Genomic DNA, 56,816 nt, shown 5'->3' with positions numbered 1-56,816 from the left:
GCGCTGACAAGCGATGCGCTCGCGACCGAGACGCGCCACGAGCCGCGGCCGATTCCGCCGTTCGACGAGCGAGCGAGTGCCGTGATGGACGCGATCGCCGATATCGACGAGTGGAATCGTGACGTCGAAATCAGGAAACTCGAGACCGAAGCCGGAATCGCGGCCACCGACCCCGCGATCGACGCGCTGGCGGTCTCCCCCGAGACGGCTCCCGAACTCGAGGCCATCAACGATCGGCGGCGAGAGCGCGGTCTCGAGCCGCTGTCAGGGATCGTCGCGCCCTACGTCTATGCCGACGACGGCGAGCGGATCTCGTCGACGCGGATCGTAAAGGGGGAGATCGACGAACACGGTCGGCTGCTCGAGTAGCACCTCGCCGTGATCACTGCCTCGCCTATGACACAATAGTAATGGATCGGGAGACTGTCGTTTTATATAATGGGTGAGGATCGAAGACCGCTGTTGATCGTGTTGCTGGGCAGTGCGGTGCTCGTGACGGGTGTCCTCCACCTGTCGTTCGTGCCGCGCTATCTGCCCGACGACGTGCTGTTGACCGTGCTGACGCTCGGCGCTGGCTGGGCGACGTACACGCTCGTGTTCTACGCGCTCGGGCGGGTGATCGCTGCGCCCGCCGGACAGGAGTTTCCCAATATGCGCGCTGCGGACCTCGGCATCGCGGTCCTGCTCGTCTCGCTGCTGTTCTTGCTGGTGTTCGACGCGGTCGGCGTCCCGCTCGAGGGGATCGTCGGGATCTACGCGCTGCCCGCGCTCGGCATCTACGTCGGCCTCGCGCTGATCGGCTGGTCGATCGGCCGCCGAACGGAAGCGATCAACGAGATCGCCCGGTAGGGCCGGTCGGACTCCGGAGTCGCTTACGACGTGTCCTCGTCGGGGTGCGCTCCCGATCCAGAGTTCGCCACCAGCACCGGAATCTCGCCGAACCGAACGACGTGATCGGTGACGCTGCCCATCGCCAGCCGGTGGACGCCGCCGCGGCCGCGCGTTCCCATGACGATCACGTCGGCGTCGATCTCCCGGGCGTACTCGAGCAGTTCGTCCTCCGGCGGGCCCTCGAGGACCGTGCCGGTGACCTCGAGGCCGGCTGCCTCGGCGCGGTCGACGGTCGCGTCGACGTGCTCTTCGGCCCGCCCGCGCATCGCGTCTTCGGCGCTCGCCGCGTCACCGGGGAGTCGGAGGTCGCCGAGCGGGCCGGTGTCGGCGACGCAGGCGACGTGGACCGTCGCGTCGTGGACGGTCGCGAGCTCGATGCCGGTCTCGGCGGCGGCCTCGGCGTGGTCGCTGCCGTCGGTCGGAATGAGGATCGTGTCGAACACTGCCTGACCCTATGGCGAGACGCGTAAAATTCCTGCCGGAACGGGTGACTGTCAGATGGCTCGATTCGTTCTAGCGCGTGTAGACGCTCAAATAAACGCCAGCGGCACCATGACGAGGATTCCGGCAACGATGCCGCCGGCGAGTTCGGGCTTGCCGCCGCTGGGGAGGCGCTTACCGATATCGAGCGCTTCGGGGACGAACTCCGTGAGGACGAGGTAGATCATCGCGCCGGCGGCGAAGCCGAAGCCGTAGGGCAGGACATCGCGAGCGTAGCTGACGAACCCGAACGCGATGACGGCCCCGAGCGGCTGAGGGAGACTCGAGAAGACGGCCCACCAGACCATCTTCCACTCGGAGACGTTCATCGACCGCAGCGGGATCGAGATCGCCGTTCCCTCCGGGATGTTGTGGATCGAGATCGCGATCGTCATGAACACTGCCAGAAGCGGCACGGTAAAGCCGAGGAGCTCGGCCCCGCCCTCGAGCCCGAGGTCGGCAAAGGAGACACCGACGGCGATGCCTTCGGGGAAGCTGTGGACGGTCAACACCCCGAGGATGAGCACGAGTTTCTTGAAGTCGGCTTCCTCGTACTGTCGTGGGTCGATCTCGGCGTCCATCAGGACGTCGTGGGCGACGACGACCAGCGCGACGCCGGCGACCATGCCGATGCCGATCTCGAGGGCCGTCCCTTCGGCCAGTCCCTCATCGATGAGCCCGAACGTCGACGCCGAGAGCATGATGCCCGAGGACAGCCCCCAGAGGACCACGTTGTAGCGGTCGCCGATGTCGTCGAAAAAGAAAAAAGGGATCGCGCCGAGCCCGGTCGCCAGCGCCGTGATGAAGCCGGCGACGAAGACGAGCATGAGGTTCTCCAGCAGTACCATCTACCGAAGTATTCGCTCCGCTGTATAAATTAGCGACGATGGCGGCGGTGACTTCGTGGTGTTTCGCTGGGTTCGACTCCGAATGGGTTGCCCCGCGTGCCATGGCTGGTTCCCGCCGGCAACCGATGAGCGGGCGATTTCCACCTCGCGTTGTCCGACAGTATCAACAGCCAGCCGCCGAATTGGTCGTGTATGTCTCTGTGGCGCTCACGTCGAACCGGCTACTACATCCTGCTGGTAGCCGTGACCACCATCATCGCCACGTTGCTCTACAACTACGGGATGGCGACTCTGGAGAACCGTCCACAACCGCTCTACCGGTCGCTCGAGGTCGTCTTCCAGACGTACACGACGACCGGCTACGGAGAGGACGCGGGGTGGGACACGCTCCAGATGAACCTGCTGGTGATCGTACTCCAGCTCACCGGGATCGGGCTGATCCTCACCGGAGTCGACATCTTCGCCGTCCCGTGGTTGCGAAGCACGCTCGAGACGACGGCGCCGACGACCGCGCCCGACGCCGCGAACCACGTCATCATCTGTGAGTACACGCCCCGTGGCGAGGCGTTCATCGAGGAACTCGAGTCCCGAGGGCGGGAATACGTCGTCGTCGAACCCGACGAGGAGACGGCGACGGAACTCCACGAGGCCGACCACCGGGTCGTTCACGGCGATCCGGAGTCGACGGCGGTGCTCGAGAACGCAGGCATCGAGCGGGCGACGGCGGTCGTGGCCGATTCGGCCGACGACACGAACGCGAGTATCGTCCTCTCGGCGCGCGAAGCCAGCCCTGACGTACGGATCGTGACGCTGGTCGAAGAGCAGCGCCTCGGCGAGTACCATCGGATCGCCGGCGCGGACGAAGTCCTCTCGCCTCGCCAGATGCTCGGCGAGAGTCTCGCACACCGGGTGCCGACGGCCGTGACGACCACGGTCGACGAAGGGATCGAGATCGGGAACGATCTGGAACTGGTCGAGCTGTCGATCGCCGAGGGGAGCGAGCTGGCCGGACGGACTGCCGGCGAGATTCGGCTTCGAGAACAGTTCGGCGTGGACGGGATCGGGGCGTGGTTCGGCGGGACGTTCGAGAGTCCGATCCCGAACGACCGGGAACTCGACACCGAGACGCGATTGCTCGTCGCGGGGGAACCCGAGCGAATCGACGAACTCCGGGCGGAAGCGACGTCGACGGTTCTGCCGTTTGCAGTCAAGCGCGCCGTCATTGCCGGCTATGGCGAGTCCGGGGCGGCAGCGGGTGCTGCACTCGCGGAAACGAACACGAACGTGACCGTTCTCGACACCCTCGAGATGGAGGGGGTCGACGTGGTCGGCGACGCTCGCGATCCGACGACGGTCCGCGAGGCGGGGATCGACGACGCGTCGACGGTAATCGTGACCCTCGACGACGATACGACCGCGATCTTTACAACGCTCGTCGTCCGGGATCTGAACCCGTCGGTCACGATCGTCGTCAGAGCGAACGATACGGAGAACGTTCGGAAGCTGTACCGTGCCGGTGCCGACTACGTTCAGTCGCTGGCGACGGTCAGCGGCCGGATGCTCGCCTCGACCGTCTTCGAGGACGAGGAAGTGCTTGCCGTCGACAGACAGATCGACGTCGTCAAACTACCCGTGGGCCGGCTGGCGGGCCGGACGGCCGTCAACGCGGCCGTTCGGACCCAGACCGGCTGTACCGTCCTCGCCGTGCGGAGAGACGATGAGACGATCACGGACTTCGATCCGGCGTCGTTCGTCTTCGACGCCGACGACGAAGTGATCCTCGCGGGGACGGACGACAGCGTTCGATCGTTCGAAGCGCAGTTTCTCGCGTGAACGCGACGCAACAGCGCCGACAGTCTACAGGAGGTCGCCGAGATCGAAATTCAACTGCTGTTTCGCGAACCGGGCGAGCAAGGGTACGTCGTCCGTGTCGAACAGGCGCACGATAGAGCGGATATCGCCCTTGTTCGCCTCGGCCAGCGTGTCGTTGTCGAGACGCTGGAGGTCCCGCATGAGCTGATCGTAGCGTTCGTTGGAGGCGAGATAGAGCAGTTGGGTCATCAGGAGCCGCTTGTTCGCGTTGGGCGCGACGTCGCGGTGCCAGAGCGTTTCGTACACGGCGAGGTTCTCGGCGGTCGGCTCGACGCCGTCGTGTTTGAGACAACTGTCGGCGGTGGCGGCGGCCGCACGACCGGACTGCATCCCCGTGTGGATTCCCTCGCCCCACAGCGGATCGATCGAGGGGACGGTATCGCCGATCGCCATGAACCGATCGGTGTGCAACTGGTCTGGTGCCTGGATGTGGGCCGATCCGCGGTGCTGTTTGCCTTCGATCCGCTCGGCGTCCCGGAACCGCGGATCGGTCTCGAGCCAGTGGTTCAGATAGTCGTCGATGCTAAAGCTGTCACGACCATACCGCTGGTGGCTGCCGTTCTGGATGTAACAGAGGCCGACCTTGGCGGTGTCCTCTCCAGTGTGGAAGATCCAGGAGTAGCCGCCGGGGGCGATATTGTGATCGAGCCGTAGCATCATCGCATCGTGGAGGTCTGCAAAGCCGGGGCGGTCGATATCGATCCCTTCGAACTCGTATTCGATCCCGATGGCGTGGTTTTCGCGTTTGAGATCGACGACGCCGAGTTGCTTTGCGAGGGGCGCGGCCGGTCCCGTCGCGTCGATGACGATCTCGCCGTAGACCTCCTCGTCGCCGTTGTAGGTGACGCCGACGATCTCACCGTTTTCCATGATCGGCCCAGTGACGCGGGCGTCGAACCGGTACTCGGCTCCCTTCTCGTGGCTATCCTCGACGAGGAAGCGTTTGAACTCCGCGAATTCCAGTACCGCACCGGTCTGGTCGCGGACGTAGTGTTCTCGCGGGGACTCGAGGACGACGCTGTCGGTATATTGCATCACCACGTCGTCGGGAATCCCGAACGAGGCCATCATGGAGTGGAAGGTTCCCGCAGTCGACTTGTTGCTCTGGCGGGGGAACTCCGATTCGGATTCGGTCTCGAGGACGACGACGTCGTACCCTCGGGCGACGAGATCACGGGCACACTGCGCACCGGCGGGACCGGCACCGGCGATGACTACGTCGTAGCGATCGTTCATGTAATCGGGACTGTGGTGGTCCCTAATGAGTTTGTCCAGTTACAGTCGGCCGTGTGACGGCTACCGCACGATCGTCACCGGCACGGGAGCTTGTCGCGCGATTCGTTCCGCGACGCTGCCGAGCAATACCCGCGAGACGCCGGATCGTCCGTGGCTGCCCACGACGATCAGATCGATCTCGTTGTCCGCCGTGTAGTCGACGATGGCATCCGCCGGCTGGCCGACGGCTACCGCCGTCTCGATCGAACACCCCTCGTTCGCTGCCCTGGCTTCGGCATCGGCGAGCAGTTCCTGTGCGTCCTCGCGCCTGTGCTCGAGCAGTTCCGTCGGGCCGAGGTGTGCGACTTCGCCGTAGCTACTGTTCGTCGGATCGATGGCGTGGAGGACCGTGATGTCGTCGTCGGCGTGTTCCGCACACGCGAACTCGAGTGCCGCCCACCCCGGCTCCGAGTCCTCGAGGGCGACCAGTAAGTGCATACTGATACGTACGAGGACCAGTTACTTGAGTGTCAGCCATTCACAGCCGACCTGTAACGACTCCAGCACGCGCGTGGTGGTAAACGGAAGCGGTCAGCGACGGTCGTCGCCCGTTGGAATGGCGGTCGCGATCGACCGCAGCCACGCCTCGCGGTCGTCGGCCTCGACGGCCGCGGAGGCCGCCCCGGTCGCGTCGACGCCGCAGTCGAACGCGCGGGAGACATCTTCGGCGGTCCGGACACCGCCGCCGACGAACGTCCGCGTCTCGGTGGCCTCGTTTGCAACCGTTTCGACGAACGCCTCGATGCGCTCGGGATGCGTTCGGATCATCCCCTCGTCGGTGGCAATATCGGCCGGCCGTTCGAACAGCAGCCAGTCGGGGTCGGCAGCCAGCGCCATCCGGGCCGTCGGCAGGCTCTCGACGGCGACGATCGACTCGAGACCCAGCTCCTCACAGCGGTCGACGGCGCGGGCGACGGCTGTAAAGGCGGCCTCGCTCTCCGGGTGGGAGACGAACACCGCGTCGGCCCCGGCGGCCGCCACCGCCTCGAGGGTGACGTCACCCATCCCACCGTCGGCTCGTGGGACCCCTGCCTGTGCGACGATCGGCAGGGCCGTCCGCTCGGCGACGAGTCGGAGGTCGGTCGGCTGGGGCGAGACGGCAAATCGCCTCCCGGTCTCGTCGCGGACCCGCTCGATCGTCTTCGCGAACGCGAGCGCGTCGTCGCCGGTCGTCCCCGCGTAGGTCTTGTAGTTGACGAGGAAAACGGGGGCTGCGATCCCCATCCGTCTATTCGGAGTACCCTTCCTGCAGGAACGTGCCTTCGGTCTCGTACACCGAGACCAGTTCCTCGATGAGTTCTTCGGGAGACTCATCCTCCTCGCAGTGGCTTTCGAGTCGATCCATCAGGTCGTCGCTGATCTCGAGTGTCTGTGTCATGGATTGTCGGCCGCGGTGTATCCGCGTCGGTCAACGTATCGATGCCCGTCGCCAAATAGACGAGGGCCACACGCATAGCTGTTGGCGGGTTGCATATGCAAGCAGGCAGGAAGCTACTGTGGCGGACGTCGGTCGCCGGACGCCACCGCTCCCCTACTCGAGCGAGCCGTCCTCGAACGACTGTTCGCGCCAGGTCGTCCAGTCGTAGAGGCGCTCGAGTTCGCCGCCCTGCTGACGGATCGCCACGGCGGTATTGAAGAGGAACGCGGCGACGAGCGTCGTTCCGACGAGCCAGATGGCATCGGCGAGTGCGTCGTAGCCGGAGAGGACGCCGGTCACCAGATCGGCGAAGACGACGGCGGTGACACAGACGATCGCCGGCAGCAGGTGGCGGGTCAGCGCGGCGAAGGTCGTCCCCTCGTGGACGCGGACGGCCCGGACGCCGTAGAGGACCGCCCACGCGGAGGTGACGACCCAGCCGACCGCGATGACCAGCCGCGTCGCGGAGGTCTCGATCAGGAACGCTCCCCACCAGGCGGCGACGAAGCTGCCGATGACGACGAAATCGGCCCACGCGGGCAGCAACGGGGAGCGATCGCTCGCGGCCGGCTGGTCGTAGTACACCGCGCGGATCGACAGCGCGAGAAAGAGGATGAAAAAGAGGACCGCACCGTCGACGAACCGGCCGATCCAGACGGGCTCGAGCAGTATCGAGGCGACGCCGGCGACGGCGTAGACGATCGCCGCGCCGATCCCGACCAGCAGGTACCACTGCTCGGTCGTCGCCTCGATCGCGAGGACCTCGCGGAGATAGATGTGCGCATAATAGAGCAAGACGACTGCTGCAACGCCCATCGCGAGGTACGCGAACAGCCGTCCGATCGCGACCGTCGTGGCCGGATCACTGGCATCGAACGTGATCGACGAACTCGGAGCGAACACCATAGGTGGAGCGTGGCCGCCGGGCCAGTATAAGTATACGTCCCTGTTGCAGCCGGTCGGGAAGTCCGCTTACTCGGTATCCGTCGACGCAGCTGCCGCTTCGAGCATCGTCTGCCGTTCGTCGAAGTACGCCGGCGCGTCGGCATCGGCCTCGAACTCGATGACCCGAGTCAGCGCGTCCTGTCCGTCTCCCGCTTCCGCCGCAAGGTCTTCTGCGAGATCAGTGTAATCGGCTGCTAACTCCTGAAAGGCCTGCATTCGGGCCTGTTTCGCCTCGACGAGGAGTTGCTTCTCCTCGAGCGTCTCCTGTCGCTGCTCGATCGCAGCGACGTCGCGTTCGCTCGTGGCTGGGATCTCTGCGGTCGACGGCGTTTCGGTCCCGGGAACTTCGTCGGGCAGTGCCTCGAGGCGCGATCGGAGTTCGGCCATCTCCTGATCGATCTCGTCTAAAAGCTCGTCAGCTTCCTCGCCCATTCGCTCGACGCGGCCCGAGAGTAAGCCGGCCTGTGTCCGACAGTACTCGACGAACTCGTCGACCGCGAGTGTGTCCGCGGCGTCGTCGCTCATAGGCTTCCTTGGGACTGCCGGCCGAAGTCACTTTGGTCCGGCCGCAAGCGCAGGCCATGTCTGTTGAACTGTCGGGTGGCCAACCTGGGTGTCGATCGCGGCTCGCGTGCGATCGGGCCGTCATGGGCTGGTATCCGCCAGTATTAGGAACGGGCTCTCGTGAGATGTGCGTATGAACTATCGCTACGCGCTTGCGGGAGCGGTCGCGCTGCTGGCGCTCGTTCCCATACCAGCCGCCGCACAGCGCGGTCTCAGAGATACCCTCGCGAACCCCACGACGCCTGAAGACCTAGCGCTCGCGTTCGGCGTCTACGTCGCCGTCACGCTCGTCATCGGCGCGACCGTCCTGACCGTCGACCGCTCGTATGTGCGGTCGATCGAGACGCGACTCCGCGACGACCCCGTGAGTGCGGGTGTAATCGGGCTGGGCGTACTCGTCGGCGGGTTCGTCGCGTTCGCCGCCATGGGGGCCGTGGTGGCGCTGCTCGTCGACGCCGGCGCGCCTGCAGCCCTCGAGTCTGTCCCGACGCTCGTGGGGATCGGCGTCTCGGTCGGACTGACCGTCATCAACACGATCGGAATGATCGTGGCCGGCCTGGTCGTGCTCCGTCGACTCCGTGACGAGCCGGAGCCGAACCCGTGGCTCGCGCTGGTCGTCGGGGCACTCGTCGTTCAGGTCCTGTATCTGGTGCCGTTGCTCAATCTCGCCGTCGCCGTCTTCGTCGTCGCCCTCGCGACCGGTGCGATCGTCGGGCAGTGGTGGCAGGGTCGAGCCGGCGAGCCGTCCGAGTCGGAGCCGTCCCAGCAGACGGCCGACAGCTGACATCCGAATGCTGTTTGTCAACACTGATTACGCTATTTGCCTTTCAGACTCGTTAAGTCCGTCCGGCCACTGATTCGGATACAATGAATCTGGAACCGTATCGACACGACAGACAGTCTACGATCGTGAGCGAACGATGAGCAAGGACACCATCGACGTTCGCGGGGCGGAGGAACACAACCTCAAGGACATCGACGTGACGATCCCGCGTGAGGAGTTCACCGTCGTCACCGGCCTCTCTGGGTCGGGCAAGTCCTCGCTGGCGTTCGAGACGGTCTACGCCGAAGGCCAGCGCCGGTACATCGAGAGCCTCTCGGCCTACGCGCGGAACTTCCTGGGCCAGATGGACAAACCCCAGGTCGAGACCGTCGAGGGTCTCTCGCCGGCGATCTCGATCGATCAGAAAAACGCCGCGAACAACCCTCGCTCGACCGTCGGGACGGTCACGGAACTGCACGACTACCTGCGGCTGCTGTACGCTCGCGTTGGCACGCCCCACTGTCCGGAGTGTGGCCGCGAGGTCGGCGAGCAGAGCGCCCAGAACATGGTCGAGCGCATCCTCGAGCTCCCCGACGGAACCAAAGCCAAACTCGCGGCACCCGTGGTCCGCGACCAGAAGGGGGCCTTCGAGGACCTCTTCGCGGAACTCGTCTCAGAAGGATACGCCCGCGTCGAGATCGACGGCGAGGAACACGATCTGACGCTCGATGACCCCGATCTGGACGAGAACTTCGATCACACCATCGACGTGATCGTCGACCGTGTGAAAGTCTCGGTCGAGGACCGCCCGCGGATCGTCGACAGCGTCGAGACGGCGCTCGACGAGGCCGATGGCGTGCTGAAGGTCATCCTTCCCGATGCCTCAGAAGAGGTCGCCGCTGACCTCGGCAAGGAAGCCCGCCGGACGGGTGCGCTCGGTGACGAGGTCGAGGAAGACGACCGCTTCGTCGTCGAGTTCTCGAAGGATCTCGCGTGTACCCACTGCGGGATCGACGTACCAGAGATCGAGACCCGCTCGTTCTCCTTTAATTCGCCCCACGGTGCCTGTCCCGAGTGTGAGGGACTAGGCGAGACCAAGGAAGTCGACGAGGACCTCGTCATTCAGGACGAGTCCAAGCCCCTGAAACACGTCTTCGAGCCGTGGAGCTACAACCGGTCGTACTACCGGACCCGACTCGACGCCGTCGCCGCACACTTCGACGTTTCACTCGAGACGCCGTTCGAGGACATCGACGGCGAGATTCAGCAGGCGTTTCTCTACGGCACCGACGAGCAGGTGCTGTTCAAGCGGCAGACGAAAAACGGCACCCGACGGAAGAAAAAGCGCTTCGAGGGTGTTATTCCGAACCTCGACCGTCGCTACCTCGAGACCGATTCGGACTCGACGCGCGAACACATCGAGGACTACATGTCGGTCACGGAGTGTCCGGCCTGCGACGGAACCCGTCTCAAACCCGCCTCGCGAGCAGTGCTGGTCGACGACACGTCGATCACCGAGATCAACGCGATGAGCATCGGCGACGCCTTGGCGCACTTCGAAGCGATGGAGGCCGACCTCACCGAGCGCGAGAAGGTGATCGCCGAAGAGATCCTGAAGGAAATCCGCGCGCGACTCGGTTTCATGACCGAGGTCGGCCTCGAGTACCTCACGCTGGACCGCGAGGCCGCGACGCTGTCGGGCGGTGAGAGCCAGCGCATTCGGCTCGCGACCCAGATCGGCTCCGGGCTGGTCGGCGTGCTGTACGTGCTCGACGAGCCCTCGATCGGGCTCCACCAGCGTGACAACGACCGACTGCTCGATACGCTCGAGGAACTGCGCGACCTCGGAAACACCCTGCTGGTCGTCGAACACGACGAGGAGACGATGCGCCGCGCGGACAACGTCATCGACATGGGGCCCGGCCCCGGCAAGCGCGGCGGCGAGGTCGTCGCCAACGGCCCCGTCGAGGAGGTCAAAGCGACCGAGGAATCGATCACTGGCGATTACCTCTCCGGGCGCAAACAGATCCCCGTTCCCGATGAGCGCCGCGAGTCCGACGGGACGTTGACGATCCGCGGCGCGCGCCAGCATAACCTGTCCGATCTGGATGTCGACATCCCGCTCAGCTGTTTCACCGCCATCACCGGCGTCTCCGGCTCCGGGAAGTCCACCCTCATGCACGAGGTGCTCTACAAGGGACTCGCTCGGGAAATGAACGACAACACGAGCGTGATCCCGGGCGACCACGACGCCCTCGAGGGTCTCACGGAGATCGAAACCGTCCGGCTGATCGATCAGTCGCCGATCGGCCGCACGCCCCGGTCGAACCCCGCGACATACACCAACGTCTTCGACTACGTGCGCGAACTGTTCGCCGAGACCAAACTCTCGAAACAGCGCGGCTACGAGAAGGGTCGCTTCTCGTTTAACGTCAAGGGTGGTCGCTGTGAGGAGTGTGGTGGGCAAGGCACTGTCAAAATCGACATGAACTTCCTGTCGGACGTGTACGTCCCCTGCGAGGAGTGTGACGGCGCACGCTACAACGACGCCACGCTCGACGTCACCTACAAGGGCAAGACCATCGCTGACGTCCTCGAGATGTCGGTCGAGGAGGCCTACGACTTCTTCGAGTCCTCGAGCCAGATCCGCCGCCGGCTCCAATTGCTCAAGGACGTCGGCCTCGATTACATGAAACTTGGCCAGCCCTCGACGACGCTCTCGGGCGGCGAGGCCCAGCGGATCAAACTCGCCGAGGAACTGGGCAAGAAAGATTCGGGCGAGACGCTCTACCTGCTCGACGAGCCCACCACGGGCCTGCACTCAGCCGACGAGCGCAAACTCATCGACGTGCTCCACCGGCTAACCGACAACGGTAACACCGTCGTCGTCATCGAACACGAACTCGACCTCGTCAAGAACGCCGACCACATCATCGACCTCGGTCCCGAGGGCGGCGAGCACGGCGGCGAGGTCGTCGCCACCGGCACGCCGGAGGACGTCGCGCGCCGCGAGGACTCCCACACCGGCCGCTACCTGCGCGATCTCCTGCCGAAGGTCGATCTCGAGGGACCGCGCGGCGAGCGCGTCGACCCCGTGACGGCACCGATGGACGACGATTGATCGCCTGTCGTAAGGATCGAGCGTATCAGAACGGCTAACTGCGAACCCGACCAACCCGCTGGCAGATGACTGGACTGAAGGCCGTCGTTCGCCGCGGGTTCGCCGGCGGTGGCGGTGCAGCGCTGTTGCTGGCCGGCCTCTTTGCCATCGGTGGTGGAACGAAGCCGACGACGCTGCTACTGGCTGGCTGGCTCGCTGCCGTCGGACTGTCGTTGCTGCTGGCCGGCCGCCGAGAGCGGCTCACCATTGGCGGTCGAACCCTCGGCTGGCCCCGCGTTGCCGCGGTCGGTATCGGTATCCTCGCAATCGGTTCGAGTGCGTTCGGGCTCTCGAGGCTGCGCCAGTTCGCGGTCGGGAGCACGATGTGGCTGCTCACTGGTCTGATTACGATTTTCGTACTCGGGTACCTCGCCTGGTTTGCCCTCGAGTGCTGGCGTGGTGGCTGGCAGCTCGATGATGCGATGTTCGCCGTCGAGTGACCGCTCGGGGCCCGACTCAGTCACTCGAGTCGCCCCGACACACGCGGTCGGCAGTACAGCCAAGGCCGTTGCTGATCAATTACCAGCTATGGCAGACGATAACAGCAGTGACGACGAGCCGGTGCAGATCGAGGACAAACGGACGGACTCGTTCGACCTCGAGTTATCCGAACGCGTCGAGATCGGCGTGACACGCGGAGAGACCGACCTCGAGATCGGGCCGCCGCGTGACTACCCTGACCGTGCTGACGTCTCGGTACGTCCGGAGTCGGAGACGGACCACCGCGTAATCGTGAGCATCGACGCGATGGTCGGCGACCACGGGACGGGCCACGCCGACATCGCGTTGACGCCAGCGGAGGCCCGCACGTTCCGGGAGTACCTCGACGAGACGGTACGCTGGATGACCGAAGACGACGACGCCGACGACTGACTGGCGTCGCGCTCAGGACAGGTGAGTTGTCGACCAAAACGGCGTGGCGATCCGATCGCCCGTGCTTATTCGGTGGGGCTGGGCGACTGGACGTGCGAGATGTAGCCGGCCAGATCCGACGTCGTGACCATCCCGATCACGCCCTCGTCTTCGTCGACGACGGGCGTGTGGTGGAAGCCGTGTTCGACCATGACGTCCGCCACGTCGCGGATACTCTCCTGGGCCGTGGTCGTGACGACATCGGTGGTCATGTACTTCGAGACCGGCGTCTGATCTTTCGGCTTCTGTTCGGCGACGATCTCGACGAAGTCCGTCGTCGTCAGGATCCCTTCGAGACGGTTCTCATCGTCGACGACCATGACCGACCCGATTCCGTTGGTGAGCATTTCTTGGGCAGCGTCCTCGACGAGCGCGTCCGGCGAGACCGTGTGTAGGGATGTGGACATGACTCGAGCGACGAAAATATCTTCCATGCTGAACAGTACTTTCTCCCCTATTATAATGATTGTTGGGGCGGCTCACGCAGAACCGGCGTGACGGACACGTGATGTTACCCCGGACTGTCGGCACGCGTCGGTCCCGGTCGTGTCGGGAGTGGGACCCGCTGGACGGGGGTTCGACCGCTCGTAGCGTCCGGCCCGGCAGCGGGAATAAGTGTCCCGTCGATGGACAGACCGTATGGACGTCAGCCGCGGAGTCATCGAGCGACTGGTCGACAACGGGATCGATACCGTGTTCGGTGTTCCTGGCGCACAGACGCTGCCGCTGAACGAGGCGATCGAGACGCGGGACGCCATCCGATTCGTCATGGCCCGCCACGAAACGGCCGTCACCCATCAGGCGTGGGGATACGCGGAAACCAGCGGGCGGCCCGCGGCGACGGCCGTCGTTCCCGGCCCGGGCGATATGAACGCCATGAACGGGCTGAAGAACGCGCTCAACGACTGCACCCCGCTGATCCACATCGCAGTCGAGACCGACCCCGAGATCCGCGGCGGCGACGGCATCCACGAGACGCCGCCGGAGACCTACGACACCGTCGTCAAGGACAACGTCCTCGTCGAGCGCCCTGAAAGCGCGGCCGTCGTCCTCGAGGAAGCTATCGCGGCCGCCGAGACGCCACCGAAAGGCCCGGTCAGGGTCGGGGTGCCGAAGAATTTCCTGACGATGGACGTTCCCCTCGCGACGCCGGGGACGTACAGCCGCGAGTCTATCACGGGCGTTGCCGACCGCGATATCGCGGCTGCCGCCGACACGCTGGCTGCCGCCGCCGAGCCGGTGATCGTCGCCGGCGGGGGCATCCGCGCCGCCGGGGCGAGCGAGGAACTGCGCCGCGTCGCCGATCGTCTCGGTGCGCCCGTCGTCACCACCTACAAGGGCAAAGGGGTGCTTCCGGACGGGTCCGGCGGCTACGTCGCCGGAACGCTCGCGGGCAGTAGCGCTCCCGAACTGTTCGCGTGTCTTGCGGACGCCGACGCGGCGCTGGCCGTCGGCACCGACTTCGACGCGGTCGCCACCCGTGCCTGGTCGGTCGATCTTCCGGACGCGCTGGTCCACGTCACGCTCGAGCCCGCCGACCTCGGCACCGGCTACGAGCCGACCGTCGGCATCGTCGCCGACTCCGCCGCGGCGCTGTCGGCCCTCGAGTCGGCCCTCGACGACCGTGCGGTTGCGGCCGATGACAGTGATGCCGTCGAGCGTGCGAGTGCGGTTCGGGGGGCGACCAGCGACCGCCTGGCGGATCTGCGGACGGAATCGGCGCCGCTCACGTCTGTCAGCGCGCTCGAGGCCGTCCGCGAGGCGGTGCCACGGGAAGCGATCGTCGCGGTCGATGCCGGCGGCTTTCGCGTCTGGGGGTTGAATACCTTCGAGGCGGCGGGCCCGCGCTCGTACGTCAATCCGGGGTCGTGGGCCACGATGGGAACCGGCCTGCCGTCGGGCATCGGCGCACAACTCGCTCACCCCGACGACGACGTGGTCGTCCTCACCGGCGACGGCGGGCTCATGATGTGTGTCCACGAACTCCACACGGTTGTCACCGAGGACGTCCCGCTGACGGTCGTCGTCTTCGTCAACGAGGATTACGCGATCATCAGCGACGACGCCGACCGCAACTACGACCTCGAGACGGGCGAGTACGGCTGGGCGGACGCACCGATCGACTTCGTGACCCTCGCCGAAAGCCTCGGGCTGCGCGCCGAGCGCGCGGCGACGCCAGCCGAGATCCGGTCGCGTCTCGCAGCCGCGATCGACGCCGACGAACCAGTGGTGCTCGCGGTGCCGACGGACCCCCGTGAGCCACAGGCAAGCGACTGGATGCGTGACTAGCACCAGTACTCGAGTGTGCCCACATTTAAATAGGAAATCGAGCATACTCGCTGACGTACGATCGATGGCTCCATCGCCGCCCACCCTCGAGGGAACCTGCAAGCTCCTCCACGCGCCTGCACCGGGTCGCGACGTCTGTGCGGCCGTTGCCGCGGAGTACGCCGCGCTCGCCGACGAGTACGGCCCCCGCAACGTGTTAGTCTTGAAACGACACCCGGCGGGACTCGACTCGCTGACCGAGGCGCTGGCCGATGCCGACTACGAGCGAGCAGGCAGCGGTCCCCGCTCGCCTCGCCTCGAGTCGCTACCGGAACACGCCTCGAAAACCATCGAGGAGTACGATCCGACGCTCGACCGCCTCGAGTACGAGGAACGGATCGAACTCATCTCGCTGGTGATCGACGGGGCGAGCCGCGCAGTTCCGGACTACCTCGAGCGGGCGGCCGACCACGAGAGTTTCACGCGTGACGTGGGGCAACTGCTGCTCGCGGCGACTCGCCAGCGGATTCGGCTCGACGATCTCGAGGACCCCCACGACTGTCTGGCCTTTCTGTACGCGATGAACGACCGGTTCCACGCGGAACTCGACGATCGGGGCTACGTCGAGCGGGCCGACGTGGTCCCGCGAGCAGTCGACTTGCTCGAGGCCGACGCCGACGGCCTTCGGACGCGCGTTACCGCCTCGTTCGACGCCGTCCTCGCCGTCGAGTTCGAGGAGTATCGTCGACTCGACCGCCGGTATCTCGCCGCACTCACGCGCGATGCCGACCTGGTCTGTCTGGGCGAACGCCATGCCAGCGTCGAGCGGACGCGCGTCGAACCCGGTTCGATCGACGAGATCGCGGCCGACGCGGGGCTCACGGTCGAGCCCAAGACAGTGTGCACAACGGACGACAGACCGCCACACCAGCCGATCGCGCGGTTTTTGGCGACCGGCGAGCCGCTGGAGCGCGCGGACGCCGACCAAGTGGGACGCGCACGACGCATTCGGACCGGAACCGCCCGCGAACAGGCCCGGGCGGTCGCCACTGAGATCCAGTCGCTGCGCGACCGCCACGGCTGGTCCTACGACGAATTCGCCGTCGCCGTCCCGCGGATCGAACGGGTCCCCGAGATCAGACGGCGACTCCGCGACGCCGGCGTCCCGACCGCCACGATTGGGACTCCGTCGCTGGCCGAGGACCCCGCCGTGAACGAACTTTACGCTGTCGTCACGTGCCAGTGCGAACGGGAGCGCGACGGCGACGCCCTCGAGCGACTCGGGGACACTGCGACACAGGACGCGACCGATCCACGAGCCGTCTCGCTTGACCGCCTTCGGGCTCGCGTCCCCGATTTCTCGCCCGACCTGCTCGCGGACACCGCCGGTGCGAGCGTCCGGCGCTCGCTCGAGCGCTGGATCCGCCGCACCGACCTGAAGGGCCGAATCGCACGCGAGGAAGAGTGGGTCGACGCCCGCGAACAGTACGAGGGCGTCCGTCGCGTGCTCGAGATCGCCGACTTCGTCGAGGAGACCGACCTCGTCGGACCGGACTGGCAAGGGCTGCGCCGGATGCTCCGGCGAACGATCCGGTACGACGCGCCCTACGTCCACGCGGTCGAGACGCGGCCGCCGACCGGCGGTGTCACCGTCTGTACCGTCGATGACCTGAAATACGACTCGCGAACGGCGGTCTTCCTGCTGGATCTGATCGACGAGACCTATCCGGGCGAGCAGTTTCTCACCCAGCTGTTTCCGACGGCGTGGCTCCGGGAGATGTCTGCCTACCCCGCAGTCACAGATCCGTCCCCCGAAGACGTTTCTGACACGTTCGCGACGGTCGCTACCGCCGACATCGGCGAGCCGTTCGAGACCTATCACGCCCAGCGCTCTCGCCGCCGGCTCGCGCTCGGTGCTCGCGCGGCCGAGCGCGCGCTCTACTGTTGTTCCTACGAACGTGGCGCCGGCGGCCTTCGCCGAAGTTACGACGAGTCGCGTTACCTGCACCTGATCGATGCGACGCCCGGGCTCGCCCTCGAGAGCATCGACGCCCACGCCGACGCGACGATCCACGGCGAGACGAACGCCATCGAGGCGCTGCTCGCCCAGCCGCGGGACGAACTCGAGCGCGTCCTCCGAGAGGCCAGTACCGGCGGCGAGGCCACCCTCGACGAGACCGAAGCGCTGTTCGAGGAGATCGCGGTCGTTCTCGAGGACGACGCGATCGACGACGAACTCGCCAACGCGATCCGCTCACAGTTCGAGTTCGCCGCGGGTGAGGTGGTCCGCGATGAGTGACGAGCTAGGAACCGACGAGCTCACCGTCGACGGGCTCCGGACCTATCTGCATTGTCCCCGCCGGTACGAACTCGCCTCCGTCCACGACCTCGAGGGCAGCGACGACGACACGGTCGACGACCGGATCGCCCTCTTGCGGGGCGCGATCTGTGATGCGCTCCGAAGCGGGGCGACAGACCGTGAGCGACTCGATGACGTCGCCCGCGACCGGCTTGCGACGTACTGGGCCGACTACGACGAGCACTTTCACTCCCACACCCAGCGTCGCCACGAACGGCGGGCCCTCGAGGCGACGCTCGCCGCCTACGTGGAGCGTGTCGGGACGGATCACGCCGCGGGACTCGCACAACTGGGGGCCGACACAGCCCACGGCGAACTGATCGGCCCGGACCTGCCGCTCTCGAGTACGGTTTCGCTTCCAGAAGCGACCGTAGCAGATGACGCGGACGCGGTGACGATCGGTGCGACGGTCGATTACGTCACCGGCGACGGCTCGTCGCTCGTCGGCGTTCGCTTCGTTCCGACGCTCGGGTCGCTTGGCCCCCTGCGCTATCGGTCGGACTGGGAAGGCGACGTCGCGACCCTCTTTACCGACCATTTCGACCCCGAGTCGAACGCGTTCGAGCCAGGCCCCGTCGGTGCGCTCCTCGAGACCGCCGTCGTCCTCGACGGCCTTCGAACGCTCCGTGACCGACTCGAACTCGGGGATCGGACCTGTTGCTACCTCCAGATCCCGCTGGCTGATCGGTCGGGACTGACAGTCAACTGGGTTCGGGACACGGTCGAGACGAGCCTCGAAGTCGCCGACCTGACCGAGGTCTACGTCGACCACCACACGTTCGGCATGACCCACGATCACCGGAACGAGACAGTCGACAGTCGGTTGGCGGCGGTCACTGCGGCGCTGCGGTCGCACTCGTTCGATCCCACCGATCGGTGGGACCGGATTGCGGAGCACGCCTGTCCCGACTGTGAGTATACGGTGTGCTGTCAGGACCACATCGCAGCGGAGGTGCGCTTCGATGGGTGAGCGACCGGGATCGGGGCGACCCAACCGCGACGCCGGCCGGGACCGCGACGCGTTCGTCCCCACCGACGAGATCGAACCGAAGGGCAACCAGGAGGCGGTTATCGACAGCCGTGCGGCCTGTACCTCCGTCGACGCCGGTGCCGGCACCGGGAAAACGACGACGATGCTCGTTCGGATCGAACGCGCCATCGAGCGGGGCGAGGTCGATCCCGACGATGTCCTCGTGTTGACCTTCGCGAACGAGGCCGCCGCGAGCATCCGCGAGGCAGTCGCCGACCGTCTCGACCCTGAGGCTGCTGCGGCGATCGACGTCTATACCTACCACTCCTTCTGTTACCGGCTCGTCCGCGAGTACGCTTACTATCTCGGTCACTCCCCCGACTTCGAGGTCGTTACCGAGCGCAAACGCCGGCGGCTCGTCGGCCGCCTGCTCGCCGATACTGACTACGAGTTCGCGGCCCCATCGCGATACGACGGCTCGGCAACCGATCTCACGGCTGCGGTCGACCAGTTCATCGGGGCGATGAGTCGGGAGAACGTCACCCCTGACGAACTGCAGGCGGGGTTGCCGCCGGTGCGGACCCTCGAGTTGTGCAACGAGTTCGTCCTCTGGCTCGAGCGCAGAGCCGACGAAACGCTCTCGTTCGATAACGAGGCGCTGCGCTACTTCAACCGGGAGGAACACGTCGAGCAGGCCCGTGAGTCGCTGATCGACTACGGCAAGCTCGTCTCCTACTGCCGAGAGCAGATCGCGGAAGCGCCGGCCGCCTTCCGCGAGGACGACCTGGTTCGGGATGTCGATCACTATCTCCGGACCCTCCAGCGGTGTGTGACGAACACGATCGAGACGCTCTCACTGGACGAGCCGACCACGAAACACCTGCCACGGGCGCTGTTCGGCAACCAGATCCGAGGGACGGCCACGAGCCGGCTCGAGCAGACTCCCTTCGGGCGGCTGAAACACTACGTCGAGTTCCTCCGGCTGGCACGCCACTACGCCGATGTCTACGCGGATTACCACGGCACTCTTGACGCCGAAGGGGCGCTCGACTTCGACGAACTGGTGCGGACGGCGACCGCGTTGCTCGATGACAGCGCGATTGCCGACGAGATCACCAGCCAGTGGACGCAGGTCTACTGCGACGAGTTTCAGGATACCGACGAGACGCAGTTTTCCCTGCTCACTGAACTCACGGACGGCCCCGATCGGCCGAACTTGCTCGCGATCGGCGACAAGGACCAGGCGATCTACGGCTGGCGTGGCACCGACCGCGAGGGACTCGATCGGCTGGCCGACGCTGCCGCCGACCACGAGGCGATCGAACTCGAACTCAACTTTCGTTCGCGACAGGAGATCCTCGATCTAACCAATGCCTGTGATTACGGCCCGCAGTCCTCGAAGACGCTCCGCGAAGAGGGTCGAACGCTTGGGACCTACGACGAGGCCGATCCGCCGGACCGCGTCGTCAAAGTCGAAAGCGACGCGCTCCCGGGATCGACGGCCGATGGGGTCGCGACGACGGTCTCGCGGCTGTTAAACGGCGCGGCCGCGAACGTCCCCCAGCGCGAGCTGGGCGATATCGCGGTCATCGTCCGGACGAACCGCCACGCACAGGCGGTCGCGGACGCGCTCCGGGAACGACGAATCCCCTACGAAATCTCCGGCTCGCCTCGCGGTGAGATCTCGCCCGGACTCGAGACGGTGCTGTCGTATCTCCGGGTCCTCGTCGAGCCCGAGGCCGACACCCATCTCCGGCGTGTGTTGCTCGCCCGATACCGGTTCACGGAAGACGATCTCGCGACGCTGCACGGACAGGCGGGATCGCTGCACGACGCCGTGATGGCTATCGACGCCGAGCGGCTCACGCAGCCCGAGCGGCTCGAGCGGGTTCGCGACCACCTCGAGCGACTCGAGCGGTTCCGGGATGTCTACCCGCTGGCGGGCTTTCTGCGCCGATTCCGGGAGCTGACCCGAATCGAGTGGTTCTGTACGAGCGAGGAGCGGGCCGAGTTCGACCGCATCGAGCGGTTCGTCGAGGCCTACGACACTGACGGCGTCGTGCAGTCGTTGTCGACCGCGTTCGTCGACGCGCTCGCGGAGACTCTCCGTGGCGGCGGCAGCGACCGCACTCGCGGGACCAGATCCGCCGACAGCGTCGACGTGATGACGGTCCATCAGGCCAAGGGCCTCGAGTTCGACACGGTCCTCGTTCCCTATCTTTCCGACGAGGAGTGGTGTGTCGACGGCGATTACGTCGAGCGATCCCAGGACCGGCTGCTGGCAGCGACACTCGACGACGCCGTCGACTCCCCCCTGCATGCCGATCTCGCCACCGAGCGCGTCGGCGAGGAGTGGCGAGTGCTTCACGTCGCGCTCACGCGCGCTGCAGAGCACCTGTTCCTGTTCGGCTCGGAGTATGCCTACGACGGCGACGAAACCGAACTCGCGGCGTCGACCGCCGAGGCCTGTTTGGCGAGCGACATCGAGTGGTCGGTAACCGGCCAGCGGATGGATCTGTGGTCGTCGCTGACCGAGAGCTTCGAACGGGTACGGGATATCTATCCCGAGACCGTCGTCGATCGAACCGACGAGATCGCCGCCTCGGCCGACGAGAGCCCGGGGAGGATCACTTACTACGCCGACTACGGCGATCGGCCTGTCGAACCCCTCGAGACACGGGAGGCGATCGAGACCGTCCACCGGCTGGGGCGGTTGCTTCGGGACGGCCAGTTGCTGCCGGCGGCCGACGCGGCGAGCCACGGTCGTCTCGCGGCCGGGAGCGACGACGAGGCCGGTTTGAGGCCGGCTATACGGGTCCCCGGCAGCCGCCAGCTCTCCGCGCTGACGACCGATACCGTCCGTTTCCCGGTCGAGACGCTCGGCGCTGCGACCGAGCTGCCAGTCGCGATGCGTCACAGCTACTCCGCGATAGACACTCACGAGACCTGTCCACGGAAACACTATCTGGATCACGTCGTCGGGGCGATCGACGATCCGGTCGCCGCGTCAGCACCCGGTAACGAGGCGACCGAGACGAACGGTGGAACGGTCGCGGCGACCGACGACCCGGCGTCGCGAATCGTCGGTACTGTCTTCCACGACATCGCCGAGGAGGCCTTCCACCGCGAGTATCGCACCCGCGAGGCGTGGCGCGAGGCTGCCGTCCGACAGCTCACCGCGCGCGACTTGCTCGCCCACCGCGAGGCCGTCCTCGCCTGCATCGACCGCTACTTCGAAGCGAGTGCACCCGACATCGACCGACCGGTCGCCGAGTGGGTACCCCTGGCTGCAGAGTTACCCTTCTCGCTCGAGGACGTCGCCGGTGTGACTGGCGATGTCGTCGGCTACGTCGACTCGGTCCGGCGACTTCCCGGCGGCGGGCTCGCGGTCCTCGACTACAAGGCCACCGCCGAACGGATCGCCGCTCACGACGCCGTCCAGCTCGCGCTCTACCTGCGGGCCTGTGCGGATCGGTTCGACGAACCGGTCTCGGCTGCCGGCTACGTCTACGTCGGCGATGTCGATGACCCTCGTGTCGACTTGTTCGACCGTGAGGCACTCCCGTCGTGGACCTCGGTGGTCGAGACGCTCGAGGCGGTCGACGAGCCGTCGTTTGCGGAGACGACAGCAGGCGAACACTGCCGGCACTGTCCGCACCGATCGCTTGGCTGTGGTCCGGACGAGTCACCTCCGTAGGCGAGGGGGTGACTGACTGTCGGGTAATGCCTCGTAGAAATCAGGCGCTCCGACGCAACGCGCAGAGACGAACTGCTGTCACGGTTGGCTGTGGTCGCCACTCATACGGTCTACTGTAACGGGTTCCCGGTGCAACCGCAGGCCGGCCGCGATTGCACCGGCACCGACTGACAGTAGTCCGTCTCACTCCGCGTCGGACTCGTCCGGGAGATCGTCGACGCCGCACATCTGCATCACCTGCCGAATATGGAAATCTTTCTCGCTCGGGTCATCGGTTTGGAGTGCTTGCTCGAGATGGTTCTGGCTGCGCTCGGTCAATTTCTGCATTCGTGCGGGCGATAGATATCGAGATACTAAATATATACGATCACCAACACGTGTCTGTGACGGACATTGCTGACAGCAATGACTAATTCGAATGGATGAGTTAACACGCACGCGTCAGTCGCGAAGACGAGTTACGATTACCACTCGAAGCGCGTCGGATCGCGCGCTGCAAGCGCCGTTCGGACCGCGGCGACGTTCTCGTCGACATCGTGGACGCGGATGATGTCAGCACCGCGGTCGGCAGCAAGTGCCGTCGCAGCGACGGTCGCCTCACGTCGTTCGCCCGACGCACGGTCGATATGTTCGAACATGGACTTGTGGGAGTGGCCGAACAGGACGGGACAGCCGAGCGCGTGGAACTCGTCGATCCGATCGAGGAGTTCGAAGTTCTCCGCCGAAGATTTGCCGAAGCCGATCCCGGGATCGACGATGATTTGCTCGCGATCGAGGCCAGCCTTCTCTGCGAGTAACACGCGTTCGGAGAGATGATCGAGGACATCCGCGACGACGTCGTCGTACTCGACGTCGCGGTCGGGGACGACCGGTGCGTCGATGCTGTGCATCACGACCAGCCCCGCGTCGTGGTCGGCGGCAACGAAGCGCATCTCGGGGTCCTCGAGCCCCGAGACGTCGTTGATCATGTCCGCGCCAGCTTCGAGGGTCGCATCGGCGACGGCTGCTCGACGCGTATCGATAGAGAGCACCGCGTCGAGGTCGGCGATTTCCTCGACCACCGGGAGGACCCGGTCTAGTTCTTCGTCAACCGACACAGGATCCGATCCCGGACGAGTTGACTCTCCACCGATGTCGATCACGTCGACGCCGGCATCGACCATCGCCTTGGCGCGGGCCACGGCGTCCTCGAGTGCGTTGTACTGGCCGCCGTCGTGGAAGCTGTCGGGCGTGACGTTCAGGATGCCCATGACGGCCGTCCGATCCGCCCAAGGGGCGTCCGACTCGGTCGCCTCACCTGCAGAACGGGACGCCGACCGGGACCGTCCCACGGCGTGGCCCACCGCCGGCGTCGGTCGGTCCTCGGCGTCGGCTCCGGCCTCGAGTGCGAGGGTATCGCGCAGTTCCCGTGCGACGTCTGCCACCCCGTGGGGGCGTGACCGGCCCTCGAGCGCCTCGACGAGCGCCTCGAACTGGGCGAGCGTGCCCATCAACACGGCGTCGACGGCCTCGTCGTCGCGCTCGATGCCCGACAGGGCACATTCCCCACCCACTCGCAGCAACTCTTCTTTGAGGACGCTCGCCTGTCGGTCTCGTAGCGCTGTCCTGACGACCCGGTGGACGGCGTCGCCGTCCAGCCGCTCGATGTCGCCCGCGGCGACGTTTGCCCCCTCGAGTGCGTCGCGGGCATCGGCGAGATCGCGGACGCGTTTGGGAACGTCGGTTCGGGTCCAGCGCGAGCGCGCCTCCGCGACGACGAACAGCGAGCCGGTGACGAGCACGCAGTCGTCGCTGTCGGCTGCCTCGAGCGCGCGTGCGAGCGCGTCTTGAACGGTGGCTTCGGTCCGGACCGTGTCGACACCAGCGTCGGCGAACGCCTCGGCGAGGACGGCAGGATCCTCGGCGCGATCGAGCGTCGGCTCGGTCGTCACGACGCGCTCGGGCGTCGGCAACGCGGCGGCCATCGCGCGGTGTTCTTTCTCGTGCATCGCGCCGAAGACGACGTGGAGGTCGTCGTAGTCGTAGGTCGCAAGCGTCTCGCCGAGTCGCTCGCAGGCACCGGGGTTGTGTGCCCCATCGAGGACGGTCAGCGGCTCGGTGTCGATCACTTCAAACCGGCCCGGCCAGTGGGCGCTTCGCAGCCCGCGGGCGAGAACCGTGTCGGACACATCGCCGACCTGACGAGCCAGCACGGCTGCGATACCCGCGTTGACCGCCTGATGTTCGCCCAGCAGCGGAATCCGCGTCTCGAGGTCCCAGTCGTCGGCGTCGATCGAGACGGTGGCTTCGATGTGGTTTGCCCGGCCGCCGTAGGCGACGCGGATGTCGGGCCGTGCGTCAGCCCCCGTGTCCGTTCCGACGGTCACGACATTGCCGGCCACGTCGCGGACTGTCTCGAGTGGCTCACCGGTCACGCCCGTAACCAGCGGCACGTCGTCGGGTGCGACGTGGGCCTTGTCGCGGGCGATTTCCGCTTCGGTGTCGCCGAGGATGCCCGTATGCTCTAACGTGACGCTCGTCACTGCGCTGGCGACGGGATCGACGACGCTCGTCGCGTCGTATTTGCCACCGATGCCGACCTCGAGGATGGCGACGTCGACGTCCTCGCGGCCGAACTGCCACAGCGCCATCGCCGTCATCGCCTCGAAGAAGGTGGGCGACTCGCCGTCGGCGGCCTGCGCTGTAACGTACTCGCGGATCGCTTCAACGTACTCGCAGACGGCCGACCGGGGAATCTTCCGGCCGTCGACGCGGACCCGCTCGCGGAGGTCCTCGAGATGTGGCGAGGTGTAAAGGCCGACGGAGTAGCCAGCCTCCCGCAGGGTTCGCTCGAGCATGCGGGCCGTGCTCCCTTTCCCGTTGGAGCCGGCGATCTGCACGAAATCGACGTCGGCATGAGGGTGCTCAAGGTGAGACAGCAACCGGGCCGTCGACTCGGTGCCCGGCTTCGGGCGGAACCGCCGGAGATCGAATAAGAAATCCGCCGCCTCGTAATACTCCATACAGTGACCGAGAGCCCGGTCGTTTTTGATACTGTCGGACAAGGGGCGGTGTCCCGCCGATCACGACCGTCGGCTGTCGAAGCCACAGGCGGCGGTGTCACGCACCTCGAAGCCCCGTCGGCGGCCGGAAGAAAACGCCATCGAACAGCGCGAGCGCCGCGATGGCTGCGCCGCCGAGAACGGCCGCTTCGAAGGGGAGACCGAGCAATCGACTAGCGAGAAACGCGACCACGAACGCTGTCGGGATCAGTCCCAGCAGGAGATCGTACCGGTCGATCGTCAACGGCCGATCACCGATTCGAAAACGGTCGACGATGCCAGTGATGTCTCTCGCCATCATTGATTTTCACCGCCGTACGACTGTACGATGTCTTGCCACTATAACTTGGTAGATATTAGCGCTCGAGAGCAGGCGAGAGCCTATTTACGTGCCCCTCTGACGGCGAACGGTCATTCCAACGTGTGCTCCCGTGTGTGTCCCTTGTCCGTCGGCTCGCGAGTGATCTCGAGGAATGCGTCCTCGAGACTGCGCGCGTCGCCGGTCTCGGCGCGGGTTTTGAGCCGTTCGGGATCGTCCTCGGCGACGAGCGTCCCGTTGTGGAGGACGCCGATCTCGTCGGCCAGTTCGTCGACGACCGAGAGGATGTGTGTCGACAGGAAGATCGTCATCTCGTGGTCGGCGAGATCTGCGATCGTTTCGCGCATCGTCCGGGCCGCACGAGGGTCGAGCCCGCTGGTCGGTTCGTCGAGGAAGGCCACGTCCGGTTCGTGAAGGACTGCCTGGATGACGCCGACTTTCTGGCGCATCCCCTTCGAGTAGTCCTCGATGCGCTTGTGGGCGTCTTCGAGCAGACCGAAGCGCTCGAGCAACGTGTCGATGCGCTCGCTTGCCTCGGTCTCGGGGATGTCCCGGAGGCCAGCAGCGTACTCGAGTTGTTCCCGGCCGGTGAGTTCGTCGTAGACCGGTGGTTCTTCGGGCAGATAGCCGATATGCGGCGTGACGGACTCGCGGTCTGCGATCGAGTGGCCGGCGACGCGAGCCGTCCCTGCGGTCGGTCTCGTCAGCGTCGTCAGTATCCGCATGGTCGTCGTCTTCCCCGCCCCGTTGGGACCGAGAAACCCGTACACGGTACCGCGGTCGACGGTCATCGTCAGCTCCGAGACGGCGGTCGTCTCGCCGTATCGCTTCGTCAGTCCGTCGGTTTCGATGGCGGGGCTGTCGGCAGGGCGCATACGCGTTCGTTTGGCGGTATCTAATTAAAAGTATGTCACGTTTGGATGGTCGACGTAGCCGTATGACAGATATCCAAACGGTTTACTGCCAGCGCATCCCGAACACGATTATGAGCCCGGAATTGCTCCCCTCCTGCCGAACGACTCGAGGTGTTTCGTGATGGCACACGCTGCGATGGCTGTCGCGGATCTCGAGGTCCGACGGACCGTTCGCGCGGTCGTCGGGAACCGGACGAAGCTGCTCCTGATGGCAGTGGTCGCGGTGTTCGCACTCGGTCCGATCACGACCCTCGGAGTGACTGTCTTGCCGACGCTGGGTGAGCGGGCTGTCGCCGAGCCTCTCACGGCCGAGACCGCCACGATGGTGATCGAGTACGTGACCGGTGCCATTGCAGTCCTGTGGGTGCTTCTGGTCGTGATGACGGTCATGCGAACGGTAACGGCAGTCGCCGCCGTCGACGAGCCCGCGTTCCTCCTGTTGTCGACGGCAGTTCGCAACGCCGTCGTCGGTATCGTCGCCGCCGAAGTCGCACTCTACGTGAGCGTCCTGTTGCCGCTGACGGCGCTCTTTGCCGGCGCGTTCGCGTTGGGCGCGGGAACAGCCTTCCCCGTCGTGAGCGCGATACTGGCGGTCGCCCTCGTCGTGGTCACCGCCATCCCAGTCGGGTTCGTCGTCGGCATCTGGGTTCGGCATCTGGTCACCGTCTACGAGCCGATCGCTCGCTATCGAACCCTGCTGTTCGCTGCGTTCTGGCTCGTCTACTTCGGTGCGATCGCAACCGGCGGCATGAATACGGTCATGGGGACGCTGTTTACGGCCTTACAGACGAGTCCACTCGGCTGGCCCGGCCACCTGCTGCTGGTCGGAATCCCGGGTCTCGACCCCTCGGTACGTGCGATCGCCGGTGCCGTCGCCGGTGCCGTCCTGGTCATCGGCGTCGCCCTTGCGGGTGCCGTCCCTGCCGCACAGCGTCACTGGTTTGCGGATCCGGCCCGCACCGACGACGACCCGCTCGAGGAAGAGACGTCGTCGGACCGGCTCTCCGGTCTCCTTACGGGACTTGTCTCGCAGCCGGTTCGAACCGTGACGGTAACGGCGATCCGCCGGACGAAACGCGCACCGATTCGACTGGCGTATGCCGGCTATCCGCTGTTGGGAACGCTCGGATTCCTCCAGCAGATCGTCGAACTCGGGACGGTCCCCGCGTTTCTGGCCGTCCTCTTCTGTTTGTACGCCGTCTGGGCCGCCGGCGTCTTCTTTACGCTCAACCCGCTGGGCGACCTCGGACCAGCTTTGCCCGCCGTCATCACATCGACGCTGAGCGGTCGACAGGCGATTCGCGGCCGCATGCTCGCTGGCACCCTCGTCGGTGTCCCGATCGCGTTGGTCGTGTCGATCGGCTTCGGCGTCGTGAGTCCACTCGGACTCGAGCAGACCGGTGCGCTAGTCGCCGCCACCGTCGCCGGAGCAGTCGCGACGCCGGCGCTCGCGGCCGGGATCGGGTCGGCGTTTCCCCGCTTCGGGAGCGTCAACGTTACCAACAACCGCGAGGCGGTGATGCCGAGCAAGACTGCTTTCGTCGTCTACACGCTCGCGATCGCACTGCCGTCGGTCGCCGCCGTTGTGCTGTATCTCGAGGCCCCCAGGATGATCGCTGCACTGATCGCATCGGTGTCGGCGTGGACGCCACTGCCGTCCGTCTCGATCTCCGCCCGTGCGATCACGATCGGTGCCTGGACGGTCTTGATCGGCGGGCTGGTCGCGCCAGCCGTCTCCTATCGCTACGCCGTCGAGCGATTCGACTGGTACGACTTCGAGTAGCAGACTCCAAAACGAGTTCCGTCACAAACGCCACATCGGCGTCGAAAAACAGGCGCTCGAGACGTCGTTACTCCGAACTGCCCCACTCGGCGACGTTCTTCGGACGGTCGGTCACGGCGGCGACCTCGAGGTCACCATCGAAGCTCTCGAGGGCTTCGACGTAGGCCTCGGCGCTGGCCACCGTCGACAGATAGGGGATTTCCTCTTCGACGGCCATCTCGAGGCTGTCGCGGTCGCGGCTGACGATGAAGTCGACTTCGTTTTCGCGGATCGCCTGTGGTACGTCGTCGAACTCCGCGATATCGAAGAACTGCTCGAAGCCGTCGACGTCGAGATCGACCACGGCGGTACCCTCGCTGACGGCGTTGTCGGCCGCCTGCTGGGACTTCCAGTAGGCCGTGCCGAACTCGCTTGCCGTGCCCATGACCTCGCCGGTAGATTTCATCTCCGGGCCGAGACGTGGGTCCGAGCCCGGCAGGCGGTCGAAGGGCAGGACGACCTCCTTGATCGAGGTGTGTTCGGGGATCTGCTCGTCGGTCTCGAGCGTCTCTAAGGTTTCGCCGGCCATGACCTTCGCGGCGAGTTTGGCGATCGGGACGCCGGTCGCCTTCGAGACGAACGGGACGGTACGGGACGAGCGTGGGTTGGCCTCTAAGACGTAGACCTCGCCGTCGCGGACGGCCAGCTGGACGTTCAGCAGGCCCTTCGTTTTGAGCGCTTCGGCGATGTCTTCGGTGACCTCACGGACGCGCTCTAAGGTGTCCTCGTCGAGCGAGCGCGGCGGAATCATACACGCGGAGTCGCCGGAGTGGACGCCGGCGGTCTCGACGTGTTCCATGATGCCGCCGATGATGATGTTGCGGCCGTCCGAAACTGCGTCCACGTCGAGTTCGACCGCGTTCTCGAGGAAGTCGTCGACGAGGATCGGTTTCTCGGGGCTGACGCGAACGGCCTCCTCGATGTAGGTCTCGAGTTCTTCATCGTTGTAGACGACGTCCATCGCGCGGCCGCCAAGCACGTAGGAGGGGCGGACAAGGACTGGATAGCCGATGTCGTGGGCCAGTTCGAGAGCCTCTTCCTTCGAGAAGGCGGTGCCACCGTCGGGCTGGGCGATGCCCATCTCCTCCATCAGGAGGTTGAAGCGGTCGCGGTCCTCGGCGAGGTCCATCGCTTCGACCGAGGTCCCCATGACCTCACAGTCGAGCCCGCGGCGCTCGAGTTCGTCCTCGAGCGGTTCGCCGATGTTGACCGACGTCTGGCCGCCGAACTGGACCATCACACCGTCAGCGCCCGTGGCTTCGGCGACGTCGGCGACCTCTTCGGCCGTGATCGGCTCGAAGAACAGCCCGTCGGAGGTGTCGTAGTCGGTCGAGACGGTCTCGGGGTTGTTGTTGACGACGTAGGCGTCGATACCGAGTTCGCGCAGCGCACGGACCGCGTGGACCGAACAGTAGTCGAACTCGACGCCCTGTCCGATGCGGATCGGGCCACCGCCGACGACGATCACGCTCTCGATGTCGCGGTCGACCTCGAGCTCGCCCGAGGCGGCGTCGCCGACGAGCGGGCCCTTCTCGAACTCGTTTTTCCGCGAGGAGTAGTAGTACGGCGTCTCGGCTTTGAACTCACCCGCACAGGTGTCGACCTGTTTGTAGGTGCGGCCGGGGACTTCGGTCTCGACGGTCTCGACGTCCGAGCCGGCAGCCGCGGCGATGCTGGCGTTGGTGTGGCCAGTGATCGCGGCTTCGGTGAAGTCGCCCTCCTGGGCGGCGACCGTCGAGTTGGCGATGTTCGCGTAGCGCTCGGTGTACCACTCGAAGATCCCGGTCAGGTCGACGACTTCATCGACCGTGTAGCCGCGGTCGAACGCCTCGAACATCGCGTACGGACGGTCCGGCGACGGACGCTCGAGGTAGTGTTCCTCGAGTTCCTCGTCGCTGACGTCGTCCCAGTCGACGTCGGGTTCGTATTCGCTCGAGCGAAGCGCCTTGAGGAGGCTCTCCTCGAAGGTGCGGCCGATGGCCATCGCCTCGCCGGTCGACTTCATCGCCGTCGTCAGCTCGAAGTCGACGTCGTCGAACTTGTCTTTGGGCCAACGGGGAACCTTGGTAACGACGTAGTCGATCGCGGGCTCGAACGCCGCGGTCGTCTCGCCCGTAATTTCGTTGTCGATCTCGTGGAGGCGCTTGCCGAGTGCGACCTTTGCAGTGACGCGAGCGATCGGGTAGCCGGTCGCCTTCGAGGCCAGCGCGGAGGAACGCGAGACGCGCGGGTTGACCTCGACGACGCGGTACTCGCCGCCGGGCGTGCCGTCGTCGTGCCAGGCGAACTGGATGTTACAGCCGCCCTGAATGCCGAGTTCTCGGATGACATCGAGTGCGGCCGTGCGCATCTCCTGGTGTCCCTCGTCGGGGACGAGCTGTGAGGGCGTGACGACCGTCGACTCGCCAGTGTGGATGCCCATCGGGTCGATGTTCTCCATGTTGCAGATGATGATACACGAGTCGTCGGCGTCGCGCATGACCTCGTACTCGTACTCGACCCAGCCGGCGATCGATTCCGTGATGAGGACTTCGCTGTTGCGCGAGAGGCGCAGCCCCTTGCGGACGCGACGAAGGAGTTCGTCCATCTCGTGGACGACTCCCGAGCCGGAGCCACCCAGCGTGTACGTGGTGCGGGCGATGACCGGCAGGCCGCCAACTTCGTCGACGGCGGCCTGGACGCGCTCCTCGAGGTCGGCTTCGGTCAGCTCCGAGACTTCTTCGCCCTCGTCGAGCGAGATGGTGGTCGATTTCGGAACCGGCTGGCCGATCTTCTCCATGCGCTGGCGGAAGAGGTCGCGGTCTTCCGTCGCGTAGATCGTGTCAAGGGGCGTCCCCATGATATCGACGTCGTACTCCTCGAGCACGCCTTCCTCGGCGAGTTCGGCGGTGACGTTCAGTCCGGTCTGGCCACCGAGCCCGGCGATGACGCCGTCGGGGTTTTCCTTGCGGATGATCTCCGCGATGGCGTCGGTCGTGATCGGCTCGATGTAGACCCGGTCGGCCATCTCCGGATCGGTCATGATCGTCGCAGGGTTCGAGTTGACGAGGACGACGCGAGCGCCCTCCTCCTGCAGCGCCCGGCAGGCCTGTGCACCGGAGTAGTCGAACTCGGCTGCCTGCCCGATCTGGATCGGGCCGCTCCCGATCAACAGGATCGTGCGTCCGTCCCCCGTCTCGCCGTCTACGGCGGTGTCCGTACTCATTTGTCTTGTCGAATCGAAGTTCGTACATCGTAATAAGCCCCACGATACAGTACGAATCTCGAAATGGCTTTTCGAAATTCGAACTCGCGGTGAGCCGACTGTCCCGAAACACACCGTGGTTCCGGACTAGCGGCCGGTTCTGCAGGCTGGGTGAGAGCCACAGCCATACGACTGACGGACGATTGCAGTCCGATACGGGTCGAAAACAGCGGTCAGAACCCGGACCTGCGCGAGTCCATCACAGACACGAAGCGATCAGATCGGCTGGTCGTACTCGCTCTCGAACTCGCGTTGCCGGCGGTACTGCTCGACGAACTCGGTGACGTCGAACTCGAGCATCTGGGACTCGAAGTCGGTGATTGCGGCGTCGTCGTCGGCGTGGCTGATCGCGTGTTCCATGAGTTCGACGACGAGTTCGACGACGATCTCGTGGAGTCGCCGGGCATCGAAGTCCGCGATCCACAGCAGGGTGTAGCCGACGGCCCCGTCGTCGCTCGCGTCGTGGACCGCGACGTCCTCGGGAAACTCCTCTAGGACGACGCCCATCAGGTGTGGCGTGCCGAACTCCTCGAACTCGTCGTCGGTGTCGATCGTCTCCTGGAGGATGGCCACGAGCGACTCCGGGAAAAACCGCGAGGGCGGATGCACGTCGGTCACGACGGCGTGGACGTCACCGCAGGGACAGTGGTACTCGCGCATGCCCAAGTCGATCGCGTGAGGGTCGACGGACTCCCCGCAGGGAAGCTCGAGGTCGTCGCTGCCGTCGGAACCCGGAACGGGGGGTGGTGTCATTGCTCGTTTTTCGGATGCACAGGGGATAAGGGCGACGACTCGGGGCGTCGAACGACGCAACATCGGCGGCGTGCGACGGGAATCAGTGACAGCAGCCGGTCTCAGAGATCGGACGCGTCGAACCGGTAGTAGCCGATGGCAAGCGCCACGAGCAGCCACAGGAGTAAGATGGCGATGCCGATCTCAGGATTCGTATAGAAGGGGTCAGCCGCGTCGGCTGCCGTCTGCGCGCCGGCACCCGACTGGGCTGACTCGGCATTAGCCGCGTCTGCGAGGTTAGGTAAGAGCGCAACGACGGACGAGAAGTACGCCGCAGAGGGCGACAGCTGTAACAGAGGGTACAGCCAGTCGGGCATCGTCGACGGGATGGTAAACCCCTCGAGGACGTAGAGGATCCCCATCGGGATCACGTCCCAGAGCAGTTCGAAGACGACGAAAAAGCCAAGCGCGAGCGTCGTCGCACGCGATGTCGACCCCGTCGTCGCCGAGAGCCCAACGACGATCGTCGCGTAGACGGCCACGAACGCCAGCGTGGTGAGGACGAAGACGACGAGCGCGCCGGCCTCGAGGTTGCCGATCAACGCGGCACCCACACCGAGGCCAATGATGAGACCGACGCCGAGACCGAAGGCGAGGACGGCAGCCCGTCCGACGACCTTGCCGACGAAGACCTGTCCGCGCGTGGTCGGCAAGGAGAGCAACAGCTTGATGCTCCCGAGTTCGCGCTCGCCCGCGAGAGATTTGTAACAGACGACGATCGCAGACAGCGGGACGAACAGTCCGACCAAGCCGATGGTGAAGAAGATTAGTCCACCGAACGTCGCCTCCGTCGCAGCGCCGAGCAGTGCGGGTGCCTCGACGTACGCGTACGTCGAGAGAACCGACAGCACCACGAAGACACCGACGAGCGCCCACAGTGCCCGCGACTGGACGGCGTCGCGGAAATCCTTCTTCGCGACGGTAGCCCAGGTCATGACTCGATCTCCGGTCTGTCGTTCGTGTAGCGGACGAACAGGTCCTCGAGCGAGGATTCGACCACTGAAAAGTCCTGAACGGCAGTTACCTCGTCGATCGCGTGCAAGACGGCGAACTTCGAGACGCCGTCGACGGTCACCCGCAGCCGTCCGTCATCGATCGCCGCCGTCCCGACGCCCTCGAGGGTGCGAACGCGCTCGAGGACGCTGTCGTCGAGTGCCGACACGTAGACGTACAGCGTCTCGCCGACCTCCGTCGCATCGCGGAGCCCGTCGATCGTGTCGACGGCGACGAGGTGGCCGTCGTCGATGATCGCCACGCGATCACAGACCGCCTCGACTTGCTCCATGATGTGACTCGAGAAGAAGACGGTGGTGCCGCGGTCGTTCTCCGCGCGGATGATCTCGCGCATCTCGCGGGCTCCGTTGGGATCGAGACCGGTCGAGGGCTCGTCTAAGACGAGCAGCTCTGGATCACCGACCAGTGCCATCGCGAGTATCAGTCGCTGGCGCATCCCCTTCGAGTAGCCGCCGGCTTTCCGGTCGGCCGCGTCGGCGACCCGGACCCGCTCGAGGAGCGCGTCGGGATCCTCGTCGACGCCTTTCATCTCGATGGCGAACTCGACGTGTTGGCGGCCAGTCAGCCGATCGTAGACGTGGTAGGCATCCGGAAGCACGCCGATCCGGTTTCGAACGGCCAGCCCGTCCGCCTGGGCGTCGTAGCCGAGGACGGTCGCAGTCCCGTCGGTCGGTCGGATGAAATCGAGCAGGATGTCGATCGTCGTCGACTTCCCCGCCCCGTTCGGTCCCAGAAAGCCGAAGATCTCACCCTCTTCGACGGTGAGATCCAGCCCGTCGACAGCGACAACGTCACCGAACCGTTTGGTCAGTCCCTCGAGTTCAATCGCCGCCATGCTCGCCCCTCCAAGTCGACGCCGCGTCAAACACTGTCGATGAGCCGATCTGCATAGTCGCTCCTACTCCGCAGACGGCATAAATATATTGACAGCATTATATATTAACGACGGCCTTACTCAAGCGGCGCGAGGCGTGTCGTTTCGGTTGCGGCGACAAACAGGGGTTTGCTTCGAGATGGCAGCCCACCACGTGGCCAACGGTCGATCCAGTGTCGACGTGCGTCTACGATTCAGGGCCAGTCGTCGCGAACCTGCTCCGCCTCGTCGTCGTCCTCGTCGGCGTGGGTCGCCAGGATCCAGTCGGCTGCCTCGGCAGCGTCCTCGACTGCGAGATACTCCCAATCGACCGCATCGGCGAGTGCCTCGTCTTCCTCGCTGGCACCGATATAGACGTACCGATCAGTATCGAACTGGTCTTTGACGCCCTCGAGACTCTCTTCTTTCCCGCGAGGGCCAGAGAAGAAGTCCTGTCGGACGCGGTTCTTCCGCGTGAAGTTCGTCACGACGTAGGTCGGCTTCTCCGAGACGACGCCGATGTACTCGGTCCAGCCTCTGGCGTCTTCGAACACGCGCTCGGGCGAGGCGAGTGCCTTCAGCGCCTCGAGTTCGAACGCCAGCGTCATGTCGCTATCGCCGTTCATGTGTCATCAAACGCGCGCACGTGGGAAAACGACTTCGATACTGCACACTCACGACGACACGCTGGCGCTCTCATCGCACAGAACAGTCCGTGAGAGCCGTTCAGGCGCGCTCGACCCGGAAGTAATCCGTGAAAACGATCACCTCGCCGGGCTCGAGCCCAGTCCCCGCAGCCGGAACGGATCGATCCGCTGACAGAGCCGCGTACACGGCCTCCAGCGTGTCCGAATCGAGTTGGTCGACGTGACGAACGGTTGCATCCGGTGCGACCGATTCGACAGGCTCGAGTCGGACGTCGACAGGTTCGAGTTGTACCGATCGGCGGCGGGGTTCACTGGCTGCCATGTTCATTGTTACCAAATGTATTACTTCAACTTAATAGTTCCGGCTGGAGGACCGGTAATCGGTGTCTCTGGCGAGCGTGTCGGTCGGCTGGCGGCGAGGCCCCCAAGTCACATGTAAGTGGTCAGTGCTGTCTACAACAGAGCGCAGTATCGCAGGGAGTCGAAAACGGATCGCGCGGAACGAACAGTGCCGTGTCGGATTACTGTTCCTGTGGCGCTGCGAGCTCGTCTAAGTCGACGGATTGCTCGAGCAGGACCTCGGCCTGGTCGGCGACCTCGCGCTGTTCGCGCATCAGCTGCTTGAGCTGGCTCTGGGGCGAGAGATCGCCGATGAGGACGCCACCGACGACCTTGCCGTCCTTGAAGGCGATGCGTCGCCACTCGGTGTCTGAGTACTTGCGTTCGGCGTGTTCGTCGCCAATCGTCGGGTGGCCAAAGGAGAGGAACGGGAAGTCGAAGTGCGTAATGGAGTAGGAGGAGACCCACTCGAACTCCTCGGCTTCCTCGGCGGCGGCCATGTTGACCGCGGCGACTCGACCCTGCTCTTTGGCCGAGCCCCACGAGCCGTTCTGGGCCTGCTCGCCGAGCAGAACGTCGTAGAAGCGGGTGATGTCGCCAGCCGCGTAGATGTCGTCGACGTTGGTCTGCATGTACTCGTCGACGATGATGCCGTTGTCCTCCTTGAGGCCGGCACCATCGAGGAACTCGGTGTTGAAGTTCAGGCCGATCGCAGCGCCGACGAAGTCACACTCGTAGCGGTCGCCGTTGGGGTCGACAGCGGCGGTGACGTGTCCGTCGTCGTCGGTCTCGAAGTGATCGACGCCGCTGTCGAAGACGGGTTCGACGCCGACATCGCGCATGCCCTCGTGCATGATCTCGGCACCCTCTCCCGAGAGCGCGTAGCGCCACCAGCGGTCGCCACGCATGAGGTAGTCGGCCTCGATACCCTGTGCGCCACAGACGGCCGCGAAGTCGATGCCGAGGAGACCGGCACCGATGATCACGCCTTTGTCGGACTGTTCGGCGTGCTCGCGGATCCCACGTGCATCCTGGAACGTCCAGAAGTGGTGGATCCCGTCGGCGTCGCTGTTATCGACGGGGAGTTGTGTCGGCGTTCCGCCGGTTGCAACGAGGAGTTTGTCGTAGGGAATCTCGCCGCTGTCGTGGGTGTTGACGACCTTCGCGTCGGTGTCGACGCTCGTGACGAAGGTGTTCAACGAGAGGTCGATGTCGCGTTCGTCGTACCACTCCTCATCGTGGATCGAGATAGGCGCTTCAGGGAGTTTGCCTTTCGCGTGTTCCTTGATGAGAATCCGGTTATACAGTGGCTCCCCCTCATCGGTAATGACGGTAATCTCCGAGTCCGGGTCTTCCTCCCGGAGGGTCTCGGCAGCCGAACTACCCGAGATCCCGTCACCGATGATGACGTACTGAGTCATATCCAGTCCGTTCGTAACCCGGGTTAAAGTGGATTGCTATCTCGTCTATTTTTCCGGACTGGCACGGGGGACACAACAATAGTAAACATAATTCCCGTAATTCTTGACAGTGTGGGTTTTTAATCAATAATCAGGCAGCATTTCTCGAGAGAAAACAGATTACTGCCGCTTCGGAGTTCCGGTCGTCCCGTCAGCGACGAGCGCGACACTCACGCGATCGTGACGCGCCGCGTGGACACCTACACCCTAACAATGTTGTCCGAACTGTTCTTTAGGTGCAGTTCCCAACCAAGGGATATGAAGCTCCGCCAGAACGCGAAGCACTTCGCCTACCAGAAGGCCCTCGAGACGCCGGGCGTCCGTTCGGTCGCCAACGCGGGGCTGGTCAAACTCCACACCAGGATTTTCACCGGGAAAGCCGACCCTTCCCACGCCGAGGACCGACGCGAACACCTCGATGGCTTCTTCGACGCGACGATGGATACCTACCTGCGCGCCCTTCAGGACGGCTACTCCGAAGCCGAAGCCCGCGAGATCACCCACATTCAGGCCAACTTCGACTTCTACAACCACGGCTGGACCGAGATGATGGAGTTCCCTGCCGACGAACTCGAGGCCCACTACGACCGCTACCGCGAGTTCTTCGAGCGGTGGGACATCACGATCGACGAACCGCTCGGCCAGTTCGCCCCGCCCGAGGGCGTTCCCAAGGCACCCTCGACGCCCGAACGACTCGAGGACCCCGAGCATCCCCACGCCCAGGGTGGCTTCGCCGACGACGTCTACGTCGAGACCGAAGACGGCGACCTCGTCGTCGGTGGACAGGACGAACCCGAGGACGTCGACGTCTCGGAGGTCGTCGAGAAGCACGAAGACAGCTAATCCTCGCTCGGGTCCGTCGCCTATCCGTCCGAGCCACGCCGGTTTCCAAGCCGCTAAGTGCGCAGAGATGCGATGTCGAGCAAGATTCGTATGGCCCTGAACGCGAACGATCGGGCGATCGCGGGCTTTACTATGGCGGGCCACGCACTGGTCCACTGGTTCGAGACCTCGATCCCGATCTTCCTGGTCGTCTGGCTGGCCGAGTTCGACGTCGGTGTCGCGTTGTTCGGTATCGTCGTCGCGCTCGGCTACGCGCCGTTCGGCCTCGGGGCACTGCCCGGCGGGATCCTCGCGGATCGCTACGGCACTAAGCGGCTCGTCTTGCTGTGTGTCGCCGGTATGTCACTGTCGTTTCTCGTCCTCGCCGTTGCGAGTTCGATCTACGCCATCGCGGCTGGCCTGATCCTGTGGGGGATCGCCGCCAGCGTCTACCACCCCGCCGGCCTCGCGCTCATCAGTACCGGCGTCGAGGACCGAGGCACTGTCTTCGCCTGGCACGGGATCGCCGGCAACGCCGGCATCGCGCTCGGTCCGTTCGTCGCCGCCACGCTGTTGATCTTCCTCGAGTGGTCCGTCGTCGCCGCGGTGCTCACCGTGCCGGGTTTCCTCGCGATTCTCTACGGTCTCAGCGCGGAGTTCGACCCAACCGCAGCAGTCGCGGACGACGCCGACGCGGGGCCCGACGAGGCGCTGTCGCTGTCGGAAGTCGTTGGCAATACGCGCACGCTGTTCGCGAGCGCCTTCGCCGTCGTCTTCGTCCTCGTCACCTTCGAGGGGCTCTACTATCGGGGCACGCTGACCTACCTGCCCGAGATCCTCCACGGCCTGCCGGCGATGGACGGGCTGGCGTTGCCGGCTGGTCTCGAGGGGATCGAACCAGCCGACTACATCTACGTCGGCCTGCTGGTCGTCGGCATGGCGGGCCAGTACGCCGGCGGAAAGTTGACCAGCCGCGTGACGCCGGCTCGAGGACTCACGGGTATCTTCGCCGTCCTTGCGGTCCTCGCACTCGCGTTCGTTCCGGTGACGGCGACGGGTGTCGGGCTCGCACCGATCGTTGTCCTCTGTGGCGTGCTGGGCTTTTTCCTGTTCGCGATTCAGCCGTTCTACCAGAACGCCGTCGCGCTCTATACGCCGCCGGACGCTCGCGGGCTCTCCTATGGCTACACCTATCTCGCCGAGTTCGGGTTCGGGTCGGTGAGTATCGCGCTCGGCGGCTTCGTCCTCGGCCAGTTCTCGCAAACGGCGTTTTTCGCGGTCGTCGCCGGATTTGCAGCACTCGGCGGCTTGGTCGCGGGCGGACTGCTGATCGGCGGTGATCGATTCCTTGCTGCAGGCGGATCGCTCGAGGCGAACGCCGACGACTGAGCTGGAGTCCTGTCAATCAGTGTCAGCGCACCTGCGACCCGTTTGCGGGCGCACTGGGAAACCGGTACGGCAGACCGTATGATTGAAACGTGATGGGGCGGTCAGAGCCAGTCCGGTTCGACGTAGTTGCCCGTTGCCTGATCGTCGGGCCAGATGACTTCCTGGACGCCAGTACCGTCTTCGCCCTCTCGCCACTGGAAGTACACCGGATGGACGTATTCTTCGCCGTATTTCACGTCGTGGGGGAACTCCTCATCTGGGCCGTTAAATTCGATCGTGCCGGTAGTGCCAGCTACAGAGATCCCCTCGAGCGTGGTGACGAGTTCGTCGGAATCGAGCGTGCCGGCGTCTTTGGCCGCCTGAGCGAAGACGTGGACCGCGTCGTAGCTGTTGTAGCCGGTGTAGATCGGACTAGTCCCGTTGTGGCGGCTCTGATATTCGTTGACAAACGACTTGGCCCGGTCACGATTGCTCGTCGGCGTCACGTTGGTGTAGCCGACGGCGTACTCGCAGTTCCCATCGACCTGTTCGTAGTACGACGGCGACTGCATCGGCATGTGGACGCCGCCGAACCCGAACGGTTGCTGGCTGCGGTTCCAATCGACCAGCGACGTGGCTCCGGTGTGGGCGACCGCTTCCAGTACCGCGTCGGCATCCGTCGTGGCGATCTCGTCGTAGATCTCGGTGAAATTGTCCGTTTCGGGTGGATACTGCTCCCAGAACGTCACGTCGTCGCCGAGTTCTTCCTGATAGACGTCCCACAGCGATTCGGTCCAGATGTAGTCCTCGACGAGGACGGCGAACGACTCCCACCCCAGCTCGCTGCCCATGTCGTTGAGGAACTCGATCTGGTGGGTTGCGAGATCGTGGCCGTTGAGCGGTCCAACCCGGAAATGATACTTGTACTTCTCGTACTGCTGGCTGATCAGTTCGTTGGGCGTCATCGTCACGGAGCCAGCGGTTAGATGGACCGTCTCCTGTTCGGCGACGTCATCGAGGATTCCCTCGAGGACCTCGCTTGTGGCGACGCCGACGGTGACGTCGGCTCCCTCCTCGAGGACAAAGCCGCCGAGTACTGTGCGGTCATGGGCAAGGCCGCCGATGGCGACCTCACCGCCCGTGCGATGGCCGACAGCGACAACGAGCAGATGCAACAGATCGGGGAAGACTTCAACGAGATGCTCGACGAGATCGAGCAGACGATCGCCGAGCTCAACCGGTTCGCGACCGACGTCGCGACCGCCTCCGAGCAGGTGACCGCCTCCAGCGAGGAAGTCCGCTCCGCCTCGCAACAGGTCACCGGCTCGGTTCAGGAGATTTCGGACGGTGCGGACCGTCAGAACGAGTCGCTGCAGTCGGTCAACCAGGAGATGAGCGGCCTCTCGACGACGACCGAAGAGATCGCCGCCTCCTCGAACGAGGTGGCCGACATTGCCGAACGGACGGTCAACACCGGACAGGAAGGGAAGGAAGCCGCCCAGACGGCGATCAGCGCCATGGACGAGATCGAAACCGAGGCCGGCGACGCCGTCGACGAGATGCGCCGCCTCGAGGAAGAGGTCCAGCAGATCGACGAACTGATCAACACGATTTCGGAGATCGCTCGCCAGACCAACATGCTGGCGCTGAACGCCAACATCGAGGCCTCCCGCTCGGCGGGCGGCAGCGACGACGAAGGGTTCTCCGTCGTCGCAAAGGAGGTCAAGGCCCTCTCCGAGGACGTCGCACAGGCAGCCAACGAGGCCGAAGACCGCCTCGAAGCGATTCGGGAACGCACCGAACAGTCCGCCGCCGAGGTCGAGGACACGAGTGCGGACATCGAAGACGCGACCGAACAGGTCCAGGAAGCCGTCGAAGCGCTCGAGGAGATCGCCGATCTCGCCCAGGAGACCAACATCGGTGTTCAGGAAATCTCCGCAGCGACCGAAGAGCAGGCGGCCTCGACCCAGGAGGTCGTCGCGATGGTCGACAACGCGGCGACGATCTCCGAGGAGACCACCGCGGAAGCCGAGAACGTCGCTGCCGCGGCCGAACAGCAGACCACTGCGCTGACTGAGATCACGAAGTCCGCCTCGCAGCTCTCGGAGCAGGCGGCACAACTCTCCGAAGCGCTTGACCGATTCGACACCGACGTCGACCACGACGAGGGAGATCTCGAGTCGACACTCGGTATCGAGGCGGAACTGTCCGTAAGCGACGCATCGTTCGACATCGATGGAGCCGCCGGGCCGGATGGCCAGACCGGCGGCATCACGCTCGATTCGGAGCTCGAATCCGACAAGCAGGACTCAGACCCGCTCGCGTTCGACGATGAGACGGACGCCACCCTCGACCAGACCGACGACATAGCCGACTCCGATCAGTCGGCTGTAGAGGCCCTCGAGGGCGGTTCGGACGGCGATGCTCGCGAGACCGCATCGGCTGAGGATGTCCTCGACACTGCGTCAGCAGGGAACGGCGCTGACGAGATCGGTGCCGAGGAAATCCTCGGAGTCGAGGCCGACGAGGCCGACGATGGGACCCTCGAGTCGGCTGGTGTCACTGATTCCTTCGGTGACGACGCCTCGGATCCGCTCGCGGATGATGCTGACACGCTGGCTGGCACCGACGCCAGCGACGATGCGGGTGACGAGTTCGAACCGACGGCGAACTCGAGTACCGACACCGACGACGCGGCCGCACAGCCGCTTGGACCAGTTGACGACGATCTCGGTGATGAAGACGCTGCTGACGAGACGGCTGCACAACCGCTCGGTCCGGCTGATGATGATGATCTCGATGACGAAGACGCAACTGCCGACGAGACGACCGCACAGCCGCTCGGACCTGCCGACGACGACGTCGGCGATGAGGACACAGCGGACGCCAGTCTCGACGGTGACGACGCGTCGGCCGGCGACGAGGAGGACGACGACGAGGAGGACGACGTGTTCACGTTTGGAACGACCGACGACGAGTAACCGTCCGATTGCCGGTCGCTGAATCGCCGTCGACACGCGACGCGGCCTTGCGGTGCCGTCGATGCACCGCTGTGCGTCGGCTTCGTTCGCTACCTTTTTGACTGCCGTCTTGAAAGGAATCGGCATGCTCACCGTGCGGGCACCGGCGACGAGTGCGAACCTCGGGAGTGGCTTCGACGTCTTCGGCGTCGCTCTCGGGACGCCCGCCGACGTAATTCGAGTCGAGCGCGCCTCGGAAACGACGATTACGGTTACGGGTGCCGGAAGCGAATACATCCCGGAAGACCCCGCCAAGAATACCGTCGGTGCGGTCGCCGAGGCACTTGACGCCCCGGCTCGTATCCGGATTGACAAGGGCGTCCGGCCTTCCTCGGGACTTGGCTCGTCGGCCGCCAGTGCGGCCGCCGCCGCCGTCGCGTTAAACGCCCTCTACGACCGCGGCTACTCGCGGGAGGAACTCGTCCCCATCGCTGCCGAAGGCGAAGCGCTCGTCTCCGGCGAGGCTCACGCGGACAACGTCGCTCCCGCGCTGCTCGGCGGCTTCACCATCGTTACCGACGACGGCGTCACGCAGGTCGACGCCTCCGTCCCCGTCGTCGCCTGCCTTCCCGACATCTCCGTGTCGACGCGCGACGCGCGCGGTGTCGTTCCCGACTCGGCCCCGCTCGAGGACGTCGTCGACACCGTCGGCAACGCTGCCACGCTCACCGTTGGAATGACACGAGACGATCCCGACCTCGTCGGTCGGGGGATGAACGATGCCATCGTCACGCCCGAACGCACGAAACTCATCGACGGCTACGATCAGGTTCGTGAGGCCGCCCTCGAGGCGGGCGCGACCGGCGTGACCGTCAGCGGTGCCGGGCCGGGCGTGCTGGCGGTCTGTCACCGTCGGGACCAGCGCTCGATCGCCGCGGCGATGGTCGATGCCTTCGACGCGGCCGGCGTCAAGAGTCGGGCCTATCAGACTGCCGTCAGCGAGGGTGCAACGCTGTATCGCTGAGCTGCTGGTCGGCATTGGTGTTCGTTGCAACCGCAAGACGTTCGTGAGTGCGCCGTAACTACCCGACAGAGGAGCCGCGGCGATGAGTCTGGTAACTGATGGTATCCTCGCCGTGATCGCACTAGCGGCGTTCGTCGGTGGCCTCGCCGTTGCGAGCGCTCCGCTCTCGCTCCCGTTCGTCACAGTCGGTGTCCTTGGAACACTCGTCTTCGAGGCTATCGCGTTCAGTCACAGCGAACTCGTCCGTGAGTACTGGGAGCGACCGGCCGTCCAGTTCGGAACACTCGTGGGCGTGTTCGTGACCGTCGGTATCGGCATCGCCGTCGCACCGTCGCGGCTGCTCTCAGCAGGGATCGGCTCACTGGTGACGTACCTGTTGATCCTCTCAGTTGTTCTCGTGACAGCTGCTCGGTCCTGACCAGGGGATAGGACCGGCCAGTAACAGCCACCTACTGCCCGTTAGGCCGGCTGTTACGACGAGTATCTCGATTGATAACTATCCGTGACAGTCAGGAATCGGTGCCCGTATGCGGTGGGTATTCGACGCGCTATGGGCCGGGGAACAGTCGGGGGATGAGCCAACAGATAGCCAGTCTGCTGGCTCGACGGACCGCCAACGAGGACAGTCCCACGTGCTCGGACTCGTTCTGCTGATCGGTGCCGTCGCCGTCGCGAGTGTCGGAATCATCATGTTGGGTTCGAGCGGTCTCGACACGCAGCAGGCGGCCATCGAAACCGATTACGCCGAACAATCGATGCTCGAGTTCGCTCATAGTACGAAGACGACCGTTTCTACCGGCCGCGGTCCGTCGGACGTATCGCTCGGCCCGTTCGACCGCGGGCACGTCTCGATGCGGGAGACCGCTGGTCGTGTGACCATGACCAGAGTCAACGATTCGGGAGGTACCGAGGTGTTGTACAACGAATCGCTCGGGACGCTGGCGTACGCCAACGGTGACACCGAAATCGCCTATCAGGGTGGTGGTGTCTGGCGAACTGACGGCACGGGATCAGCGATGGTCTCCGAACCCGGTATCGAGTACCGGAACGGAACGCTATCGTTCCCAATCGTTCACCTCGACGGCAATCGTGCCGGGGGGAATGCCGTCGATGGCACTGTTCGACAGGCGGCCACCCCGACGCAGGTTGCTCTCGACGGCCGATCGAACAGCGAGAGCGTCACGGTTCGGATCGCCATCCAGAGCGCATACTGCAGCGCATGGGAACGCGAACTCGAGGACTCGCTCGAGGGGAGTGTGACCGAAAGCTGTGACGAGGGTGAGCCACAGCGCGTTCGGATCCAGCTGATCTCCCCGACCGAGAACAGCAGAGCACTCGATGGCGCCGTCATCGGCGAAACAGTCAACGCCGCCGGCCTCAGTGAGAGCACGGGCAAACAGATGATCGATGGGAACGCGAGAGCCGGCACCATCGACGAGTGGATGGTCAGCGGAACGGTCTCCCACGAGAACTACGACTACCCGTCGGCTGACGAGGAAATCGATCGTTCGCTCGAGGCATGCGACGAGTTCGAGGCATTAGACGGGCCGATCACTGAGCCCGGTGTTCATTGTGTCGACGAGATCGGCAGCGGCCACCACTTCGACACGTCTAACGGAGACATAGCTGTCGTGGTCCGGAAATCGTTCGATCTGTCCGGGAGCGATTCCCTCAGCGTCACAGGCAGCAACGACCTCACGATCTACGCCGGCGAGGACCTCGATGTGAAAGGAAATGCTGTGATCGGAAACGCCTCCGACCCCTCACAGACACGGCTCGTCTTCTCCTCGGGATCCACTGTGCAGACCGTAAGCGGGACTCCGGAGATCAACGCACTGCTCTACGCACCGGAGTCGACGGTAGACATCAAAGGAACACCGACGATCGTGGGGACTGTCGTCGGGGACGACGTCACGATCCATGACGTCGCTGCCGAGATTCGAGGCGACGACAGTCTCGCGACCCTCGAGTTCATCCCCGGCGCAGGACCACACGTTCCGTACGCCACGGTCACCGCCTACGAAGCCGAACTCGACGACTGACTCGCGGTCACCGCCTCCGCTTTCGTCTCCAAATCCGGGTTACCAGCCGCTGCTTCGGCGCATCGCGTCCGAACTCTCGATCGACGATCGAGCCTCGGTCGACACTGATCCGACTCTTCGACGACTACCTGCCAGTGCTACGGCCTCTCTGCGACGGTCCGCCAGCGTCGGCCGTAGATCCGCGGGAGGGCATCGATCTTCGCGTGTCGAACGTTCGTCGGGACGGTCGAAACTCTCGTCGAGACGCTGGCCGGGAGCGGACCGTACGGAACTGACGACACAGCAGTCGGGTTTTTCGATACTGGTTTCCGACCAGCGTAGCCGGGGCCGCGCTGTGTCGACCCGTACAGTTCTTCGAATTTCGAATGGCCGTCGATGACGCCATTTCGAGCCCCTTTTGCGGCTTTTTTCGCTTCTTGTTGAAGCGCCGCGTTCGTCGCATCCGTTTTCACGTCGTCGACGAACTTCCTGACTTCGGCTGCCGCCTCGGAATCGCCGGTCGAATCGAACGCGTCAGGACCGACGACGTCCTCGAGTTCCGTCTTGAGCTGTCGCAGCTCCCGCAGGAAATCGGCGATATCGACGGTGTTCCAGAACTCTCGCAGTTCGATGACGTCTCGGATCGTACTGAGATCCAGTGCCAGGTCCGGATCCCTCTCGCGAATTGCGTCCGGGAGTCCGTCTTGCTTGATGAGATTCGGCAGCGCCGACGCGTCGACGGCGTCCGGCAGTTTCTCGAAATCTATCGTTTCGAGAAGATCGTCGACTTCCTCGACGATGTCTAGAAGTTCTTCGACCGCCGCCCGCGTCTCGGCCGATCCGTTGGGTGCGGTTTCCCGGAGCAATCGCTCGGTTCCCGCTGTAATTCGATCGACGAGTTGCTCGACGCTGGTCGGAGATGTTGCCTGACTCATGCCGTCAGTAGGTTGGATACGGAGAAAACGGGTGTGCTTGCCGATCAGTCGTCGCTCCAGCGAATCGGCAGACGAGAATGGGTCCGTCGTCAGTCAGTTAAACGCCGCGACCCTGCAGCTTCTCCTCTTCGGGGAGGTCGACGTTCGCGTCGCCTTTCATGCTCTTGCCGAGGTTCTTCGAGATCTCCGCGAGCGCCTCGGGGTCGTCCCAGTTGTTCGTCGCTTCGACGATCGCCTCGGCCATCTCCGGCGGGTTCTCCGCGCCGAAGATCCCGCTGCCCACGAAGATGCCGTCACACTCGTGGTGCATCATGAGCGCGGCGTCGGCCGGCGTCGCGATGCCACCCGCTGCGAAGTTGACGACCGGGAGTCGGCCCATCTCGGCAGTCTCGTGGACCAGGTCCGCGGGCGCTTCGATCTCGCGGGCGTAGGCCTCGCGTTCCTCGTGGCTCATGCCCTCGAGTTTGCGGATCGCGCCCTTGATCGTACGCTGGTGGTGGACGGCCTGGTTGACGTCGCCGGTGCCGGCCTCGCCTTTGGTACGGATCATCGCCGCGCCCTCGTCGATCCGACGCAGGGCTTCGCCGAGGTTACGCGCGCCACAGACAAAGGGCGCGGTGAAGTCGCGCTTGTCGATGTGGTAGGCGTCGTCCGCGGGCGTGAGGACCTCGGATTCGTCGATCATGTCCACGCCGACGGCTTCGAGAATCTGGGCCTCCTTCGTGTGGCCGATCCGGGATTTGCCCATGACGGGGATCGAGACGGAGTTGACGATCTCCTCGACATCTGCGGGGTCTGCCATCCGGGCGACGCCGCCGCGCTTGCGGATGTCCGCGGGGACGGCTTCTAGCGCCATCACGGCGACCGCGCCGGCTTCTTCGGCGATGCGCGCCTGTTCGGGATCGACGACGTCCATGATGACGCCGCCTTTCTGCATCTGAGCAAAACCGCGCTTGACGAGATCGGTCCCGCGTCGCAGTTCCTCGAGATCAGTGGTCTCGGTCATACTGCGCGGTTAGGAGCCACCGCACTTACGCGTGTTCTTTGGGGCCGATCCAGCCGCAGCCGCCGAAATCGGACGCAGGAGTAGTCTAGAAGCAAATATCTGAAGCTGCTTGCACCGAGTCGTATCACTCGGTCATCCGATCGCCTGCGAACAGTCGCGCTCGAACTCGCGAGCCGTACACCCGCGCGAGCGGCCGGTGCCACAGGCCGAGTTCCCGTGCCAGCGCCGGCGCGACCGCGAGGTGCGTACCGACGGACGGGCCGATCCCGATCGCTACCTTCCCACCGATTCGGGCCGTCGTCCCCAGGAGTGCACCGTCTTCGACCGTGTAACTCGTCATGGTCCAGTCGCGCGCTCGCGGACCGAGCCGGGGTCGAGGGATCTCGAGCCGAACGGCCTCGCGGTCACCATACCGCCCACCGGTGACGACGACACGGAGCCCATTCGGCCCGTCGGTCACCGTGACGCCGGCCCGTTCCTTCGGGTACCCCCAGAGTTCGCGGCCGAGCGCGACTGCGGGTTCGGTCGTCACCGGCAGCCAGTGGACGTAGCCACCGATCTCGCCGCCTACGAGCTGTGCGACGGGGGCGTTCGTTCGGCTTCCATGGACTGCCGGGACGATGACCGCGAACTCGTCGTAGGGCTCGAGTCCCGTCGCGTCTCGCTCGCCACGACCTACTCGATGGTACTGAATCCCAACAAGGGCGACACAGCCCACGCCGGGGGCGACCGCGAGCGACGAGAGGATATCCGGCAGGATCGTCTCGAGCCGGCTCCGACGGGCGGGAACGACGACGCCACCCATCGCGAACGACAGTTCGAGCGGGAGGGTGATCTCGTGGCCAGTCGACAGCCGGGTTCGAGATCGGTGCTCGGCAGAGGTCATAGCTGGCGGTACGCAGGGTCCGATCGTAGTGATAGGGGTCGGCCGCCGGCAGCGATAACCGCTACTGTTTTGCAGGTTCCGGCCGTCGCGCCGGACAATGACTGCCTCGACTTCGAGTGGCCGGCTGACAGACCGCGAGCGCACCGACGGCGAGTCGCTCCCGTCGTATCTCGCGCCACTGCCAACGGCGCTCGAGGACCTGGGGCTGCGATTTGCGTGGCTCGTCGTGGCGATCAACCTCGTGGGGACGGCCTTTGGCTTCTGGTACTACTCGGGGCAGTTCGCCGAAACGACGGCAGTGCTGTGGCCGTGGGTCCCCGACAGCCCGCTCGCGACGCTGTTCGTGGCGCTGGCGCTCGCCTGCTGGAAGCTGGGCCGCGAGCAGCCGTGGCTCACTGCACTGGCGTTTTTCGGCAACATCGTGCTCGGCCTGTGGACGCCCTACACGTTGCTCGCATTCGCTGATTCCTACACGTATCTCTCCCCGGCGATGTACAACTTCCTCTTCTGGAGCCACCTCGCGATGGTCGTGCAGGCGCTGGTGCTCTATCGAATCAGTGACTTCCCGGTGTGGGCTGTCGCGGTCGCCACCGGCTGGTACTGGAGCAACCTGCTCGTCGACTACTTCGTTCCGATCGTCGGCGAGCCCCACCACACGATCATCCCGGTCGCGCGGGACACACCCATGTTCCTCGAGGCCGACGCGCTGGGCGTCGTCGCCGCGGGCGAGGTCTCGTTCGTACTGCTCGCGGTATTCCTCGCGCTCGCGATCCGCGCGAAAAAGTGCGAGGCAGCCCAGAATCGGCCCTAACACCTCCTTGGTAGCGTCACCGCGCTGGCGACTGGTCGGCGGCCGCGAGTTCGAGGTACGGATCGAGTGCGCGGGCCATCGCCCGCCGTTCGACCCGTTCGGTCTCGGCATCGTATCGCACGACCGCTGCATCGCCCAGCTTCCGGAGGTGCGTGTGATGGAACTCGAGGGTGAGCCGGTCGATCCGTTCGGGCGTCGGCTCGCCGTCACGACGAGCGAGCCAGTCGATTAGGTCCGCGAGGTCGACTGCGCCCACGGTCCGGGAGAGATAGGCCAATGCCTGTCGGCGATGATCCTCGCACAACAGCTCGAAGATGACGCTGGGAGCAAGGGTGTCGTCGGCGTCCGTACGGTTTGCGTTCGCTGTCTCTGTTGTCATGGTGCTCTGTACTCGGCTTACGCGGCGCGGCCAACCCGTCGGCTCGTCCCGACTTCAGCAGAGCACGAGCCGAGATTGCCCGATATAGTTATAGCCTTTCTGCTGACGGGGTGAAATCCAGATATCAATGGAATACAGTAAACGAACGTTCGGAAAGCGACCACGACACGAATCGGAGTCGTCCGCCAGCGGTGGCGATCGATTGCTTATTCGAGGATGACGACCGCCGACTCGGTCTCGATCATCTCGCCCTCGCCGGAGTAGGTCCGCTCGAGTTCGACCTCGAAGAGGTCGTCTGCGAGTTCCTCGCCGGCGACGTGCAGGACGTCTTCATCGTCGTCGATTTCGTAGTCGCCACTCTCGATGCCGGCGTCGATCTCACCGACTTTCGAGCCGAATTTCGGCCCGAGCGTCGAGTAATCGAGGTCGATTTTGGCGACCTCGGTCGTGATCTCCGGTTGCTCTTCGAGCACGGTGAGGTCCTGGACGTGCATCACGTGCTGGATGGCGTCCTCGAAGCCGTCGACGGAGCCGTAGACCGACACCGACTCGAGGTCGGCGTTCAGCGGCAACTGGTTCTCGCTCTTGTAGCGTCGCAGCGCGGAGATGACCTCCATGGCGGTTTCGCCGGCCTCTAAGTCGGCCTCGTGGCCCTGCGGGGTGGGCCAGTCGCGGACGTGGATACTGCTCGCCTCGAGGTCGTCGTCGTTCACGTAGACCGCCTGCCAGATCTCTTCGGTCACGTGGGGCAAGAACGGGGCCCACAGCTCGAGGAAGGTCCGGTGTGCGGTCCGCAGCGCGTACTGCGTCGAAGGGTTGTCCTCGCGGGTCTTGGCGATCTCTAAGTAGTCGTCACAGAAGGTGTTCCAGAAGAACGTCCGCAGGCGGTCGCGGGCTTTCGCGAACTCGTAGGCCTCGAGATGGGCCGTCAGATCCGCGATCGCGTCGTCAAGCTCCGCGAGCAGCCAGCGGTCGATCGCCTCGAGGTCGGCGGGTTCGTCGGGATCGGCCGGGGCGAGCGTGTCGACGAGTTTCGAGGCGTTCCAGAGCTTCCGCAGGAGTTTTTCGCCTGCCGTCAGATCCTTCTCCTGATACGGGAAGTCGTCGCCGACGGCAGCGCTGGCCGCCCAGAAGCGGACAGCGTCGACGGGATACTCCGCGAGCACCGCGTCGGGCTCGACGACGTTGCCACGCGACTTGGACATCTTCTCGCGGTTTTCGTCCAGAACGTGGCCGTTGATCATCGTCGCGTCGAAGGGCACCTCGCCGGTGTGCTCGTAGCACTTGACGATGGTGTGGAACAGCCAGAACGAGATGATGTCGTGGCCCTGTGGGCGCAGATCGAACGGGTAGAGCTCGGGATTGTCCATCGTGAACTCCTCGTTCTCTGCGTCCCAGTCCCAGCCAGCGTTGATCAGCGGGGTGAGCGAGGAGGTCGCCCAGGTGTCGAAGACGTCCTCTTCAGGGTCGAACTCGTCGTGGCCACACTCCGGACACGCATCGATGGGCGGGTCGTCCGAGAGCGGGTCGACCGGCAGCTCTTCTCGATCGGCCATCACCGGATGGTCGCAGTCTTCACAGTACCAGACCGGGAACGGAATGCCCGAGTCGCGCTGGCGCGAGATCAGCCAGTCCCACTCGAGCCCTTCGATCCAGTGCTGGTAGCGGGTAAACATCTTCTCGGGGTACCAGTCCATCTCCTGGCCGGCCTCGAGATACTCGTCTTTGTGATCCAAGATTTCGACGTACCACTGCTTTGAGACGCGGAACTCGACGGGCGTGTCACAGCGTTCGTGGACCTGCACGGCGTGGGTGATCGCCCAGCGGTCGCGCAGGTAGCCCTCGTCGTCTAAGTCCTCGACGATGGCCTCGCGGGCCTCCTCGGTGGACATGCCTTCGTAGTCGCCGGCGAGGTCGGTCATCGTCGCGGACTCATCGATCGCCACGCGCAGCGGCAGGTCGTGGGCCTGGTACCACTCGATGTCGTTCTGGTCACCGAAGGTACAGCACATCACGACGCCGCTTCCTTTCTCCATATCGACACGCTCGTCTTCGATAATCGGCACTTCGTGGCCGAAGATCGGAATGCGAGCAGTTTCGCCGACGAGATCCTGGTTGTCCTCGTCGTCGGGGTGGACGAACACGGAAACACACGCTGGAATGAGCTCCGGGCGCGTCGTCGAGATGACGAACTCGTCACGCGGCGCGTCGTCGCCGACGAGTTCGAACGCGATGTCGTTGAAATGCGAGCCGCGTTCGTCGTCTTCCATCTCGACCTGCGAGATGGCGGTTTCACAGTCCGGACACCAGATCGCGGGTGCCTTCTTGCGGTACTCACGGCCCTTCTCGTAGAGGTCGAGGAAGGAAAGCTGGGAGATGCGCTGGACGCGCGGTTCGATCGTCTTGTAGGTGTTGTTCCAGTCGATCGAGGTGCCGAGTGCCTGCATCTTCTCGGTGAACTCGGCCTCGTAGTCCTGACAGACCTCCCGACAGAGGTTCTGGAACTCCCGGCGTTCGTAGTCCTGGTGGCGGATGTCCAGTTCCTTCTCGGTCAGGCGCTCGCTTGCGATCCCGTTGTCGTCGTAGCCAAAGGGAAAGAGCACATCGCCGTCTGCCATCCGCTGGAACCGGGCGGCGAAGTCCTGCAGCGTCGAGCCGTAGAGATGGCCCATGTGCAGGCTGCCCGAGACCGTCGGCGGCGGCGTATCGATCGCGTACACCGTGTTCGGGTCCTGCTTTTCGTCGCCATCGTAGGCGTAGACGTCCGCGTCGATCCAGCGCTGTTGCCAGCGGGATTCGACGGCTTCGGGGTCGTAGCCACCCTCGAGGCTCGGCTCGTCCTGTTCGGCCGTGTCCATGCTCATGCTCTCACCGCCCGCCGTGGGCGTCGTCGGTGCGTCGTCGGGAACTGTGGTTGGCGCTCGTCCATATGAGTCGTTGTTCGGTGAATGCTGGTCGGCGACAATACATCCGTCGAAACGGGGTAAGGAACGTAGGGCTATGGAGCCCCTATCAGGGCGGACGTAAGTCAGTAAAGGATTTCGACCACTGATTCGGTCGAACCCCTGTAAATCGTTACGTCCGCCCTGATACGAAAACGGTGCCACGCGGGCCGTCGAACGGTCGGACGGTCGCCGCGACGCACTGCATCATACGTATCTCTTGCCCCGGGAACGGTGTTAGGTGTTTCGTCGGCCGGCGCCCGATCGTGTCAGGATCCGCCCGTGTCGACCGACCCCAGTCTCGGCGGGCTGAGAGGTCACCGGCCTCGAGAGCAGAGCGCAAAAGTATCGTCCGGACTCTAGCAACGCGCATGAGTACCGATGGCGACCGCCTCGAGGAGGCCGATCGACCGTGAGTTTCCTGTCGCGGCTGCGAGCGCGCATCCGAGGGCGGTTCGACGAGTGGCGCTGGTGGTATGCACTGCGAGTCGGCAGCGTCCCGAGCTGTGCCGTCTGCGGGAACGAGGCGGCGTGGATCGCCACGTCAGAGAACGAGCCGCGCTGTTTCCAGCACATCCCGGCCGAAGGGGAGGAGGCGATCCGCGACGTTCAACCAGAGGATTGTTTTGCTGACTGGGACGAGCCCGCACGCGAGTAGCGTGGCAGACTCGCGCCACGACACTGGTGTGAGACCGGTCGACCGTCAGGCATCGCCGTCGGAGTGGGCCCGTACCCACAGTTCGCCGATCCGAGAGAGCCGCGTCCGGTAGGATTTGCCGTGTTCCTCGCGTTCGATGTACCCTTTCCCGCCGGGACCCAGCCGATCGACGTTGTAGATGACCTTCGACCGGAAGCTGTCGGTGTACTCCTCGTTGAGTTCGCGGGCCAGCGATTCGGCGAGTTCAGAGACGGAGTCGAACTCACCACCCTCGCCGAGTTTGTACAGGATCAATTCCTCGAAGGGCTTGACATTGGAGAAGGATGCAACCGGCAACTCGACGATGTGTTTGCCATCGATCTCTTTCGCACCGATGGTCGTTCCCCGCTCGTCAAACTCGGCGAGCAGATCACGGGCGCTCTCGAGGCGACCGGCGATCCGATCGCCAGCGATCCCCTCGTCGTCCTCGCGGAGGTCCTCGAGTAGCGCGATCTGTTCGCGCAGTTCCTCGGCGAGTTCGGTCTCCAAGTACTTCTCGGGGGCGGTGTAGTAGGTATGGATTCCCTCGCGATCCTCCTCGCGTTCGACCATCAGCGAGTGGGCGGCGTTGGCGAACGCGAAGCTGACGGTTCGGGGCATCGCGGCGACGTTGACCCAGACCTCGTTGCCGGCGTCGAGTTCAGCTGTAATGAGTTCGTAGGCCTGCTCGAAGGCCTCGTCGTAGTCGTAGACGTCCTCTAAGACGAACCGCTCGGTCTCGGCTCCCAGCAGGTTCCGGAAGTCCGTCTCGAGTTTCTTCGAGAGATGGCGGGAGTATTCGACGTTGGCCTCGCTGCCGACGGCTCCCTCGAGCAAAATGACGCTGTCGACGTCGATCTGATCGCGGACGAGTGGCGCGATCAGCCGGTCGTAATCGAAGCCGACCGGGACGATGTGGGTTTGCATGCTCGACACTGAGGCAGGAGCCGTTACAAAACCACCGAGTCGGTATCCGCGTTACTCGACGAGCGGCATGACGATGCCGAACACGAACGGCGAGGCAAAGCCGATCGCGAAGCCGATGATCGTCAGCGCGAAAAACAGCGTGTTCTCCCACTGGGGAAGCGATCCGAACATCGCGTGGCCGACGAGTTCGCTGCCCGTCCCGACGACGAACAGGGCGAGCCCGGCGAAGAAGCCGGTCTTTGCCAGCTCCGAGTAATCGCGGCCGCTATAGTGTGCCATAGCGACAGATCGATAGTCGATGAATTAACCGTTTCGACAGCAGCGAGATCAGTCGTCGTCCGCAGCCTCGAGTTCGAGCCCCCGGAACAGATCCACAATCGCCTCCCGGTCGCGGGCCGGATCGATATCGAGGGCGGCCTCGAGCGTGGCCGGCTCGTCGGGGGCCTCGAGCGGTACCAGGCCGCCTGCCATCACGTACGTATCAGCTGCGGGCCAGATGGCGATGTGGGCCTCGGCGCCGATCGTCGCGGCGTCAGCGTCGTCAGCCGCCGAGTCGGCGTCGACTGGATAGCCAGCCTCGAAGACGGTGAGATGACCGACGGTGCCGTCCGGGCGGTCGATATGCTCGCTCGTGCGTTCGTCACCGACGATGATACCGTCGTCTTCGATCGTCTCGACGAACCCCTTGCGGGCTTTCGGGGCAGCCATCCCGAGGGCATCGCTCGGGGACAGCCCCATTGTCGACAGCGACGGGTTGAGCTGCAGTTCGATGAGAAACAGCGATCGGGCTGGGATCGAGCCGCTGGCGCGGAGCCGCTCGAGTGCGTCGGCTGTCGGCCGGTGTTCGAAGACGGTCGTCTCGGCGGTGATCGTCATCAGCGAGAGTCGTCGTTTCTCGGTCTGCGTGCCGAGCTGCCGCCAGTCGTCGGCGACCGCGGCCGGGAGATCGATCGTCATGGTCGCTGGCTATGCAATCGGGACCGTTCAGGGTGGCGATTCGACTCGGTCAGTCGGCACCGAGGCCGTCGAAGTAGATCGCGCGCTGCTCGTCGGCCGCCGGCGAGGTGACAAGCGAGACGGCGACAGTGATGAGGAGTCCAAGTCCCATCCCGACGAGGCCGGCCGACCAGCCCGCGTAGGACCCCGGCACGGCGGCGACGAACAGACTCGCCACGTAGAAGCCCTGACTCGCGAGGATGCCGGCGGTGATACCGGCGCGCGTAATCTTGCGCCAGTAGAGGGCGAGGAGGACCGGCAGTGCGAGCTGGGCGAAGCCACTGAAGGCCGCGTTGCCGATCTCGAACAGCGTTGCAGGCTGGAAGAGGCTAGCGACGAAGGCTGCAGTGGCAAAGACCACGACGCCGCCGCGGGCCAGCAGGCCTTCCCGGCGGTCGGCGAGGTCTCGGTCGACGAACGGCCGGTAGAGGTCCCGCGTGAAGTACGACGAGCCCGACAGGAGCATCGAGTCCGAGGACGACATCATCGCGGCCATCGCGCCGGCGATAACCAGCGCGGCGAACCAGGTCGGGGTGTACTCCGCGAGGATCAGCGGTAAGACGTTCGCCCCCTCGGGAATCGCGACCTCGAGGCCGGCGGCCCACGCCCCGAGCATGAACGAGGGGACGAAAAGCAGCACACAGAGGATCGGCCAGAGGGCGAAGGAACGCTTGAGGACGGCCTTCGAGCCCGCGGCGAAGAAGCGCTGGTTGACCTGCGGGAACATCGCGACGCCGAAGCCGATCGTGATCGCCGTCGAGAGCATCCACTGGGGCGTGTACAGGCCGCCGCCGAGCGAGAGGAACGTGGCCGTCTCGGGGTTCGATGCGAGGGCTGTGGTCGCCGCGCCGGGGCCGCCGACGGCTGCAAGCACCCACAACAGCGCAACCCAGGTGGTCACGAGCATGAACGCACCCTGAAGGGTGTCGGTCCAGGCGACCCCGCGCATGCCGGCGGCGACGACGTAGAGGATCATAAACACCGTGATCAGGCCGGCCCCCAATTCGTAGGACACTGCCCCATCGGTAAGGGCCTCGAGCGCCGTGCCGGCACCGACCTGCTGGAGCATGACGTAGGGGAACAGCCAGAGCAGGCTGACGCCGGCGACGAGCCCGCGGAGCCATCGTGATCCGAAGCGGTCGCCGAGCATCTCGCCGAGAGTGACGTAGCCGTATTGCTGGCCGAGCAACCACTGCTTGTAGCCGATCACGTACCAGAGGATGGCGAAGATGATCCCGTCCATCAGGCCCATGACGAGGATCCACTCGGGTCCTTGCGCATAGGCGATGTTCGGGCCGGCGAAGAAGGTAAACGCCGACAGCAGCGTCGCAAAGGTCGTAAACAGCAAGACGACCGTGCCAAGCGTACGGCTCGCGAGGTAGAAGTCCTCGGCGGTCCGCTCGGTCAGACGGTAGGCGACCAGTCCGACCGCGAGCGCGAGCAGGAGATAGCCGACGATGATCGCCAGCTGTAGCGTGACCGCTCTCACGGCGACTCACCTCCAGGAGGTGACTCTCGAGCCCGATCGGGACGGTCCAGCCGCTTGCCGCCGGAGCCGTCGTCGCCCGTCGATTCGATACCGATCCCCCACGCACGCTGAGCGAAGCGCCAGAAGACGATCGACGCGAGCCCCATCCAGCCGACGTGCCACCAGAGCCATACTGGTAGCCCGGCGACGACGGTCGCCGACCCCCACAGGAACCACGGCACTGTCAGTCCCGCGAGGACGACCGCGACTGCGATCCAGAACGCCAGTTCGGTCCGTCGCATGTGTGACCGTTCCCCTCGATGTGGGTAATTCTTTCTGTTCGATTCCGAGTATCGAAGAAATTTGTTCATCGATATGGCAGTGTCGGCTCGAGACAAACTATTGTACCTCGAGATGGCGTAGACGACCGTACGACGGCTCTCCGATTCTATGTGCAGTGACTCGCAGTGGCACCGATAGCTACAATCGCTCTTTCACCGAGGAAAAAGAGTATATGTATTTGACAGCGAGTACGAATCGACTCCGATATGGCCCGGCTGTTCCCCTTTCGCTCCGAGACGACGACCGAGGAGGGCCAGCCCCGCGTCGTCGACCTCGAGGGAGAGGACGCCGACGCGGTCTTCAGCGCCCTCTCCTCGACGACGGCCCGACAGATCTACGCGCGACTCGACGAGGAACCCGGGACGCCGAGTGACGTCGCCGACGCGG

General features: G+C 64.8%; 51 protein-coding genes and 1 pseudogene (2 of these 52 only partly in view). 21 read left to right on the top strand and 31 right to left on the bottom strand.

Annotated elements, in window-relative coordinates; all coding sequences use genetic code 11:
* Positions 1 to 369 carry the 3' portion of a phosphopantetheine adenylyltransferase gene (locus E2L06_RS14025; RefSeq protein ID WP_138782238.1) on the top strand. Its footprint begins 99 nt before the window's first position, so only the last 369 of its 468 coding nucleotides appear in the window; its start codon lies off the left edge, out of view; the stop codon is at positions 367 to 369.
* 69 nt (positions 370 to 438) lie between these two features.
* Positions 439 to 849: a hypothetical protein gene (locus tag E2L06_RS14020; RefSeq protein WP_138782237.1), complete on the top strand. Its 411-nt coding sequence runs from the start codon at positions 439 to 441 to the stop codon at positions 847 to 849.
* Positions 850 to 872: 23 nt separating this feature from the next.
* Here the strand turns inward: E2L06_RS14020 and E2L06_RS14015 are convergent, their stop codons facing one another.
* Together E2L06_RS14015 and E2L06_RS14010 are read right to left on the bottom strand one after the other, a co-directional pair.
* The gene (locus E2L06_RS14015) at positions 873 to 1,334 is read right to left on the bottom strand and encodes a universal stress protein (RefSeq protein WP_138782236.1); all 462 of its coding nucleotides are present in this window, start codon (positions 1,332 to 1,334) and stop codon (positions 873 to 875) included.
* A gap of 87 nt (positions 1,335 to 1,421) precedes the next feature.
* Positions 1,422 to 2,219, bottom strand: coding sequence for a ZIP family metal transporter (locus E2L06_RS14010; RefSeq protein ID WP_138782235.1), 798 nt, complete (start codon positions 2,217 to 2,219; stop codon positions 1,422 to 1,424).
* A 192-nt stretch (positions 2,220 to 2,411) separates the two neighbouring features.
* On the opposite strand from E2L06_RS14010, the gene E2L06_RS14005 reads away from it, so the two are divergent.
* A complete protein-coding gene (locus E2L06_RS14005; RefSeq protein WP_138782234.1) occupies positions 2,412 to 4,052 on the top strand; it encodes a TrkA family potassium uptake protein in 1,641 nt (546 codons plus the stop codon).
* Positions 4,053 to 4,076: 24 nt separating this feature from the next.
* Here the strand turns inward: E2L06_RS14005 and E2L06_RS14000 are convergent, their stop codons facing one another.
* From E2L06_RS14000 to E2L06_RS13980, 6 genes are all read right to left on the bottom strand, one after another.
* On the bottom strand, positions 4,077 to 5,327 hold the full coding sequence (locus tag E2L06_RS14000; RefSeq protein ID WP_138782233.1) for a digeranylgeranylglycerophospholipid reductase: 1,251 nt from the start codon (positions 5,325 to 5,327) through the stop codon (positions 4,077 to 4,079).
* Between the two features lie 60 nt (positions 5,328 to 5,387).
* Positions 5,388 to 5,804: a universal stress protein gene (locus E2L06_RS13995; RefSeq protein ID WP_138782232.1), complete on the bottom strand. Its 417-nt coding sequence runs from the start codon at positions 5,802 to 5,804 to the stop codon at positions 5,388 to 5,390.
* A 93-nt stretch (positions 5,805 to 5,897) separates the two neighbouring features.
* On the bottom strand, positions 5,898 to 6,590 hold the full coding sequence (locus E2L06_RS13990; RefSeq protein WP_138782231.1) for a triose-phosphate isomerase: 693 nt from the start codon (positions 6,588 to 6,590) through the stop codon (positions 5,898 to 5,900).
* A gap of 4 nt (positions 6,591 to 6,594) precedes the next feature.
* On the bottom strand, positions 6,595 to 6,744 hold the full coding sequence (locus E2L06_RS21970; RefSeq protein ID WP_171052375.1) for a hypothetical protein: 150 nt from the start codon (positions 6,742 to 6,744) through the stop codon (positions 6,595 to 6,597).
* Positions 6,745 to 6,897: 153 nt separating this feature from the next.
* Positions 6,898 to 7,689 (bottom strand): hypothetical protein, encoded by a 792-nt coding sequence (locus tag E2L06_RS13985; RefSeq protein ID WP_138782230.1) that lies wholly within the window; start codon positions 7,687 to 7,689, stop codon positions 6,898 to 6,900.
* 66 nt (positions 7,690 to 7,755) lie between these two features.
* Positions 7,756 to 8,253, bottom strand: a complete 498-nt coding sequence (locus tag E2L06_RS13980) for a hypothetical protein (protein ID WP_138782229.1) — start codon at positions 8,251 to 8,253, stop codon at positions 7,756 to 7,758.
* A gap of 172 nt (positions 8,254 to 8,425) precedes the next feature.
* Between E2L06_RS13980 and E2L06_RS13975 the strand changes: the two genes are divergently transcribed.
* The 4 genes from E2L06_RS13975 (at position 8,426) to E2L06_RS13960 (ending at position 13,088) form a co-directional block, all read left to right on the top strand.
* A complete protein-coding gene (locus tag E2L06_RS13975; RefSeq protein WP_138782228.1) occupies positions 8,426 to 9,076 on the top strand; it encodes a DUF1345 domain-containing protein in 651 nt (216 codons plus the stop codon).
* 136 nt (positions 9,077 to 9,212) lie between these two features.
* Positions 9,213 to 12,176, top strand: coding sequence for an excinuclease ABC subunit UvrA (uvrA, locus tag E2L06_RS13970; protein WP_138782227.1), 2,964 nt, complete (start codon positions 9,213 to 9,215; stop codon positions 12,174 to 12,176).
* Between the two features lie 65 nt (positions 12,177 to 12,241).
* On the top strand, positions 12,242 to 12,655 hold the full coding sequence (locus E2L06_RS13965) for a hypothetical protein (protein WP_138782226.1): 414 nt from the start codon (positions 12,242 to 12,244) through the stop codon (positions 12,653 to 12,655).
* Between the two features lie 88 nt (positions 12,656 to 12,743).
* Complete coding sequence (locus tag E2L06_RS13960; RefSeq protein WP_138782225.1) at positions 12,744 to 13,088, top strand: hypothetical protein; 345 nt, start codon at positions 12,744 to 12,746, stop codon at positions 13,086 to 13,088.
* Positions 13,089 to 13,153: 65 nt separating this feature from the next.
* Here the strand turns inward: E2L06_RS13960 and E2L06_RS13955 are convergent, their stop codons facing one another.
* Positions 13,154 to 13,561, bottom strand: coding sequence for a CBS domain-containing protein (locus tag E2L06_RS13955; RefSeq protein ID WP_138782224.1), 408 nt, complete (start codon positions 13,559 to 13,561; stop codon positions 13,154 to 13,156).
* Between the two features lie 205 nt (positions 13,562 to 13,766).
* Between E2L06_RS13955 and E2L06_RS13950 the strand changes: the two genes are divergently transcribed.
* The 4 genes from E2L06_RS13950 (at position 13,767) to E2L06_RS13935 (ending at position 22,421) form a co-directional block, all read left to right on the top strand.
* Positions 13,767 to 15,416, top strand: coding sequence for a thiamine pyrophosphate-binding protein (locus E2L06_RS13950; protein WP_138782223.1), 1,650 nt, complete (start codon positions 13,767 to 13,769; stop codon positions 15,414 to 15,416).
* A 64-nt stretch (positions 15,417 to 15,480) separates the two neighbouring features.
* Positions 15,481 to 17,694: a hypothetical protein gene (locus E2L06_RS13945; protein WP_138782222.1), complete on the top strand. Its 2,214-nt coding sequence runs from the start codon at positions 15,481 to 15,483 to the stop codon at positions 17,692 to 17,694.
* Positions 17,687 to 18,724, top strand: coding sequence for a PD-(D/E)XK nuclease family protein (locus E2L06_RS13940; RefSeq protein WP_138782221.1), 1,038 nt, complete (start codon positions 17,687 to 17,689; stop codon positions 18,722 to 18,724). Before E2L06_RS13945 ends, E2L06_RS13940 begins: the two co-directional genes overlap by 8 nt.
* Entirely contained in the window at positions 18,717 to 22,421 is a 3,705-nt protein-coding gene (locus E2L06_RS13935) for a UvrD-helicase domain-containing protein (protein ID WP_138782220.1), read from the top strand. Before E2L06_RS13940 ends, E2L06_RS13935 begins: the two co-directional genes overlap by 8 nt.
* Positions 22,422 to 22,604: 183 nt before the next feature.
* Here the strand turns inward: E2L06_RS13935 and E2L06_RS21965 are convergent, their stop codons facing one another.
* The 4 genes from E2L06_RS21965 to E2L06_RS13920 form a co-directional block, all read right to left on the bottom strand.
* Positions 22,605 to 22,748: a hypothetical protein gene (locus E2L06_RS21965; RefSeq protein WP_171052374.1), complete on the bottom strand. Its 144-nt coding sequence runs from the start codon at positions 22,746 to 22,748 to the stop codon at positions 22,605 to 22,607.
* Positions 22,749 to 22,885: 137 nt separating this feature from the next.
* Complete coding sequence (folP, locus tag E2L06_RS13930) at positions 22,886 to 25,423, bottom strand: dihydropteroate synthase (RefSeq protein WP_138782219.1); 2,538 nt, start codon at positions 25,421 to 25,423, stop codon at positions 22,886 to 22,888.
* 97 nt (positions 25,424 to 25,520) lie between these two features.
* A complete protein-coding gene (locus E2L06_RS13925) occupies positions 25,521 to 25,760 on the bottom strand; it encodes a hypothetical protein (RefSeq protein WP_394348739.1) in 240 nt (79 codons plus the stop codon).
* A gap of 113 nt (positions 25,761 to 25,873) precedes the next feature.
* A complete protein-coding gene (locus E2L06_RS13920) occupies positions 25,874 to 26,656 on the bottom strand; it encodes an ABC transporter ATP-binding protein (protein WP_138782217.1) in 783 nt (260 codons plus the stop codon).
* Between the two features lie 160 nt (positions 26,657 to 26,816).
* On the opposite strand from E2L06_RS13920, the gene E2L06_RS13915 reads away from it, so the two are divergent.
* The gene (locus E2L06_RS13915) at positions 26,817 to 28,478 is read left to right on the top strand and encodes a hypothetical protein (RefSeq protein ID WP_138782216.1); all 1,662 of its coding nucleotides are present in this window, start codon (positions 26,817 to 26,819) and stop codon (positions 28,476 to 28,478) included.
* Positions 28,479 to 28,545: 67 nt separating this feature from the next.
* On the opposite strand, the gene carB is transcribed toward E2L06_RS13915, so the two are convergent.
* From carB to E2L06_RS13880, 7 genes are all read right to left on the bottom strand, one after another.
* Positions 28,546 to 31,722, bottom strand: coding sequence for a carbamoyl-phosphate synthase large subunit (gene carB / locus E2L06_RS13910; RefSeq protein WP_138782215.1), 3,177 nt, complete (start codon positions 31,720 to 31,722; stop codon positions 28,546 to 28,548).
* Between the two features lie 255 nt (positions 31,723 to 31,977).
* Positions 31,978 to 32,514, bottom strand: coding sequence for a DUF5815 family protein (locus E2L06_RS13905; protein ID WP_138782214.1), 537 nt, complete (start codon positions 32,512 to 32,514; stop codon positions 31,978 to 31,980).
* 101 nt (positions 32,515 to 32,615) lie between these two features.
* Positions 32,616 to 33,488, bottom strand: coding sequence for an ABC transporter permease subunit (locus E2L06_RS13900; RefSeq protein ID WP_138782213.1), 873 nt, complete (start codon positions 33,486 to 33,488; stop codon positions 32,616 to 32,618).
* The gene (locus E2L06_RS13895) at positions 33,485 to 34,402 is read right to left on the bottom strand and encodes an ABC transporter ATP-binding protein (protein WP_138782212.1); all 918 of its coding nucleotides are present in this window, start codon (positions 34,400 to 34,402) and stop codon (positions 33,485 to 33,487) included. Before E2L06_RS13895 ends, E2L06_RS13900 begins: the two co-directional genes overlap by 4 nt.
* A 233-nt stretch (positions 34,403 to 34,635) precedes the next feature.
* Complete coding sequence (locus tag E2L06_RS13890) at positions 34,636 to 35,046, bottom strand: hypothetical protein (protein WP_138782211.1); 411 nt, start codon at positions 35,044 to 35,046, stop codon at positions 34,636 to 34,638.
* 100 nt (positions 35,047 to 35,146) lie between these two features.
* Complete coding sequence (locus E2L06_RS13885) at positions 35,147 to 35,395, bottom strand: hypothetical protein (protein ID WP_138782210.1); 249 nt, start codon at positions 35,393 to 35,395, stop codon at positions 35,147 to 35,149.
* Between the two features lie 193 nt (positions 35,396 to 35,588).
* Positions 35,589 to 36,827 (bottom strand): NAD(P)/FAD-dependent oxidoreductase, encoded by a 1,239-nt coding sequence (locus E2L06_RS13880; RefSeq protein WP_138782209.1) that lies wholly within the window; start codon positions 36,825 to 36,827, stop codon positions 35,589 to 35,591.
* Positions 36,828 to 37,124: 297 nt separating this feature from the next.
* On the opposite strand from E2L06_RS13880, the gene E2L06_RS13875 reads away from it, so the two are divergent.
* Both E2L06_RS13875 and E2L06_RS13870 read left to right on the top strand, forming a co-directional pair.
* A complete protein-coding gene (locus E2L06_RS13875; RefSeq protein ID WP_138782208.1) occupies positions 37,125 to 37,709 on the top strand; it encodes a DUF6149 family protein in 585 nt (194 codons plus the stop codon).
* 90 nt (positions 37,710 to 37,799) lie between these two features.
* Positions 37,800 to 39,077: an MFS transporter gene (locus E2L06_RS13870; RefSeq protein WP_138782207.1), complete on the top strand. Its 1,278-nt coding sequence runs from the start codon at positions 37,800 to 37,802 to the stop codon at positions 39,075 to 39,077.
* Between the two features lie 101 nt (positions 39,078 to 39,178).
* On the opposite strand, the gene E2L06_RS21960 is transcribed toward E2L06_RS13870, so the two are convergent.
* Entirely contained in the window at positions 39,179 to 40,231 is a 1,053-nt protein-coding gene (locus tag E2L06_RS21960; RefSeq protein ID WP_171052373.1) for an ABC transporter substrate-binding protein, read from the bottom strand.
* On the opposite strand from E2L06_RS21960, the pseudogene E2L06_RS21955 reads away from it, so the two are divergent.
* The 4 genes and pseudogenes from E2L06_RS21955 to E2L06_RS13850 all read left to right on the top strand — a co-directional run.
* Positions 40,115 to 42,037 (top strand): annotated as a pseudogene (locus E2L06_RS21955) (methyl-accepting chemotaxis protein); the annotation flags it as partial. The gene E2L06_RS21960 and the pseudogene E2L06_RS21955 sit on opposite strands and share 117 nt — an antisense overlap.
* Positions 42,038 to 42,161: 124 nt before the next feature.
* A complete protein-coding gene (locus E2L06_RS13860) occupies positions 42,162 to 43,040 on the top strand; it encodes a homoserine kinase (RefSeq protein ID WP_138782205.1) in 879 nt (292 codons plus the stop codon).
* 82 nt (positions 43,041 to 43,122) lie between these two features.
* Entirely contained in the window at positions 43,123 to 43,458 is a 336-nt protein-coding gene (locus tag E2L06_RS13855; protein WP_138782204.1) for a hypothetical protein, read from the top strand.
* 214 nt (positions 43,459 to 43,672) lie between these two features.
* Positions 43,673 to 45,082 (top strand): hypothetical protein, encoded by a 1,410-nt coding sequence (locus tag E2L06_RS13850; RefSeq protein ID WP_138782203.1) that lies wholly within the window; start codon positions 43,673 to 43,675, stop codon positions 45,080 to 45,082.
* Positions 45,083 to 45,219: 137 nt separating this feature from the next.
* On the opposite strand, the gene E2L06_RS13845 is transcribed toward E2L06_RS13850, so the two are convergent.
* The 3 genes from E2L06_RS13845 to E2L06_RS13835 all read right to left on the bottom strand — a co-directional run bounded on the left by E2L06_RS13845 (position 45,220) and on the right by E2L06_RS13835 (position 47,888).
* Positions 45,220 to 45,996 (bottom strand): hypothetical protein, encoded by a 777-nt coding sequence (locus E2L06_RS13845; RefSeq protein WP_138782202.1) that lies wholly within the window; start codon positions 45,994 to 45,996, stop codon positions 45,220 to 45,222.
* 97 nt (positions 45,997 to 46,093) lie between these two features.
* Positions 46,094 to 47,002 carry a pyridoxal 5'-phosphate synthase lyase subunit PdxS gene (pdxS, locus tag E2L06_RS13840; RefSeq protein ID WP_138782201.1) on the bottom strand — a complete coding sequence of 303 codons (909 nt, stop codon included), beginning with the start codon at positions 47,000 to 47,002 and terminating at the stop codon, positions 46,094 to 46,096.
* 124 nt (positions 47,003 to 47,126) lie between these two features.
* Positions 47,127 to 47,888 (bottom strand): acetoacetate decarboxylase family protein, encoded by a 762-nt coding sequence (locus E2L06_RS13835; protein WP_138782200.1) that lies wholly within the window; start codon positions 47,886 to 47,888, stop codon positions 47,127 to 47,129.
* A 97-nt stretch (positions 47,889 to 47,985) separates the two neighbouring features.
* Between E2L06_RS13835 and E2L06_RS13830 the strand changes: the two genes are divergently transcribed.
* Positions 47,986 to 48,699, top strand: coding sequence for a DUF1405 domain-containing protein (locus E2L06_RS13830; RefSeq protein ID WP_138782199.1), 714 nt, complete (start codon positions 47,986 to 47,988; stop codon positions 48,697 to 48,699).
* Positions 48,700 to 48,715: 16 nt separating this feature from the next.
* On the opposite strand, the gene E2L06_RS13825 is transcribed toward E2L06_RS13830, so the two are convergent.
* Both E2L06_RS13825 and E2L06_RS13820 read right to left on the bottom strand, forming a co-directional pair.
* Positions 48,716 to 49,078 carry a hypothetical protein gene (locus E2L06_RS13825; RefSeq protein ID WP_138782198.1) on the bottom strand — a complete coding sequence of 121 codons (363 nt, stop codon included), beginning with the start codon at positions 49,076 to 49,078 and terminating at the stop codon, positions 48,716 to 48,718.
* A gap of 206 nt (positions 49,079 to 49,284) precedes the next feature.
* Positions 49,285 to 51,936: a valine--tRNA ligase gene (locus E2L06_RS13820; protein ID WP_138782562.1), complete on the bottom strand. Its 2,652-nt coding sequence runs from the start codon at positions 51,934 to 51,936 to the stop codon at positions 49,285 to 49,287.
* A gap of 496 nt (positions 51,937 to 52,432) precedes the next feature.
* On the opposite strand from E2L06_RS13820, the gene E2L06_RS13815 reads away from it, so the two are divergent.
* A complete protein-coding gene (locus tag E2L06_RS13815) occupies positions 52,433 to 52,678 on the top strand; it encodes a hypothetical protein (RefSeq protein ID WP_138782197.1) in 246 nt (81 codons plus the stop codon).
* A gap of 45 nt (positions 52,679 to 52,723) precedes the next feature.
* Here the strand turns inward: E2L06_RS13815 and E2L06_RS13810 are convergent, their stop codons facing one another.
* The 5 genes from E2L06_RS13810 to E2L06_RS13790 are packed head-to-tail and all read right to left on the bottom strand — an operon-like array spanning position 52,724 to position 56,389.
* Positions 52,724 to 53,623, bottom strand: a complete 900-nt coding sequence (locus E2L06_RS13810) for a DUF6293 family protein (protein ID WP_138782196.1) — start codon at positions 53,621 to 53,623, stop codon at positions 52,724 to 52,726.
* A 51-nt stretch (positions 53,624 to 53,674) separates the two neighbouring features.
* Positions 53,675 to 53,902 carry a hypothetical protein gene (locus tag E2L06_RS13805; protein ID WP_138782195.1) on the bottom strand — a complete coding sequence of 76 codons (228 nt, stop codon included), beginning with the start codon at positions 53,900 to 53,902 and terminating at the stop codon, positions 53,675 to 53,677.
* Positions 53,903 to 53,950: 48 nt separating this feature from the next.
* Positions 53,951 to 54,580, bottom strand: a complete 630-nt coding sequence (locus E2L06_RS13800) for a hypothetical protein (RefSeq protein WP_138782194.1) — start codon at positions 54,578 to 54,580, stop codon at positions 53,951 to 53,953.
* A gap of 49 nt (positions 54,581 to 54,629) precedes the next feature.
* The gene (locus E2L06_RS13795) at positions 54,630 to 56,108 is read right to left on the bottom strand and encodes a sodium:solute symporter (protein ID WP_138782193.1); all 1,479 of its coding nucleotides are present in this window, start codon (positions 56,106 to 56,108) and stop codon (positions 54,630 to 54,632) included.
* A complete protein-coding gene (locus E2L06_RS13790; RefSeq protein ID WP_138782192.1) occupies positions 56,105 to 56,389 on the bottom strand; it encodes a DUF3311 domain-containing protein in 285 nt (94 codons plus the stop codon). Before E2L06_RS13790 ends, E2L06_RS13795 begins: the two co-directional genes overlap by 4 nt.
* Before the next feature lie 246 nt (positions 56,390 to 56,635).
* On the opposite strand from E2L06_RS13790, the gene E2L06_RS13785 reads away from it, so the two are divergent.
* On the top strand, positions 56,636 to 56,816 hold the start of the coding sequence (locus E2L06_RS13785) for a helix-turn-helix domain-containing protein (RefSeq protein ID WP_138782191.1). 608 nt of this gene lie beyond the right edge of the window; 181 of the gene's 789 nt are visible here — the first part of the coding sequence; it begins with the start codon at positions 56,636 to 56,638; the stop codon falls past the right edge of the window.

The organism is Haloterrigena sp. H1, assembly GCF_005938085.1.
Taxonomy (GTDB): domain Archaea; phylum Halobacteriota; class Halobacteria; order Halobacteriales; family Natrialbaceae; genus Natrinema.
This window is presented reverse-complemented; position numbering and strand designations above follow the sequence as displayed.

What these genes read in the sequence shown, in the direction of transcription:
- E2L06_RS14020 (WP_138782237.1), top strand. Translation starts at nt 439, where the DNA reads ATGGGTGAGGATCGAAGACCGCTGTTGATCGTGTTGCTGGGCAGTGCG.
- E2L06_RS14010 (WP_138782235.1), bottom strand. Translation starts at nt 2,219, where the DNA reads ATGGTACTGCTGGAGAACCTCATGCTCGTCTTCGTCGCCGGCTTCATC.
- E2L06_RS14005 (WP_138782234.1), top strand. Translation starts at nt 2,412, where the DNA reads ATGTCTCTGTGGCGCTCACGTCGAACCGGCTACTACATCCTGCTGGTA.
- E2L06_RS14000 (WP_138782233.1), bottom strand. Translation starts at nt 5,327, where the DNA reads ATGAACGATCGCTACGACGTAGTCATCGCCGGTGCCGGTCCCGCCGGT.
- E2L06_RS13995 (WP_138782232.1), bottom strand. Translation starts at nt 5,804, where the DNA reads ATGCACTTACTGGTCGCCCTCGAGGACTCGGAGCCGGGGTGGGCGGCA.
- E2L06_RS13990 (WP_138782231.1), bottom strand. Translation starts at nt 6,590, where the DNA reads ATGGGGATCGCAGCCCCCGTTTTCCTCGTCAACTACAAGACCTACGCG.
- E2L06_RS21970 (WP_171052375.1), bottom strand. Translation starts at nt 6,744, where the DNA reads ATGACACAGACACTCGAGATCAGCGACGACCTGATGGATCGACTCGAA.
- E2L06_RS13985 (WP_138782230.1), bottom strand. Translation starts at nt 7,689, where the DNA reads ATGGTGTTCGCTCCGAGTTCGTCGATCACGTTCGATGCCAGTGATCCG.
- E2L06_RS13980 (WP_138782229.1), bottom strand. Translation starts at nt 8,253, where the DNA reads ATGAGCGACGACGCCGCGGACACACTCGCGGTCGACGAGTTCGTCGAG.
- E2L06_RS13975 (WP_138782228.1), top strand. Translation starts at nt 8,426, where the DNA reads ATGAACTATCGCTACGCGCTTGCGGGAGCGGTCGCGCTGCTGGCGCTC.
- uvrA (WP_138782227.1), top strand. Translation starts at nt 9,213, where the DNA reads ATGAGCAAGGACACCATCGACGTTCGCGGGGCGGAGGAACACAACCTC.
- E2L06_RS13965 (WP_138782226.1), top strand. Translation starts at nt 12,242, where the DNA reads ATGACTGGACTGAAGGCCGTCGTTCGCCGCGGGTTCGCCGGCGGTGGC.
- E2L06_RS13960 (WP_138782225.1), top strand. Translation starts at nt 12,744, where the DNA reads ATGGCAGACGATAACAGCAGTGACGACGAGCCGGTGCAGATCGAGGAC.
- E2L06_RS13955 (WP_138782224.1), bottom strand. Translation starts at nt 13,561, where the DNA reads ATGGAAGATATTTTCGTCGCTCGAGTCATGTCCACATCCCTACACACG.
- E2L06_RS13950 (WP_138782223.1), top strand. Translation starts at nt 13,767, where the DNA reads ATGGACGTCAGCCGCGGAGTCATCGAGCGACTGGTCGACAACGGGATC.
- E2L06_RS13945 (WP_138782222.1), top strand. Translation starts at nt 15,481, where the DNA reads ATGGCTCCATCGCCGCCCACCCTCGAGGGAACCTGCAAGCTCCTCCAC.
- E2L06_RS13940 (WP_138782221.1), top strand. Translation starts at nt 17,687, where the DNA reads ATGAGTGACGAGCTAGGAACCGACGAGCTCACCGTCGACGGGCTCCGG.
- E2L06_RS13935 (WP_138782220.1), top strand. Translation starts at nt 18,717, where the DNA reads ATGGGTGAGCGACCGGGATCGGGGCGACCCAACCGCGACGCCGGCCGG.
- E2L06_RS21965 (WP_171052374.1), bottom strand. Translation starts at nt 22,748, where the DNA reads ATGCAGAAATTGACCGAGCGCAGCCAGAACCATCTCGAGCAAGCACTC.
- folP (WP_138782219.1), bottom strand. Translation starts at nt 25,423, where the DNA reads ATGGAGTATTACGAGGCGGCGGATTTCTTATTCGATCTCCGGCGGTTC.
- E2L06_RS13925 (WP_394348739.1), bottom strand. Translation starts at nt 25,760, where the DNA reads ATGGCGAGAGACATCACTGGCATCGTCGACCGTTTTCGAATCGGTGAT.
- E2L06_RS13920 (WP_138782217.1), bottom strand. Translation starts at nt 26,656, where the DNA reads ATGCGCCCTGCCGACAGCCCCGCCATCGAAACCGACGGACTGACGAAG.
- E2L06_RS13915 (WP_138782216.1), top strand. Translation starts at nt 26,817, where the DNA reads ATGGCACACGCTGCGATGGCTGTCGCGGATCTCGAGGTCCGACGGACC.
- carB (WP_138782215.1), bottom strand. Translation starts at nt 31,722, where the DNA reads ATGAGTACGGACACCGCCGTAGACGGCGAGACGGGGGACGGACGCACG.
- E2L06_RS13905 (WP_138782214.1), bottom strand. Translation starts at nt 32,514, where the DNA reads ATGACACCACCCCCCGTTCCGGGTTCCGACGGCAGCGACGACCTCGAG.
- E2L06_RS13900 (WP_138782213.1), bottom strand. Translation starts at nt 33,488, where the DNA reads ATGACCTGGGCTACCGTCGCGAAGAAGGATTTCCGCGACGCCGTCCAG.
- E2L06_RS13895 (WP_138782212.1), bottom strand. Translation starts at nt 34,402, where the DNA reads ATGGCGGCGATTGAACTCGAGGGACTGACCAAACGGTTCGGTGACGTT.
- E2L06_RS13890 (WP_138782211.1), bottom strand. Translation starts at nt 35,046, where the DNA reads ATGAACGGCGATAGCGACATGACGCTGGCGTTCGAACTCGAGGCGCTG.
- E2L06_RS13885 (WP_138782210.1), bottom strand. Translation starts at nt 35,395, where the DNA reads ATGAACATGGCAGCCAGTGAACCCCGCCGCCGATCGGTACAACTCGAA.
- E2L06_RS13880 (WP_138782209.1), bottom strand. Translation starts at nt 36,827, where the DNA reads ATGACTCAGTACGTCATCATCGGTGACGGGATCTCGGGTAGTTCGGCT.
- E2L06_RS13875 (WP_138782208.1), top strand. Translation starts at nt 37,125, where the DNA reads ATGAAGCTCCGCCAGAACGCGAAGCACTTCGCCTACCAGAAGGCCCTC.
- E2L06_RS13870 (WP_138782207.1), top strand. Translation starts at nt 37,800, where the DNA reads ATGGCCCTGAACGCGAACGATCGGGCGATCGCGGGCTTTACTATGGCG.
- E2L06_RS13860 (WP_138782205.1), top strand. Translation starts at nt 42,162, where the DNA reads ATGCTCACCGTGCGGGCACCGGCGACGAGTGCGAACCTCGGGAGTGGC.
- E2L06_RS13855 (WP_138782204.1), top strand. Translation starts at nt 43,123, where the DNA reads ATGAGTCTGGTAACTGATGGTATCCTCGCCGTGATCGCACTAGCGGCG.
- E2L06_RS13845 (WP_138782202.1), bottom strand. Translation starts at nt 45,996, where the DNA reads ATGAGTCAGGCAACATCTCCGACCAGCGTCGAGCAACTCGTCGATCGA.
- pdxS (WP_138782201.1), bottom strand. Translation starts at nt 47,002, where the DNA reads ATGACCGAGACCACTGATCTCGAGGAACTGCGACGCGGGACCGATCTC.
- E2L06_RS13835 (WP_138782200.1), bottom strand. Translation starts at nt 47,888, where the DNA reads ATGACCTCTGCCGAGCACCGATCTCGAACCCGGCTGTCGACTGGCCAC.
- E2L06_RS13830 (WP_138782199.1), top strand. Translation starts at nt 47,986, where the DNA reads ATGACTGCCTCGACTTCGAGTGGCCGGCTGACAGACCGCGAGCGCACC.
- E2L06_RS13825 (WP_138782198.1), bottom strand. Translation starts at nt 49,078, where the DNA reads ATGACAACAGAGACAGCGAACGCAAACCGTACGGACGCCGACGACACC.
- E2L06_RS13820 (WP_138782562.1), bottom strand. Translation starts at nt 51,936, where the DNA reads ATGGACACGGCCGAACAGGACGAGCCGAGCCTCGAGGGTGGCTACGAC.
- E2L06_RS13810 (WP_138782196.1), bottom strand. Translation starts at nt 53,623, where the DNA reads ATGCAAACCCACATCGTCCCGGTCGGCTTCGATTACGACCGGCTGATC.
- E2L06_RS13805 (WP_138782195.1), bottom strand. Translation starts at nt 53,902, where the DNA reads ATGGCACACTATAGCGGCCGCGATTACTCGGAGCTGGCAAAGACCGGC.
- E2L06_RS13800 (WP_138782194.1), bottom strand. Translation starts at nt 54,580, where the DNA reads ATGACGATCGATCTCCCGGCCGCGGTCGCCGACGACTGGCGGCAGCTC.
- E2L06_RS13790 (WP_138782192.1), bottom strand. Translation starts at nt 56,389, where the DNA reads ATGCGACGGACCGAACTGGCGTTCTGGATCGCAGTCGCGGTCGTCCTC.